Raw genomic sequence first — 57,671 nt, forward strand, 5'->3', positions numbered from 1 at the left:
CCCTGGCCGTCGCGCAGGATGCCGTCCGGGCCGATGGTGTAACCCGGGCCGGCGACCATCGGGTTGCCGTTGGCGTCCAGGACGGGGTTGCCGCTCTCGTCGACGATCCGCCCGTCCTTGGTGATCACGGAGTTGGGGGGCACGACCACGGGCCGGTTCGAGCCGGTGCTGCCCGGCAGGAGGCTGTCGGGCAGCGGACCGGTGTTGAGGTCGGGGAAGGGATTGCCGATGAGGTTGGGACCGTTGCTGCCGGTCCCGTTGGTGCCGAGGTTGAGGTTGGGCGGGGTGGTGCCGTTGGTGCCGAGGTTGAGGTTGGGCGGAGTGGTGCCGCTGTTGCCGAGGTTGAGGTTGGGCGGAGTGGTGCCGCTGTTGCCGAGGTTGAGGTTCGGCGGAGTGGTACCGCTGTTGCCGCTGTTGCCTCCGCTGCCGCCGCTGCCGCCGCCGACACCCTTGATGTCCTTGATGTCGGGGCCGCCGCCGAGGTCCTTGACGTCGGGGCCCCCGTCCTTGGTGTCCGGACCGCCGCCGATGTCCTTGATGTCGGGAGCCCCGTCCTTCGTGGGGTCCTTCGTCGGATCGTCCTTCGCCGGCTGCTTGGGGTCGGGCATGATGAGCGGGAACGGCTTCAGCGGCGCGGCGGCGCCCGAGGCGGAGCCGTAGGCCACGCCGATCGCGCTCAGCGCGTCGTCGGCCGCCTTGTCGAGGTGGGTCACGACGTTGGCGACCCACACCTCCCGGGCCCGCTTGTCCACCTGGGTCCAGAATTCGACCGTCGCGGGGTCGCCGAACGCCGCGCCCTTCAGGGTGAACGTCAGGCTGTCGACGCTTCCGATACTGCCCATGTCGTCGCCCGTGCCCTTGGTCTTCTCGTCCCAGTGCTGCCACGCCGGGGACTTGGGGTCCTTCAGGTCGACCGTCACCGTCCCGCCCTTGAGCCCGTCCAGGATCGCCTGGGTCACCGCGTTCGTGGGCCAGGCCAGGGGCGACGCCCACCAGTTCTGGAAGCCCGTCCACAGCGCCGCGATCTGTGTTTCGACCGCGGTCTTGCACGGCGTCAGGTAGGAGCCGACGTCCGCCATCCGGATGATCCGGTTGTCGGCGTCGATCTCGTTGCGGAACGCCAGCAGCAGGGCGCGCAGGGCGTTCGCCGCGCTGCCCTGCCAGTCGCCGCCCTCCTCCCCGATGCCCTTCACCCAGTCCGTCCCGATCTTGGTGATCCAGCCGTCGAGGAAGTAGGTGAAGTCCCGGAGGTTGTCCGCCGCCTTGGTGAAGCCGGCCGGGTCGAGCCGGTCGTTGGCCTTGATCGTGCCGTCGATGAAGCGTTCCAGCGGCGCCCTGCTGCCCGTCCACGCCGCGAACTTGGCCCCCGCGCCGTCGAGGTTCGGGTAGTGGATGTTGGTGCCGACGACATAGCTGGCGTGGTACACCTTCGACGTACTCATGGTGTAGGTGAAGTACCAGGCCACCCAGCTGTCGAGGGACAGCTGGCTGCCGTCACCCTTGACGCCCTGCCAGCCGTCGACGGCCTCGTGCTTCCGGTCGCCCGGCTTGAGCCACGGCTTCTCGTCGTCGCGCACCGACTCGCGGGTGGCCGGCTTCGCGTCGGCCGTCGACCCGAGGAAGGTCAGCGCGTCCTCCCAGATGTGCCCCATGGCATCCCCTCTCGCGGCCGAGCCCGACCGGACGTGGCGCGGGGCCGGCCCGTTCCCGGGCCGACTCCGCGGTGGTGGCGGGGGATCCCCCGCCGGATTACTTGGTGCCGGGGTTCAGCGTCCGCCCGGCCAGCTTCATGAACTGCGCGTAGTCCAGGGAGTCGTCCAGCGCGTTGTTCAGGTAGCGGTCGGCGAGCTGGAGATCGATGATCAGCGTCTCGAACTGGCCGACGACCGTCCCGAGCATCTTGGCGACCGAGTCGTCATAGGCCTTGAGCGTGGTGGCCAGCGTGCCCGGAGCCGTGAAGTTGCCGGAGTTGTTGCCCGTCAGGAACGGCGTGGTGCCGTCGGCGTAGGCCCTGAGCTCCCGCACCGGCAGGGACGTCTTGACGTCGTCGAGGAACGCCTTGATGGTCGTGCCGGAGAACTTCGCCAGGAAGCCGTCGGTGATCGTGACGGTCCCGCCGTCGTTGTCCCCGTTCCCCTCGTCCGCCACGCCGGTCAGCCCTGGACGTGGTCGAAGTGGGTGCTCGCGCGCATGTCCGCGTCCTTGATGGCGTTGCGGATCTCGGTGAGCGCGTTGTGGGCGTTGACGATCTTTCCGCCCATCGCCACGTCGGCGTCGTGGAGCGTCGTCGCGAGGGTGCCTGCGGCGACCGAGAAGTCACCCACCAGCTCGACGTTGATCTTGCTGGCGAGGTAGGACCTGAGGTCCTCCATCTGGTCGTGCATGGTCTTGGCGTGCGTCTCCAGATCGTTGATCGCGGAGTCGATGCCGGCGTAGTGCAGCGACATGTGGCCTTCGGCCATGGTGGGTCCCCTTCTGATCGAGCGGTCGGTGGGTGGGTACGGAGGTCAGCGGGCCGAGCCGGGGTTCAGGACGCCCTCGACGTAGGCCGCGGGACCCGGCTCGCCGCCGAGGCTGTTGGTCGCGACCGTCAGGGTGTGGTCACCGGTCGTGGAGAAGATCTGGCTGGTGTCGCCGAACTTCCCGTGGAAGGCGTCGTAGTCCCGGCTGACCTTCGCGTACTGCTCCAGCCAGGCGTTGATGTTGTTCTGGAAGGTGGTGCTGGCCGCGCCCTCGAAGCTCTCCCGGATGGCGGTGTTGATGTCCTCGATGTAGGTGGCGGTGGTCCTCATCGCCGCGTACTTCTGCTCGACCTGGGTCCTGATGTCCTGCAGGACCTGCTGGCTGACCGTCGTCTGCTGCGCCACGTGCGTACCTCCTCCGGTGCCGTCGGCCGCTCCCGGCCGGCGGGATTCGCCGCGGGCCGGTCGGGCCGGCCCGCCAGGGTGAACGGGACGGCCCGGTGCGGCGGTTCACCCCGCCCCGCGCCGTCCCGGATCAGCGCGTGCAGTGGCCCTCGCCGGTCACCGCCGGCTGGACGACGCCGCCCGCCAGCGGTGCCGGGTCCAGGCTGGGGCCGGTCGGCAGCAGGGACAGCACCCGCCCGGGCACCGCCGTCGGCGCGGCCTTCGGGTAGCCGAGCCGTTCGGCCACCGCCGGCGAGGCGAGCGGGTACTTCACGCCCGCGTCGGTGACCAGGTACAGCGTGCCGCCGTAGCCCGCCCCGGACAGCGCCCGGACCAGCGCGCCGCCGCCGGGGCGCACCGCGATCCGGTCGGCCGGGGTGCAGCTGGGCAGCACCCCGGGCTGGAGCACCGGCGGCAGGCCGAGCACCGGGGCGGCGTCCAGGACGGACACGTCCAGCTCCCCGCCGGCGTCGGCCGGCCGCAGCGCCGCGCACAGGGCCTGCTCGCCCCGGGGCGCCAGCGGCGCCGGGGGCCGGCTGGGCAGGCCCTCGGGGGTGAAGGCCGCCGCGGCGGAGGCCGGCGCGGTGTGCGCGGCGAGGTCGGCGGCGCCGGCCGGCGCGGGCGTCACCGGGCCGTTGCCGTAGGCCTCCTGCTGGGTGCGCGGATCGCCCAGCAGCAGGGCGAACTGGGTCGGGGTGACGGCCACCAGGCCCTGCTCGGCCAGCAGGTAGCGCTCCTCGCCGGTGCCGGTGAACAGCTGGCCGACCCGGGTCGGCCGGCCGGAGAGCGCCGGGCCGTCCTTGCCCCGCCCCGGCACGTCGGGGGCGCGCAGATCCGGTCCGGCGGGGAAGGCGGCCAGGAAGGAGGCGGTGACCGGCACCGGGGTGACGGAGCCGTAGCCGAGCGCCCGCACCGCGCCGCCCGCCGCGTCCACCGCGAACCGGCGGCCGTGCCAGAGCAGGTGGACGGCGCCGTCCGGCCCGGCGACCAGGACACCCTGCTCGCCGGCCGGCCGGCCGCTCTGCCGGGTGCCGATCGCGACCGAGAGCTGCGGGGCGGGCCTGGCCGCCGGGGCCCCGGTCCCGGCGGCCACCGTCCGCATGCTGCAGAGCAGCCAGTCGGCGCCGCCCACGGCGTTCGCGGCGGGCAGGCCGTCGGGGGCGCCGACGATGCCGACCGGGGTGCCGCGCCCGGTGCCCTCCAGCGAGCGGGCCGAGACCTGGTCGACCTTCAGCTGGTCGCCCGCCAGCAGCCGCGCGCTGGCCTCGTTCAGCACGGGGTGGAGCAGGCCGCCGGCGTAGACGTAGCGGGCACCGCTCTCCTTGACCACCACCAGGGTGCCGGGCTGCTTCCAGCCGCTCGCGCCGCCGGGTTTGACCAGGCCGTAGACGCCGGCTCCGGCACCGATCAGCAGGGCGACGGCGAGGCCGATCGCGGCGCCGCGGTTGGTCCGGCCGACGGGGGTGTCGGGGGCGTCCGGCTCGGCGCGCAGGACGCCGGCGGCGACCCGGCTCATCACGAACAGGTGGGCCTGCACCTGGTCGCGTCGGGACTGCATCGCGGTGGTCCTCCTCGCTGCGGGACACCTCGGGTCGGATGCCTCGGGTCGGATGCCTGGGGTCGGGTCGGTCCTGCGGGGGCCGGGCGGGTTCAGCCCGCCAGACCGCGCATCGCCCCGTAGAAGCCGAAGACCTGGAGCGCGAGCGGCAGCAGGGCGAGCGCGGCGAGCGAGTGCAGCAGGTCACCGGCCCGGCCCCAGTAGGGCAGCAGCCGCCGGCCGGGCAGCGTCCAGGCGGCGGCGCAGAGCCCGCCCGCGACGACGGCCAGCACGGTGAACACCCCGAGCCGCCCGCCCGGCGCGGCGTCCCAGCCCGCCCGCACGGCCAGCAGGCCGAGCCCCAGCGCCCCGGGCAGCAGCAGCGCGAGCCGCTGGCGCAGCCCGCCGATGTCGCGGGCGTGCAGCAGCACCAGCACCGACAGGTCGGCGGCCATCACCGTGGTGCCCCACCCGTCGTCCTGGGCCAGCGCCAGCACCGTGAGCGCGATCGCGCAGGCCGAGCCGACCGCGATGAAGAACCCGACCAGGTAGCTGTCCGCGACCAGGCTGCGGGCGAGCACGTCGTCGGCCGGGAACGGCTCGATCTCCTCCTGGAGCTCGTCGGCGTTGCGCGGCAGGGCGGGCAGCCGCAGCCCGGCCAGCTTGAACGACAGCGCGGGGACGAACGCGCCGAACAGTACGGCCACGGCGGCGACCCCCGCGGCGACATGGGTGGCCGTCAGCCCGTACGCGGCGAGCGCGCCGGCGGCGAGGGCGAACACGGCGCTCGTCAGCAGCCCGGCGAAGAACGGCCCCGAACCGACCAGGGCCAGCGCCACGGCGGTGGCGCCGACCGCCGCCGAGCCGCCCGCGAGCAGCCGGGCCGGGCCGGTGACCCCGGGGACCAGCGCGGCCGCCGCCGCGGCGTGGCAGACCCCGGCGGCGGCCAGCGCCGTCCCGGCCGGGGAGTCGCCGACCAGCCGGGCCGCCACGGCGCCGCCGGCCAGCAGCAGCACCGCGACGACCGCGGCGGCGGCGCAGCGCGGGCCGTCCGGGCCGGGCCGGGCGAGCAGCAGCAGGCCGCCGGCCAGCGTGAGCACGGCGAGGACCAGTGCGAGGTGGTGGGTGACCCCGGGCCGCCAGGAGTCGCCGCGGGCGGTGGTGCCGGTGCGGATGCCGTCCACCAGGTCGTCGAAGTGCACCTCGGGCAGCGTGTCCCGAACGGGGCGCAGGAACAGCTCCTCGCCGTCGGCCAGCCCGATCTCCTCCAGGGTCCGCTCCTCGTCGAGGGGCGGACCGCCGAGGCGCTGCAGGACCCAGCCCGAGTGCTCGGTGCCGCTCTCCGCGACGTCGGGGCCGGCGTAGCCGAGGACGGCCGGCAGCAGGTCGGCGAGGACCACGTCGCCGGGCAGGACGAGTTCGAAGGCGGTGCCGGGGGCGCGGAACCTCAGCCGTACCAGTCCTGTCGCCGCCGTGCTGGTGCTCACCTGTCGCGTCTCCCGTCTGCCCGTGCTCCCGTCACACAGGTACGGACCGCGCCGGGCGGACGGTTCACCCGCCGCGGCGCAGGCGCGCGGTGAACCGCCGGAGCCCCGCGGGCCGTAGGCCCGAGTGCGGTGCGGCCCGGGCCGTCGGGCCCGCCGCCACCGGCGTCGGCGCCGGCGCCGTGAGAGGAGAGCCCCCGTTGAGCGTGGTCCTGGTCGATCGTCCGCCCCGGCGCCCCGGACCGGCGATGCCGGACGGTGAACTGCAGTTGCAGGAGCCGCCGGTGCTTCCGGAGGCGCAGAGCGGCATGTCCAACATGATCGCCATGGCGCCGATGGCGCTGAGCTCGCTCTCGATGGTGATGATCTTCCTCAATCCGCAGGGCGGCGGCGGGCCGCTCACCTATGTGGCGATGGGCATGATGGGCCTGTCCGCCGTCGGCATGCTGGTGACCCAGCTGTTCCGCAGCGCCAGCGACCGCAAGCGCCAGCTGCGCGGCGAGCGCCGCGACTACCTGCGCTACCTGTCCCAGGTGCGCCGCCAGGTCCGCCGCCACATCGTGGACCAGCGGCTGGCGCTCGCCTGGCGCCACCCCGCGCCGGACTCGCTCGGCTCGCTGGTGCGGACCTCGCGGCTCTGGGAGCGGCGGGCGGCCCACCCGGACTTCGGCGACGTCCGGATCGCGACCGGCTCCCAGCGGCTGGCGGTCAAGCTGGCCCCGCTGGCCACCCAGCCCGTCGAGGACCTGGAACCGCTGTGCGCGCACGCGCTGCGCCGCTTCATCCACGCCTACGGCTCGATCGCCGACCAGCCGATCGCCGTCCATGTGCGCGGCTACGCCCATGTGCTGCTGCGCTGCGAGCACCCCGCGCCGGACGCCGACCCGGCGGAGACCGCCCCGCCCGCGGTGGAGCCGGCCGAGGCGGCCGACCCCGGACCGGCCCGCGCGCTGGCCCGGGCGATGATCGCCCAGCTCGCCTTCTTCCACGCCCCGGACGAGCTGCGCGTCGCGGCCGCCGTCTCCCCCGGACTGCGCGAGGAGTGGGCCTGGCTGAAGTGGCTGCCGCACGCCCTGCACCCCACCGAGACGGACGGCGCCGGCCCGGTGCGCCTGGTCGCCGACTCCCTGGTGGAGCTGGAACAGCTGCTGGGCCCGGAGTTCACCGACCGGCCGCCGTTCGAGCCGGAGACCCAGCCCGGCCGGGACGAGCCGTTCACCGTGATCGTCCTGGACGGGGTGAAGCTGCCCGGCGGCAGCCGCGCCCTGCTCGCCGGGTACCGCAACGCCGTGCTGCTGGACGTCTCCGGGGCGGTGGAGTGGCAGCACGCGCCGTTCCGGCTGCGGCTGCGGATCACCGGCGACCGGCTGGACCTGGTCACCGCCGACCGCAACCGGCGCGACGAGACCACCCCGCTCGGCCGCCCGGACGCGCTGGGCCTGCCGGCCGCCCGCCGCTACGCCACCACGCTCGCCCCGTACCGGCTGGGCGACGCGGTGGACGTCTCCGAGCCGCTCAGCACCGACTTCGACCTCACCTCGCTGCTGGGCATCAACGACCTCCACCAGCACGACGTCGCCCGCAGCTGGGCCGAGCGCCCGCGCGGACGGCGGCTGCGGGTGCCGATCGGCGTCGGCGCGGACGGCAAGCCGGTGGAGCTCGACCTCAAGGAGTCGGCGCAGGGCGGCATGGGCCCGCACGGCATGCTGATCGGCGCCACCGGCTCCGGCAAGTCCGAGCTGCTGCGCACCCTGGTGCTCGCGCTCGCGCTCACCCACTCCTCGGAGACGCTGAACTTCGTCCTCGTCGACTTCAAGGGCGGGGCGACCTTCCTCGGCCTGGACCAGCTCCCGCACACCTCGGCCGTGATCACCAACCTCGCCGACGAGGCCGCCCTGGTGGACCGGATGCGCGACGCCCTGCACGGCGAGCTGAACCGCCGCCAGGAGCTGCTCCGCTCGGCCGGCAACTACAGCTCGCTGCTGGACTACGAGACCGCGCGGGCCGGCGGCGCCCAGCTCGACCCGCTGCCGACGCTCTTCGTGGTGGTCGACGAGTTCAGCGAACTGCTCTCCGCGCACCGGGACTTCATGGAGCTGTTCATCATGATCGGCCGGCTCGGCCGCTCGCTGGGCGTGCACCTGCTGCTCGCCTCCCAGCGGCTCGACGAGGGCCGGATGCACGCCCTGGAGTCCCACCTGTCCTACCGGGTCGGCCTGCGCACCTTCTCCGCCATGGAGAGCCGGGGCGTGCTGGGCGTGCCCGACGCCTACCAGCTGCCCTCCCAGCCCGGCAACGGCATCCTGCGCAGCGACATCGCCACCCTCACCCGGTTCAAGGCCGCCTACGTCTCCGGGCCCTACCGGCGCCGGCGCGGCGCCGTCCAGCAGGCCGCCGTGGCCGGCCAGATCGTGGCCTACGGCACCACGTACATCGCGCCGCGCGATCCCGACCCGGAGGTGCTGGCCGCCGAGGAGGCCCGGGAGGCGGCCGAGGAGGACGCCCCGAACCTGCTGGACCTGGCGGCCGCGCGGATGCTCGACGCCGGCCCGCCCGCCCACCGGGTCTGGCTGCCCCCGCTGGACGTCCCGCCCACCCTGGACGAGCTGCTGCCGCCGCTCACCCCCACCGCCCGGCACGGCCTGGCACCCGACGGCCGCCCGGCGGCCGGCCCGCTGACCGTCCCGGCGGGCGTGGTGGACCGCCCGTTCCAGCAGCTGCGCGAGCTGCTGACCGCCGACCTGTCGGCCGCCGGCGGCCACGTAGCCGTCGCGGGCGGCCCGCAGAGCGGCAAGAGCACCCTGCTACGCACCCTGATCACCGCGCTGGCGCTCACCCACACGCCGCAGGAGGTCCAGTTCTACTGCCTGGACTTCGGCGGCGGCACGCTCTCCTCGCTGCGCGGGCTGCCGCACGTCGGCGGCGTCACCGGGCGCCACGACCCGGAGCGGGTCGGCCGGACGATCGCCGAGGTCAACGGCATCATCGCGCGGCGCGAACTGCGCTTCGCCCAGCTGGGCGTGGAGTCCATGACGGCCTTCCGGCGCCGCAAGGCGGCCGACGACCCGGAGCTCGCCGACGACCGGCACGGCGACGTGTTCCTGGTCATCGACGGCTGGAGCACCCTGCGCCAGGAGTTCATGGACCTGGTGGCCGCGCTGACCCCGATCGCCTCCCGCGGCCTCAACTACGGCGTGCACCTCGTCGTCGCCACGGCCCGCTGGGGCGAGCTCTCCAGCAATGTGCGCGACCAGTTCGGCACCCGCTTCGAGCTGCGGCTCGGCGACCCCATCGACTCCATGATCAACATGCGGGCCGCCGAGACCGTCCCGCACAGCCCCGGCCGCGGCCTCACCAAGGAGCGGCTGCACTTCCTCGGCGCCCTCCCCCGGATCGACGGACAGGGCGGCGCCGAGGACCTCGCCGACGGCGTCGCGGACCTCGTCGACGCCGTCAACGAGCACTGGAGCGGCCCGCGCGCGCCGGAGGTGCGGATGCTGCCGCTGCTGCTGGACTCCGCCGCACTGCCCGCGCCCGAGGGCCGGCTGCGGGTCGCCATCGGTCTGGAGGACACCGCGATCGCGCCGCTCTGGCACGACTTCGAGGAGTCGCCGCACCTGCTGGTGGTCGGCGACAGCGAGAGCGGCAAGACCAACCTGCTGCGCCTGCTGGTCGCCGGGATCACCTCCGCCTACACCCCCGCGGAGGCCCGGATCATGCTCGTGGACTTCCGGCGCGGGCTCTACGAGAGCGTCCCGGAGGAGTACCGGCTCGGTTACGCCGTCTCGGTGGACGTGCTCCGGCAGGTCGTCACGGGCGCGGCCCGCGCCATGGAGGCCAGGCTGCCCGGTGAGGAGATCAGCCCGGCCCGGATGCGGCTGCGCGACTGGTGGACGGGGCCGGAGCTGTTCGTCGTCGTCGACGACTACGACCTCGTCCCCGGACAGTCGAGCGGCAGCCCGTTCGGCCCGCTCCTCGAACACCTGGCGCAGGGCACCGAGCTCGGCCTGCACCTGATCGTCGCCCGCTCGGCCAACGGGATCGGCCGGGCGTACAGCGACCAGCTGCTGCGCCGGCTCCAGGACGTCAACACCCCGGTCACGCTGCTGTCCTGCCCGCCGAGCGAGGGGACGCTGTTCGGCAGCGTCAAGCCGCGGGTGCTGCCGCCCGGCCGCGCGCTGCACATCACCCGGCGCCGGACGGTGCAGGTGCAGACAGGGCTGATGCCGGAGCCCGAGCCGGAGGCCGGACCGGGATCCGAGCCCGAGCGGGCGGCACGGGCGTAGGCGGGCGTCGGCGGTGGGCGCCTCCGGCCGGACACCGGTGAACCGGGGACGCGGCGGGGGCCGTAGTCCAGGACGATGAGCCTCTCCCGCACCGGTGCGCGCTCCGACGAACCCGCACCCCCGGCCGAGCCCCGCCGCCGCTTCGGCTTCCGGCGCGGGCCGCAGCGCGCCCTGCCCGCCGCGACCGCGCCCGCCGCGGTGCCCGCGCCCGTCACCGAGCCGGTCCGCGCCGCGCTGCCGGCCACCGTGCCGGCCCCGGCCCCGGCGCCCGCACCGGCGGCGGGCTCGGCGGCGGCACCGGGCTCGTCGGTGCTCCGCGCGGTCGGCCCGCACTTCGTGATCGCGCCGTCCACCGCCCGCGAGGGCGACCTGACGGCGGCGATCGGCGCCCTGCGGCCCGTCCCGGACGCCGTGGTGGTGGTCGCCGCCGCGCCCGACTCGGCGAAGATCCTGCGCGACCGGATGGCCGACCTCGGTGTGATCGCCCGCGCCCGGGGCGCCGCCCATCTGGTGCTGGCCGCCTCCGGGCTGGCCGCGCTCGCGCCCAACGGACGGCGGCCGGCCGAGGTCGTCGCCGAACGCGCCGGGGTGCCCGTGGTCGCCCCGGACGGCCTGGTGGAGATCACCCCGGGCGGCAACCTCAAGGTCACCGACCCGGCGGGCGCGGTCGAGGCGTCCTCCTGGTGGCGCTGCGAACCGGGCCAGGCGCCCCGCCGGCTCAACGACACGATCGGCGCCGCCGCATCCGTCACCGCGCCCGTCACCGCGCCCGTCACCGCGCCCGTGCCCGGACCCGGATCGCCCTCCGCGGGCGCGCCGGCCGTCGGCGGCCGGGCCGACGCCGTACGCGTCCTGCGGCTGCCCGCCGGCTTCTGGCTCACCGACCCGGCCGACCCGTCCACCGCCCCGCTGCCCGACCTCCGGCTGGCCGCCGCCCCGCCCGGCAACGCCGTGGTGATCATCGGCACCCCGGCCCGGCCGGTCCTGCTGCCCGAGGACTTCGCCGAGGCCGTGCTCTCCCTGCCGCTCGGCACCGACCGTCCGCTGGTCAGCGCCCCGTGGGCGGCCCCCGACCAACTCGCCGCGCTCACCGGCGCACTGGCCGCCCGCACGGCCCGGCCGGTGCAGGCCGCGATCGGGCTGCCCGTCCTCGGCCCCGGCGGCCCCACCTCGCGGGTCCTGGACCGCGACGGCCGGGCCGGCTGGGAGCCGTTCCTGCTGCGCCTGGCCACCTCGCCCGGCGCCCCCGCCACCCCCGCCGCCTGGCGCAACGGCGGCGCCGACTGGCGCACCGACGGGCCCGCGGTGTTCCGGGCCTTCCCGTACTGGGCCCTGGAGGCCGTCCCCGCCGGGCTCTGGCTGCGCCCCGAACCGCCGCACGTGCTCACCCCGCGCTTCCGGCGCCCCGAGGCGGCCCGCCCGCTGCTGATCGTCGGGGAGCGCGACCGCCCGGTGCCGGCCGACGCCTTCGAGGAGCTCGGAACCCTCCTGGACCGGCTCCCGGCCGCCGGGGCCGAGGGGTTCGGCCTGCTGGTCCACGGGCTGCTGGAACCCACCGCCGAACGGGTCGGCCGGTTCGTCGCCCGGATGCACGAGCTGGAATGGCTCGGCGCCGAACAGCCGTTGAACGGCCCGCCCGCCGTGGCCCCGGTGTCGTACGGCATCGGGCGCCCGACGGCCGCACCGCGCCCGGCGACGGCTGCGCCGTCCGCCCCCCGGTCGGCCGCACTCGGACGGGCCGCCCGGGCCGAGGCGCGGGCCGAACTCCCGGCCGCTCAGCGGGTGCCGGAGGTTCCGGCGGTTCCGGCCGCCTCGGAGGTTCCGGCGGCATCGGAGGTTCCGGCGGACGGGACCGCACCGGCGGCACGTCACCAGGTGCCCCCGGTACCCGAGCCGGGCCCGCTGCCGGTCCCGCCGCCCACCCCCGTCCGGGCCACCGCCGCCCCCGCCACCGGCAGCTCCGCCGGGGCCGCCGTGCCGTCCCGTCGGGCGCCGCTCGCCGCCGAGGAGTCGCCCGCCCCGACGCCCACCCTCGGAGGCACCACCGTTGCCGGTGGCGACCCGGCCGGCCCGCCGACCCGGACCGCCACCAGCGGCGCGGCCCTTCCGTTCCGCACTCCCGAGGTCCCCCCGGTCCCCGCTGTCCCCTCGGTCCCCTCGGTCCCGCCGGTCGAGCCGGTCGAGCCGCCCGCCGAGCCCGACCACGAGGCGCCGCCCCCGACCGCCGCGCCGACGGCACCGGACCCCGGACCCGGGCCGGCGAGCGAGCCGACGAACGAACCGGCCGAGGCCTCCGCCCCGTCCCCCCGCCCGCCGAGCCCCGGCCCGACGGCCGCCCGCCACTTCGGCCTCGACGACTCCCCGGCACCGGTGACCGCGACCAGCCCCGCCGAGCGCGACGCCGTCCGCACGCTGCTCGGCGACCACTACCACCGCTGCACCGGCCGTCTCGAACAGCTCGCCACCCGGCTCCCGGGCCTTCGGTCCACCTCCCAGGACGACTTCAAGCCCGACCTGGCCGCCGTCCTGCTCCACCACACCGACACCGGCGTGCCGACGACCCGCGGCGCCCTGGTGGCCGCCGCGCGTTCCGGCGACCCGGCGCTGCAACCGTTCCTGCGCTGCCTCGGTGCCGGTCTGCGCCGCCTGCCGAGCCACCACGGCGCCGTGCTGCTCGGTGCCGCCGCCGGTCCGGATCCGGACGCCGTCCTCGCCCACTACCCGACCGGCCGGCACTTCCGCGAGCCCGCCCCGCTCTCCGGCCTGACCGCACCGGGCGCCGAACTCCCCGGCTCCTCGGTGGAGTTCCTCGTCTGGTCGGCCACCGGTCGGCGCACCTCCGTCTTCGACTCCGCCGACGGCCCGGCACAGGCGGTCTTCCCGCCGGGCACGGCGTTCACCGTCGTCGGCGTGGTCCCGTCCGACGGCGACCGCCCGGCCTGCGTCCTGCTGCGCGAATCGGGCGGCGACCCCTCCGAGCGCAACCGCAACGCCCTCACCCGGCTGCGCGCCTGGCTGGAGCGCCGTGCCGCCATGCCCCCGGCCGAACGCCCCCGGGCCGACTCCCCCGACCGCTTCCACCTCACCCCGGGTGTCGCCCTCGACCCGCCCGGGCCCGGGGAGGCCCCCGGTCACCCCTGAGGCCCCGCCCCGGGCCGACGATGATCTACCATCCGCCCATGACCAGCAAGAACGCCGCCCCGACCGTCACCCTCGCCCCGCTCGACGTGGACGACGCCGAGCTGCTGCACGCGTGGCGGTCCGAACCGGTGGCCGCGCACGAGCTGGGCCACTGGCCGCGTCCGCTCTCGGCGGTGCGCGAGCAGATCGAACGCGACGTCGACGACGCCGACCACGACGGCTTCCTCGTCCTGCTCCCGGACCGCACTCCGGTCGGCGCGGCGGCCCTGACCGAGCAGAACATGTCCGACGGCACCGCCACCGTCCGCCTCCTCGTCGACCCGGACCACCGCGGCCGCGGCTACGGTCGCGCTGCCCTGGACGCCCTGGCCGACCTCGCGTTCGGCGAACTCCCGCTGCACCGCCTCGAAGCGCTCCCCCACACCGGCAACGCCCCGGCACTCGCCGTCCTCGCCCACGCCGGCTTCACCCGCGAAGGCGTCCGCCGCGACGCCTGCCTCCACCGGGGGCGACGGCACGATGTCGCGATGCTCTCCCTGCTCCGCCCGGAGTGGGAGGCGCTGGAGCGGCCCCGGTCCTGGGAGCTCTGAGCACGCCCTAACGGCCCCACGCCTCGGAGGCCGCCGTCGCGGGCGGGGCCACCGGGGCGACGGGCACCGCCGGCACCGCCGACTCCGCCGGCAGCACCCGGCCCATCGCCAGGCGGGCCGTCCGGGGCTGTGCGTCCGGCCCCGGCACGGTCCCCTGCACGGCGGGGATCGCACCGCCCACCGTCCCCGAACTGGTCCGCATCCCTCCGCGCGTGGCCGGGCCCACGCCCTCCACGGGGGACGGCGCCCGGACCGGGCGCTCGGCCACCGTCGCGGACAGGCGCAGGACGAAGTTGCGCTCGGTGGGGTCGCCGTTCGGCCAGTCGCAGTCCTTGCTGCGCACGATCCGGCTGCGCACGCCGCCCGACGAGGTCTGCCACGGGAACGGCAGCACCCGGACATTGGGCCGCCAGCCGACGCCGGGGACGCAGTGCTGCAGCTCCAGCTCCCATTCGTCCGCCCGCACGTCCAGCGAGGCTCCGATCCGCCCCTCCAGCACGAAGGTGCCGTACGGGGTCCGGACCACCGCGCGCTGCTCGTAGTAGGCGTCCTTGTCGAGGACCGTGATCTGCAGCGGCCCGTTCATTCGCAGCATGATCGCCCTTCCCGGCGGTCGAAGCACGCGGAACCGACACGGCCCCGCGTCCTGCTCCACGGGGCGTCCGGACGGCCGGGTTCACGGGTTCCCACCCCGGTGCCCGCCGTGTCCGCCGGAGCACGGCGGCCGGTGAACCGTCCCCGGCGGCGTAGCCGTTGACCATCGGTGGCGGGCGGTTCCCGCCGGGGGCGCACACGGCCTGCGCGCACGGCACCCGGGCTCCGACGCCGCGCGCCGGTGGTTCCGCGCGCATGTCTGTCCGGGCAGCACCGCGCTCCCGATCGCGCACACCTCCCGCACCGCCGGGCGCACCCGCCGACCCGTCGCGCAGCGGCCCGCCCGGCCCGGCGAGCCCCCCGGCGCACCACGCGCCACGGCCGGGCCCGGCCGCACCACGTGTCCCGGTCACCGCGCCCGGCCGCGCGGCCCGTCGGCACCCGGCCCGGGAACCGTTCTGGTCCGCACCCGGAAAACCCCTGCCCGGCGGCGGCACTGCCGCCCGCACCGCAACCGGACGGCGCCCCTGGTCTGTCCATGGCAGACGACGGAGCCGCGCCCGCCCACCACCACCGTGGCGGCGGACCGGGCCCGTCGCCCGCGCGGAGCGGCGGTTCCCCGCCTTCCCCGCACCGCACACCAACCGTCACAAACCGTACGTCCAGCGTGGTTAGACTGCGCCCCGCATCGGGTGGAGGCCCACATCCACCCACGCTCACCAGGGAGAATCCGTGTTCGTCCGACTGCTGGGCCCGGTGGAACTCCGGACCGCCGACGGCCGGTCCGTCGAGCCCGCCGCCGCCAAGCGGCGCGCCGCGCTGGCCCTGCTGGCGCTCGAACTCGGCCGCACCGTTCCGGTCGGGCGGTTCTTCGAACTGCTCTGGGGGGACGAGCCTCCGGCCCGGGCCCGCGCGGCGCTGCAGGGCCACATCGCGGCGCTGCGGAAGCTGATCGCCGGCTCCGAACTCGTCCTGTCCACCCGTCCACCGGGATACCGGCTGGACGGCCCGGCGGACGCCGTCGACGCGTCGCTGTTCGAGCGGCTGACGGCCCGTGCCGCGGCGGAGAGCGCCCCGGAGGGCGACCGGGCGGCGGCCGGTCTGCTGCGCCGGGCGCTCGACCTGTGGCACGGGCCCGACGCCCTGGCCGACCTGCCCGAGAGCGACCTCCGGGACGCGCTCGCCGACCGCCTCCGCAAGGACCGGGCGCTCGCGCTGCAGTCCTGGGCCGACCGGCTGCTGCGGCTCGGCCTCGGCGCGGACGCGGTGTCCGACCTCGACCGGGCGCTGGAGTCCGACCCCTGGAACGAGGCGCTCGCCGCCCTGCTGGTGCTCTGTCTGAACCAGGCCGGGCGCCCCTGGGACGCGCTGAACGCCTACCACCGGACCCGCCGCCGGCTCGCCGCGGACCTGGGCGTCGGCCCGGGCGTCGCCCTGCGGTCGGCGGTGTCCGGGCTCCTCGCCGACGAGCCCGCGCGACGCCCGACCGGCGCCACCGCCACGGCCCCCACCCGCATCATCGGGCTCCCCCGGCCCGGCGGGAGCACCGGGGGCGGCGCAGTCGGCACCGCGCCCGCAGCGCCCGCCACGGCCGCAGCACCCGCAGCGCCCGCCGCGCCCGCCGCCGTTCGACCGCAGCGCGCCGCGTCGACGCTGTTCCCGAGCTGCAAGCCCGCCCCGCAGCCAGCCACCGCGCGCGGCGCCTCCGCCGAGTCCCGGCAACTCCCGCGACCCGCCGCCGTGTTCGCGGTCCGGCCGGGGCGCACGCCGTCGACCGCTCCGGTCCCCGGCCCCGACCAACTCCCGCGCCCGACCGCCGGATTTGTCGGCCGTTCCGCCGAACTCCGCTGGCTGGGCGAGCAGTTGCGTGCGGACAGCAGCGGCGGATCCCCCGGAGGCCTCGCCGTCCTGGTCGGCCCGCCCGGCACCGGGAAGACCGCCACCGCCGTGCGGTGGGCGCACGACGCGTCCGCCGCCTTCCCGGACGGGCGGCTGTTCGCCGACCTCAACGGCTTCGGCCCCGGCCGGCCGGTCGAACCGGCCGCCGTGCTCGGCCGGTTCCTGCGCGCCCTCGGGGTGCCGGAGGCCGAGCTGCCGGCCGAGCGGGCGGCCCGCGCCGCGCTCTACCGGTCACTCACCCGCGAGCGCCGCCTGCTGGTGGTGCTGGACAATGTCCGCGACGCCCGGAACCTCACCGACCTGCTGCCCTCCGGCCCGCACGGCGCCGCCATGATCACCAGCCGCAGCAGCCTGGAGGACCTGGTGGCCACCGAGGGCGCCGCCCCGCTGCGACTCGGCCCGCTGCCCGCCGAGGACGCCCGCCGCCTGCTGGAGCACCTGCTCGGCCGCGCCCGGGTGGACTCCGAGCCCGAGGCCGCCGACCGGCTGGCGGAGCTCTGCGGACGGCTGCCGCTCACCCTGCGGATCGCCGCCGCCCGGCTGGCGACCCGTCCCGGCTGGGCGATCGCCGATCTGGTGCCCGAACTCGCCGACGAGCGGACCAGGCTGAACGCCCTGGACACCCGGGGAAGCACCAGTCTGCGGTCCGCCCTCGATCTGACGGTCCGCCACATGCCGGACGCCGCCACCCAGCTGCTCGCCCTGCTCGCCGTCCACCCGGGCACCGAGACGGACGTCCCGGCAGCCGCCGCGCTGCTCGGCGCCGGCCCCGCCGAGGCGGGCGGCGCGCTCGCCGCCCTCGCCGCGCACCACCTGCTCACCGAGATCTCCCCCGGCCGCTACCGCCGTTGCGACCTGATCCGGCTGTACGGCACCGAACTCCTCGACGCACGGCCCGCGACGGAGCGGACCGCCGCCACCGCGGCCCTGGCCGACCACTACCTCACGACGGTGGTCCACGGCGCCGCCCTGCTCCAGCCCGCCCCGGGCGTCGGAGCCGTCCCCGGCACCGGGTCCGTCCCCACGCCCCGGAGCGGGCGCGCCGGGCGGCCGCGATTCTCCTCCGTGCGCTCGACCCTGGACTGGTTCCAGGCCGAGGAGCCCACCGTCCGCGGCCTGGTCGCCGCCGCCGCCGAGGACGGCGACGCCGATCGCGCCTGGCAGCTCGCCTACCGTGCCGACGGGCTCTACTACAGCGTCGGCCGCCCCGCCGACCGGCTGGCCTGCCTGCGGACCGGGCTCGACGCGGCCGGCCGCACCGGCGACCCGGCGGCCGTCGCCGCGATGGAGGCCGTGACGGCCCGCGCCCTGAGCGGCCGGGGCCGGACGGCGGAGGCCCACCGGCTGGCCCGCCGCGCCGTCGAGCGCACCTCCGGGAGCGAGGACACCGTCCGGGTGCAGGCCCTCACCGTGCTCGCCGTGACCACGGCGGCCGGCGGGCGGCCGGCCGAGGCGGTCCGGCTGGGCGAGCAGGCCATCGCCCTCGCGGAGGCACACGGCCATGCCGAGCACGCCCCCTACGCGCTCAGCAACACCGCCGGCCTCTACGGCCTCGCGGGCGAGCCGGAGCGGGCGCTGCGGCGCGCCCGGGAGGCCCGCGCGCTACTCGCCGAGCACCCGATGGCCGTCTTCCACCTCTCCGCGATGATCAACGAGGCGCACGCCCTCCAACTGCTCGGCCGGTCCGCGGAGGCGGAGACGGCCTGGCGGCAGACGCTGGAACGCTGCCGGCTCGCCGGCGCCGTCCATCTGCACGCGGTGGCCGAACGCCACTTCGCCGACTTCCTGCTGGCGGCCGGCCGCGCCCCGGAGGCCGTCGGCACCCTGCGCTCGGCACGCGGCCTGTACGGGCGGCTCGGCGACACCGCCGTCGTCCGCGAGCTGGACGAACGGCTGGCGACGTTAGCGGGCTGAGGACCGCCCGGGTTCGGGTTCCGGGTCCCCCACCCCGGAGTCCCCCGACTCGGATTGCCGCACCAGCTCCGCCGTCAACGCCGTCACGCCGTCCTCCCCGACGCGGTGCAGCAGCAGCGCCACCCACTCCACCGCCTGCGCCCGCTCCAGCGACGTCCACCGCGCCGCCGAGGGATGCTCGTCGACCACCAGCGCCTCGGCGATGATCCGCAGCCCGTCCGGCACCGGCGTCCGGGGCCCGCGCCGTCCCAGTCCGTCCACGGCCAGCCGCCGGGCCGCCGCGACGACCACCGCACCGTCGGCCGGGGGCACCGCCCACCCGCCGCCGCCCCGGTCACCGTCGGCCCACCCGTCCTCGCCGGGCCGCTCGGCCGCGAGCCACCCCGCGACCAGTTCCCGGACCCCCGTCTCACCCACCGCTTCCGCCATGGCGGCCAGCCTGCCAGCACCACGTCCCGTGGTCATCACCGTCACGCTGACGAGTACGGCTGCCGCCCCGCCCGGCGTTCACCGCCGGCCGCGGGACCGGGCCCCGGCCGGGCCGACGGAGGCGGGCGGTAGCATCGCCGCATGACCTCGTACTGGCACGTCGTGCTGCCACCGCTGTCCGCCTGACCGGGCGCACACACCGGCAAGACCGATCCCACGGCCCCGGCCGGCCCGCAAGGGCGCCGGGGGTCCGTGCCGTGCGCCCGTTCCGAATCCGGATCCAGGAATTCGACAACGGAAGTCCACGACTGTGCCGACCCGTACCTCCACGCCCGTCTCCGCACCCCTGCCCCCGACGGCCCGGCGCCCCGGCGCCCTCGCCGGTCCGCTGCCCGTCCTCGCCGCCGCCGTGCTCTGGGGCACCACCGGCACGGCCGGCTCGCTCGCCCCCGCCGCCGCCCCGGCGGCCGGCATCGGCTGCGCCGGACTGGCCCTCGGCGGGCTGCTGCTCCTGCTCTCCGACCGCACCGCCCGTTCCCTGCCCAGGACGTGCACGCCCCGCGAACGGCGGCTGCTGCTGCTCGGCGCGCTCGCGGTGGCCGGGTACCCGGTCACCTTCTACCCCGCCGTGGCCCGCACGGGGGTGGCGGTGGCCACGGTGATCGCCCTCGGCAGCGCACCGGTCTTCACCGGCCTGCTGGCCTGGATCACCGGCGGCTCCCGGCCCACCGCCCGCTGGGCCTGCGCCACGTCAACCGCCGTCCTCGGCTGCACCCTGCTGGTGCTCGGCCCGCAACTCGGCGGCGCCGGCACCGCGATGGACCTCCCCGGCGTGCTGCTGGCCGCCCTCGCCGGGCTCTCCTACGCGGTCTACTCACTGGTCGGCGGCCGGCTCATCGCCCACGGCCACCCGTCCGCCGGGGTGATGGGGTCGATGTTCGGCGCGGCGGCCGTCCTGGTCCTGCCGGTGCCGCTGATCGGCGACGCCGCCGACTGGCTGACCGCACCGCGCGGAGCCCTCGTGGTGCTGCACCTGGGCGTGGTCACCACCTTCCTCGCCTACCGCCTGTTCGGCCGCGGCCTGCGCCACACCTCCGCCCAGACCGCCACCGCCCTCACCCTGGCCGAACCCGCGGTCGCCGCCGTCCTGGGCGTCGCCGCCCTCGGCGAACGCCTCCCCGCCGCCTCCTGGTCCGGCCTCGCCGTCCTCACCCTCGCCCTCGCCCTCCTCACCACCCCCGGCCGCCGCCGCTGACACCCTCACCGAACCGGCCCCGGTCGACCGCCGGACCGGGGCCACCGAACCGACCACACTCCCCGGCCTGCGCGGCGACGCTCCCCTCATTCCTCCAGGGCCGGGTCGGGGCGGCCCTCGGCGGTGTGCAGGGCGAGGGCGCGGCGCCGGCAGTGGGCGGCGTCCTCGGGGCGGCCGAGTTCGGCGAGGAGGGCGCCGTTGAAGTCGAGGGTGAGCAGGGTGAGCCGGGTGTCACCGTGCTGCTCGGCGGCGGCGAGTGCCGCGCGGGACGCCGTGAGCGCCTCCTCCGTCCGGCCGAGGACGCGCAGGGCCTCGGCCCGGCTGAAGCGGAGGGTTCCCTGCAGCGGGTCGTCGGGGCGGTCGTGGACGAGGGCGAGGGCGCGGTCGGTGTGGGCGAGGCCGCGCTCGGCCTCGCCCACCCGGTGCAGGCAGTGGGCGAGACGGTCCAGCGCGCGGGCGGTCGACGCGGCGTCGCCACGGGCCTCGCAGGAGGCGACGACGCGTTCCAGCACGGCGATGGCCGCGTAGCCCCGGCCGGACGCGGCGAGGGTGCCGGCGAGTGCGGTGAGGCACTGGTCGCGGACGGCGGTGTCGTCGACGCCCTCCGCCTCGGCGACGGCCCGGGCGGCGACGGCGGCGGCCTCGGTGAAGCGCTTCCGGGAGACCAGGGCGAGGCCCAGGTCGGTCCGCAGCCGGAGCCGGGCGGCCCGGTCCCCGAGGCGTTCGGCCGCGGCCAGGCCGTCCCGGGCCAGTTGCTCCCACTCCTCCAGGTGGGCGCCGTCGAGGTAGTGCAGGGGCCCGCAGGCGTGGGCGAGCCGCCACACCTCCGCGTCGAGGGCGTGCGCGGCGCCGGCGCCGGCCAGGGCGGCCAGGGAGGGCCGCGCACGGCGGAACCAGGCCGTCGCGCCGGCGGCGGCCTCGGCGGTCTCCGCCCACCGGCCGAGCAACCGGCCCAACGCGGCGGCCCGTTCACCGGCCGGGAGACCGGCGGCGCGTTCGGCCGCGTACCGGCGCACCGGGCCCGGACGGTCGAACCGTCCGGGCCCGGTCCGCTCGACGAGTCGCGCGGAAACGAGGGCCGCGAGCAGTTCGCACGCCCGGGGCACCGGGACCCCGCCGAGCGCGGCGACATCGTGTGCGTCGAGGACCGCCCCCGGCACCAGTCCGGTCAGCGCGAGGACCCGCCCGGCCTCCTCCGGAAGGGCCCGCCACCCGACCTCCACGGCTGCCGCCACCCCGTCGGACCCCGCGGTGCGCGCCCGGGCCAACTCCTCCGCCAGCGCGGCGACGCTCCCACCGCCGTTCGCCAGCCGGGCACCCATCAGCCCTACCGCGAGCGGCAGTTGATCGCAGAGCGCGACCAGTCGCGCGGCGGCCTCCGGCTCCCGGTCGACGCCCCGGCCCCCGACGCCCCGGCCGGAGCCGGCCACCGCCGCGAGCAGGCGGACCGCCTCGGTGGGGGCCGGCGCGCCGAGCGGCAGCGGGACGGCGCCCTGCCGGGCGACCAGGTCGGCGGTGAGCCGCTCGGCACGGCCGGTGACCAGGACCAGTACCTCGGGGTGGCCGGGCAGCAGCGGTTCGACCTGCTCGGCGGAGCCGGCGTCGTCGAGCAGGAGCAGCAGACGGCGACCGGAGGTCAACCTGCCGAGCAGGGCGGCGCGTTCGGCGGTGCCGTCCGGGACGCCCTCGTCCGCGCCGAGGCCGCGCAACAGCACGGCCAGGGCCGCGGCGGGGGTGACGGCGGCGGCCCCGTCCTCGCCGCGGAGGTCGACGGTGTGGCGGCCGTCGGGGAAGCGGTCGGCGCGGCGGTCCGCCCAGGCGCGGGCGAGGCCGGTCTTGCCGACGCCGGCGGGGCCGGTGAGCAGCAGCGGGCGGCCGTCGGCGGTGGCGGCGGCCGCGTCGAGGCGGGCGAGTTCACCGGCGCACGCGGTGAACTCGACTGTGCCGGGCAACAGTTCGCCGCTCGCCAACGCCCGTTCGAGGCAGCGGGCCAGGAGGGTGACGGCGCTCCCGCGCCACGGCTCGGCGGCGACCAGCGTCCTCAACTCGCCCACCGCGTCAGGCATCAGCCCGTTCCCCTCGCCCCGCCTCGCGAGCGCTTCGACCGCGAGGCGCTCGACGGCCCGCCACCGGGCGGCGGTCAGCCGCGGCCCGGCCTCGGCGGCGAGCCGCGCGGAGCCGCACCCGTCGAGCGCGGGTCCGCGCCAGAGCGCGAGGGCGGTGCGCAGCAGGCCCCCGGCGTCGGCGGCCGGTTCGCCCTGGGCGGCGGCGCACAGCCGCTCGAAGCGGTGGACGTCGACGGCGTCGGGGTGGCCGAGCAGCGCGTAGCCGACGTCGCGGGTGACCAGGTGGAGCCCGTCCGGGTCCTCGGGTATGGAGCCGGCCGGGGGTGCGCCGTCGGCGGCGGCCACGAGCAGTCGGCGCACGCCGGTGACGTGGCCCTGGAGGGCGGAGCGGGCGGTGGCCGGCGGGGCGCCGCCCCAGAGCAGGCCGGCCAGCCGCTCGGCGGGGACGGTCCGGCCGAGGTCCAGGGCGAGTGCGGCGAGCAGCGCGCGCCGCTTGGGGCCGGGCTGCGGCAGGGCCCTGCCGTGGTCGTCCTGCAGCTCGAACCGTCCGAGCAGATTGATGCGCACTGCCGCTCCCCACCGCGTTCCGATCAGTCGATCAGGGTGAGAGCATAGGGAATGTCTGGATTGGTCCACACCTTTCCTGGTGAGCGCCGGTTGTCCCGAACCAAGCGTCCTTTCACGGACCATGACGAACCGTCGCACCAGCCCTCACTCGGCCGACGGCCCCTCCCGCGGGGGCGACCGTTCAGGAGGTCTCCGGGCTCAGCCCCGTGGCACGGAAGAAGCCGTGGCCCGCGCGCCGCCGGTTCGGTGGTGCTCAGCCGGGCTCCCCGGCGACCGCTCCTTCCCGGTCCGGTCCGGCCCGGCCCGGCCCGGCCCGGTCCGGCCACCGCTCAGTACACCCGGACGTCCTGACCATCGATCACCAGCACCTGCCCGTCGCGCAGCACGAGGTGCGGGGTGCCGTCGGCCCGGTAGCCCGCGGCGACCCGGCCCAGGGCCGCCGTCCCGGGGTGGTCGGGCGAGTCGACGTGAGGCACGACCGCGTGGTCGAGCACACCGAGGCCCTCCCGGACCGCGGGCTCCCCGTAGGTGTCGGGGACCACGCGCGGGTCGTCGCAGTGATCGAAGCCGCGCAGACTCGGGGCGAGCACGCACGGGGCGGCGCTGTAGCCGGCGTACACGAGTGCGTCGCGGCGCAGCAGGTCGAGCAGCGCCGTGTCCGCACCGGAGCGGGCGAGGGCGTAGCGCAGCATGAACACGTTGCCGCCCCGGAGCCAGACCGCCGGGAAGCGGGCGAGCGTCTGCCCGACCTCCTCCGGCGGGCGGTCGAAGAACTCCCGCAGGTCGAGTTCGACGGGGCGCAGCCCGAGCCCGCCGAGGGCGTCGAACTCGCGCCGCACACCGGCGAGTCTGGCCTCCCGCGGCTCGGCGTCCATGGCGTTGGCGATCACCGCGACCGGGGCCGGGCCCGGTCCGCCGAGCAGCGCGAGCAGCCGGTCCGGGTGGTCCCCCAGGCGGAACGAGGAGAGGTACAGGCGCATGCGCGGAGGGTAGCGACGGCCGGCCGCGCCCGGCCACCGGTTTTCACCGGCACGCCGACCGCCGGCACGCCGACCACCGGCACGCCGACCGCAGACCGCAGACCGCAGACCGCAGACCGCAGACCGCCGCGTACGCCTACGGGCCGACCTCGCCGTCGATCGCCTCGCGCAGGAAGTCGGCGTGCCCGTTGTGCCGCGCGTACTCGTGGATCAGGTGCAGCATCACCAGCCGCAGCGAGACCTCCGCCTGCCAACGCGGCTGGTAGCCGGTGACGTCCAGCGACTCCGCCGCCAGCTCGATCCGCCGGGCGTGCTCCACCTCCGCCTCCCAGGCCGCGAACGCCTCGGCCCGGTCGGCGCCGGTCGTGTCGTAGGCGGCCTGGAAGTCGCCCTCCGGGGACCAGACCAGCGGGACGTCCTCCCCGTCGATCACCCGCCGGAACCACGTCCGCTCGACCTCCGCCATGTGGCGGACCAGGCCGAGCAGGGTGACGGTCGACGGCGGGCTCGACCGCAGCCGCAGCTGTTCGTCCGTCAGACCGGCGCACTTCTTGGCCAGCGTGCCGCGGTGGAAGTCCAGGAACGCCCGCAGCGTCTCCCGCTCACCGCCGGTCAGCGGCGGGGCGACCCGCCCGTCCCCCGTGTCCGTGCCCATGACGCCGCCCACTTCCGCTGGTGTGCCGATGATCCGCCGGCCAGTCTCGCAGGGCGGGCGGCCACCCCGCCGATCTTTTCCGCCCGCCGGACCGGTACCGCGCGCCCCTCTGCCGGTCCACTCCTCCACCCCTGCCGAACGGTAGGGTTCGGAGGCGACGGAGCCGGCGCGAGGACAAGCGCGACGACAGCAAGCAAGCTCATCATCTCGTATGACACACAGGACGATTGGCCTGCGTGTTGTCCCGCGAAACCACTTCCTTCGGGTAGTTCCGCCCTGCGCGTGTTTGGGTACGTACTGCGGCGCGCGCCGCCCGCGGGAGACCCGGAGCACCGGCCCTCCCGTCCGACGCCGCCGCCCACCGGCCGCCGCCACTACATACGAGGAGCCCAAGCGAGCCATGAGCCAGGACCGCATCCCCGGACCGGTACGCCAGACGTACGGCGCCGACGACCTGTCACGGACCGCCGGTTTTGCCGGCGGATACATCAACTTCGGTGACTGGAGCGGCATCCGCACCACCGTGCCCACTCCCGAGGACCGCGTCCGCAGCCAGGAGGACCTCTACCGCCGCGCGCTGCGGGCCTTCCCGGGGCCCAGGGAGCCGCTGCGGCTGGCCGAGGTCGGCTGCGGGCGCGGGCTCGGCGCGGCGCTCGCGCTCTGCGAGTTCCGCTTCGCCGCGGTGACGGGCGTCGACATCCACCCGGACCAGATCGAACGCGCCCGCACCGTCAACGCCAAGGCGCTGGCCACCTTCCCGGACCGGCTGGGCTACGCGCTGGGCTCGGCGGAGGACCTGCCCTTCGCGGACGCCTCGCTGGACGGCGTGTACTCGGTCGAGGCCGCCCAGCACTTCCGCGAGCTGACCGGCTTCGCCCGCGAGGCGGCCCGGGTACTGCGGCCGGGCGGCCGGCTGGTGGTCACCACCTTCTTCAGCGCCGAGGGGCCGGACGTCGCCGAGCGGTTGAGCATCCTGCTCGGCAGCTTCGCCAACGGCCTGGACGTCGCGCACCCGCTCGACGCCTTCACCGCCGACCTCGCCGCCGCCGGGTTCACCGACGTCGGCACCGAGTCCATCGGGGCGGACGTGTGGCCGGGGCTGGACCGCTACCTGGAGGGCACCGTCCCGCCCGGTCACTGGACCCGCAACTTCCTCGGCGCCTGGCGCGACGGCCTGCTCGACTACCACCTCGTCACCGCGACCCGCCGCTGACCGCCGGCCCCGGCCTGCCCGGCCGCCGACCGCCCGGGGCGGTCCCCGCACACCGCGGGGACCGCCCCGCCCCGACGAGCCGCCGGGGTCAGCCCTGGTGGACCAGCAGCGCCGTCCGGACGGCCGATTCGAGCGCGCCCTCGACCCAGGCCGGCTTGGTGGAGGTGTGGTCCCCCGCGAAGTGCAGCGGCCCCTCGGAGCCCGGGATGTCCGGGAACAGCTCCGTGTGCTGGCCGGGGAGCAGCACCGACGCCTCGCCGTAGGCGTAGTGGTCGCGCACCCACGACTGCGTCCTGCACTTGGTGGTGAAGAAGACCTCGCAGCGCCGGCCGAAGATCGCCTGCACGCCCGCGAGCGCCCGCAGGTAGCGCTCCTCGTCGGCGTACGCGTCCCACTTGAGCGCGTCGTCGGACCAGCTGTACGTGGCGAGCACGACGCCGCCCTCGCTGCCCTCCAGCGGGTGGGCGTGCTCGAAGTAGACGAACCGGTTGGCGTTGTCGCTCACCGAGCCGCCGCCGCGGAGGTGGGCGGCCTCCGGGTCGTCCCCGACGGGGCGGAAGTCCGCGAAGCACGTCCTGAGCTCCTCCGGGACGCTCACCCCGAGCTGCCGCACCGAGGCGTCCGCGCCCAGGTAGCGGCCGTCGGCCACCCGGCCCGACCGGTAGCGCTCGTAGAGCCCGGCCTCGATGCCGTCCAGCGAGGCCTTCCACTGCTCCTCGGTGAACTCCCACCAGCGGCGGGAGAACTCCAGCAGCACCTTGGTCGCGGCGTCGTAGTGCAGTTCGGTGATCGCCCGCCGCTTGCCGTAGCCGAGCGGCGGGTCGAAGGCCACGTGCCGCAGCCCGGCGAACGGGACGGTGATGATCGCCTCGTCGCCCTCGAAGACCTCGGTGACCCCGCCCCTGCCGCTCTGGCTCTCCTCGGAGACGGTGTGCACCCGGACCTTGCCGCCGTTCCGGTCGATGCGCACCGCCCGCCGGTCGAACCGCACCTTGCCCTTCACGGCGGCGTAGAGGGCGTCGACGAGCCGGGCGGTGCCGCCCTTGATCTCCCAGAACTTCGTCTTCGGGTCGATCAGCGCGGCGGACAGGAAGCTGTGCACGAAGGACAGGTGCAGCCGCGAGGTCACGTTCTGGATGGTGCCGACGAGGTCGACGGTCCTGATGTCCAGCCCCGCCTCCTCGGTGAGGTACCGGTACATCGACCAGTGGCCGTAGCGCCGCAGCACGGTGGCCCAGCCCTCGACGAGCGCCGCGCCCTCCTTGCCGCGGACCAGCGCGAGCGCGGGTTCGAGCGCCACCGCGTAGATGGCGGCGGCGGTCCGGGCGAGGTCGGGACCGGTGACGCCGAAGCTCGCGTTGACCTCCCTGGGGTCCGCCTCGTAGTCGGCGCGGCGCACGTGCAGGCCGTTGACGTGGATCCAGGCCCGGTTGGCCCGCACCGACGGCTTCTCCACCTCCACGTCCACCAGCAGGAACTCCTGGCGCGGCAGGTCGTACTTGTCGAGCAGCGCCATCACCAGCGGGTGGCTCTCGGGCAGCCGCATCGCCCCGCCCTCGGCGTACTGCTTCGGGTCGGCGAACGGCTGCTCGCCGTCCTCGTGGCCGCCCTTGCGGAAGGTCTTGATCCGGCCGCCGGCCCGGTTGCCGTTGGCCTCGATCACCACGACGTCGTGGCCGGCCCGGTTGAGCAGGTCGGCGGCGAGCAGCCCGGCCGGTCCGGCGCCGACGACCAGCACACGCTTGGTCGCCCGCGCCCGGGCCGGCGGCAGGCCGTCCCGGACGATCTTCAGGTAGCCCGGGACGAGCGGCCGGTCGTGCTCGTCGTGGACGGCGATCGCGCGGGCCACCGTCGTGTAGGCCTGCTCATCGGTGCCCGCCGGTACGACGGCCGGCGCCGCGCCGGGGGCGAGCGCGGTCGCGGGCGCGGCGGAGGCGGCGGTGAGCCCGGCGGCGAGCACCGAGGCGCCGGTCATCGTGACGACGGAGCGCCGCGAGGGCCGGGCGGCCGGCGTCCCGTCGCCGGCGCCGGCGGTGGCGGTGGCGGTCGGGGTCTTCGTGGGGGAAACGTTCACATCTGGAGTGGTCATGGCGCACCACTCTTGGCGCACACTCGACGCGACGGAACCGACATCACCCGGACGAGAACATCAACCACCCAATCGAATTCGGACTCCGCCGCCGCATTGACGCCCGGCCGGACGTGCCGCCCCCTCCCCCCGGAGCACACCACCATGACCCTGCCGGACCCCGCCCCCGCCCCCGACACTGCGGCACTCCGCTTCCCGCCCGGTTTCCACTGGGGCGCCGCCACCTCCGCCTACCAGATCGAGGGCGCGACCGCCGAGGACGGCCGCACCCCGTCGATCTGGGACACCTTCTGCCGCACACCCGGCAAGGTCCACCGCGGCGACACCGGCGACGTGGCCGCCGACCACTACCACCGGCTCCGCGAGGACGTCCGGCTGATGGCCGAACTCGGCCTCACCGCCTACCGGTTCTCGATCGCCTGGCCGCGCGTCCAGCCCACCGGCCGCGGCCCCGCCAACCCGCGCGGCCTGGACTTCTACCGCCGCCTCGCCGACGAACTGCTCGCCGCCGGGATCACCCCCGTCGCCACCCTCTACCACTGGGACCTCCCGCAGGAGCTGGAGGAGGCCGGCGGCTGGCCGCAGCGCCGCACCGCCGAGCACTTCGCCGCCTACGCGGCCCTGGCGGGCGCGGCGCTCGGCGACCGGATCACCCGGTGGACCACCCTCAACGAGCCCTGGTGCAGCGCCTTCCTCGGCTACGGCTCGGGCGTGCACGCCCCCGGCCGCACGGACCCGGTGGCCGCCCTGCGCGCCGCCCACCACCTCAACCTCGCCCACGGCCTGGCCGTGACGGCCCTGCGCTCGGTGCTGCCCACCGGGGCCGAGGTGTCGGTGGCGCTCAATCTGCACGCGCTGCGCCCGCTCAGCGCGTCCGCCGCCGACCGGGACGCCGTACGCCGGATCGACGCGGTCGGCAACCGGGTCTTTCTCGGCCCGATGCTGGACGGCGGCTACCCCGCGGACCTGCTCGCGGACACCGCGCACCTCACCGACTGGTCCTTCGTCCGCTCCGGGGACCAGGCCACGATCCACCAGCGCCTGGACCGGCTGGGCGTCAACTACTACACGCCGACCGTGGTCTCCGCCACGCCCGGGGGCGCCGAACCCGCCCGCGCGGACGGCCACGGCGCGGGCAGCGCCTCCCCCTGGCCGGGCGCCGACCGGGTCGGCTTCCACCAGGCGCCGGGCGAGCGCACCGCGATGGACTGGGCGGTCGACCCGTCCGGCCTGTACGAGCTGCTCACCGCGCTCGCCCGCAGCCACCCCGGGCTGCCGCTCATGGTCACCGAGAACGGCGCGGCCTACCCCGACGGGCCCGGCCCGCGGGGCAGCGTCGACGACCCGCGGCGCACCGCCTACCTGCACGCGCACCTCGCGGCCGTGCACCGGGCCGTCGCCGACGGCGCGGACGTGCGCGGCTACTTCGCCTGGTCGCTGCTGGACAACTTCGAGTGGGCGTACGGCTACACCAAGCGCTTCGGCCTGGTCCACGTCGACCACCGCACCCTCGCCCGCACCCCCAGGTCCAGCGCCCACTGGTACGCCCGGGTCGCCCGGACCGGCGTGCTCCGCCCGCCCGGCGTCGCCTGAGTCCTCCGACCGGCCGGAGGCCCGGGGGCGGCCCCGCGGCGGCCCGGCGGCGGCCCCGGGGTCTCGACGGGTGTCCGGGCGGTGCAGCAGACTCTGCACGACGGCTCCCACCGCACCCACCCGCACCAACCGCCGCGTCCGAACCAGCACATCGGAGAACCACCACGGTGACTACGAGTCGACAACTGGAGATCCCCTTCGCCGACGGCCGCTCCGGCAGCGGACCCGCCACCTGGGGCCAGCGGGCCATCTGGGACATCGTCAACCGCCTCACCCCCGCCGACCGCCCCCGCTTCAACATCGCCACCGCCGCCCCGCTCGACCCGGGCCCGCCGCTGCCGGCCGTCCTGGACGCCCTCGGGAACCTGCTCCACCTGCACGACTCCCTGCACACCCGGCTGCGGCCCGGGCCGGACGGCACCGGCCTGCGCCAGATCGTCGATCCGGCCGGCCTGCTGACGGTGCACGTCCGCGACTGCGCGGCGGATGCCGAAGCGGACGAACTCTCCGCCACCGGTGCCGAGTTGCACGCGGAGCTGGCCGGCCGACCGTTCGACTGCACGACCGAGTGGCCGATCCGGGTCGGCCTGGTGGTCGCCGACGGCCAGGTGCGGTACATCTCCCTGGTGCTGTCCCACACCGCGGTGGACGGCACCGGCATGGGCCTGCTGGTCCGCGACCTCAGCGAACTCGCCGCAGGCACCGGCCCGGACGCCATCCGGGCCGCCCGATCGCCCCAACAGCCCCTGGAGGAAGCCGAGTTCCAGACCTCCGAGCGCGGTCTGAAGCGCGACGCCAACGCCCGCGCGCACACCCTGCGCAAGCTGCGCACCGCCCCGTCCCGGCTCTTCCCCCCGACCACTGCCGGGGACGGGGCCGAAACCGCGCCCGGGGCCGCCTCCGGAGCCGCCGAACGGTTCCCGAACGCCGTGCTCAGCTCACCCGCGCTGCTGCGCGCGGTCGAGAACGTCGCCGCGGCGCACCGGACCGGCTCCTCCGCCGTCCTGGTCGCGGCGGCGGCCGCGATGACGGCCCGGCTGGCCGGCCGCTCGGACGCGGTGCTCCAGGTCGTGGTCAACAACCGCTTCCTGTCCGGCCTGACCGACGCCGTCAGCGTGGTCGCCGGCGACGCCCTGCTCCATCTCACCGATGCCGACGTCGACGGCGCTACGGACGGCGGCTTCGGCGCCGCGGTGCGCCGCACCCACGCCGCCTCGATCGCCGCCTACCGGCACGCCTACTACGACCGGCGCCTGCTCGACGCGGAGATCGAGCGCCTGACCGCCGAGCAGGTGCCGCTCGCCGACCGCTCCTGCGTCTTCAACGACACCCGCGACCTGCTCCCGAGCGGCCTGGCCGCGCAGGCCGCGCCGACCACGCCGGCCGGGGGTGAGGACGGGCGCAGCACGCTCTCCTGGCCCGTCGACTTCGACCCGCGCCCCGGGCTCACTTACGCCCTGGACGCCCTGCGCACCCCCACCGCCCTGCAACTCGCCATGACCGCCGACCCGGCGGTGCTCCCCCGATCCGCGATGGAGCGATTCCTCTACGGCATCGAGGAGCTGGTGCTCACCGAGGAGCGTTCCCTGCAGGCCTGAAGCGAGCGCAGGGGCCCGTCCGTCCGCTCACGTCCGGACGGCCGGGCCCCGGCCACTCACTTCCGACCGGTCGTCAACGCTGGTGATCGTGCACGTTGTTGGTCTCCTGGATCTTCTTCCAGGACTTCGGCTCCGGGTGCTTGCCGGTCGCGACGCCCGGCGCCAGGCTCGCCGCGGCCGGGGCGGTCCCGATGCCGTTGGTGCCCGCCGCCGGCCTCCCCGGGGTGAACAGCCAGGTGTTGAAGAGCTCGCCCAGCGGCTTGCCGGAGATCCGCTCGGCGTACGCCTGGAACTGCTGGATCGTGGCGTTGCCGTACTTGTGCTCAGCCGGCCAGCCCTTGAGGATCGCGAAGAACTTGTCGTCGCCGATGGTGTTGCGCAGCGCCTGGAGGGTGATCGCGCCCCGGTCGTAGACGGCACCGGCGAACTGGTTGTCCGCGCCCGGGTCGCCCGGCTTGATCGACCAGAACGGGTCGCCGGCCGGGTAGTAGTCGTAGAAGAAGTCGGCCAGTTCCTGCGCGGTGCCCTCGTTCTCGTGGTCCGACCAGAGCCACTGGGAGTACCGGGCGAAGCCCTCGTTGAGCCAGATGTCGCTCCAGCGCTGCACGGAGACGCTGTCGCCGTACCACTGGTGGGCCAGCTCGTGGACCACCACGGAGGTGTTGGAGCCGCGGGCGAACTGCGCGGGGCTGTAGAAGACCTGCCCCTGGGTCTCCAGCGCGTACCCGGTGGGGACGTTGGGCACGTAGCCGCCGACCGTGTCGAACGGGTAGGCCCCGAAGATCGTGCTCAGCCAGTCGGTCAGCTCACCGGTGCGCTCGACGCTGGCCTGCGCCGCTCCGGCGTTGGCGCCGAGGTCGGGGCTGTAGGCGGTGATGACGGGAAGGCCGCCCGGGGTGGTGTCCTGGCGGATGTCGAACCTGCCGATCGCCAGGGTGGCCAGGTAGGTGGCCTGCGGCTTGGCCTGCCGGTAGTTGTAGCGGATCCAGCCGGGCCGCTGACTGGTGCTCAGGGTGCCGTTGCTGACCACCTGGGTGCCGTTCGGCACCAGCACCGAGACGTCGAAGGTCGCCTTGTCGGTGGGGTGGTCGTTGCTCGGGTACCACCAGGCGGCGCTCTCGGGCTCCTGGGCGGCCACACCGCCGTCGGGGGTGCGGCGCCAGGCGGAGTAGCCGCCGCGCTTGACCTCTCCGGGCTTGTCGGCGTAGCGGACGACGACGGTGACCGGGCTGCCCTTGGCGATCGTCCGGGCGGGGGTGACCACCAGCTCCTGCTCGCCGGCGGTGGTGAACGCGGCGGTGCGCCCGTTGACCTGCACCTCCTTGACCTGGAGCACGAAGTCCAGGTTGAAGCGGGTGAGGTCCTGGGTGGCGGTGGCCAGGATGGTGGTGGTGCCCTCCAGCTCGTCGGTGGCGGGCTGGTACTTCAGCCGGATGTCGTAGTGCGAGACGTCGTAGCCGCCGTTGCCGGCAGACGGGTAGTAGGGGTCACCGATGCCCGCGGCGCCCGGTCCGGCCTGGGCGGCGGAGGCGGGAACGGACAGGAGCAGGGCGAGCGCGCCGGCGGCGGCAGAGACGATCAGCCTCTTGCGCACAGTGGTCCTCCACGGGGTATGCGGGACAGCGGGTCGGATCGATCCTTGTCCCAACAGCCCTCGCGGTACGCCTGAATTATGAGATGTTCATAAGAAGACACAGGCCGACATCACGCCGCCTCCCACCCGTGACGGCATGTCATGAACCGCTGACGATCACTCATTCACCGTATGGCCGGGCACCCTGCGAACCCAGCGCGACCGGCGCCCGCACCAGCGAGCCGTACTCGGTCCACGAGCCGTCGTAGTTCTTCACGTGCGGGTACCCGAGCAGCTCGGTCAGCGCGAACCAGGTGTGCGCCGAACGCTCGCCGATCCGGCAGTAGGCGATCACCTCGCGCTCCGGCTCGACGCCCTCCCCGCCGTACAGCGCCCGCAGTTCCTCCGCCGAACGGAAGGTGCCGTCCTCGTTCGCCGCCCGCGACCAGGGGATGTTCACCGCGCCGGGGATGTGCCCGGGCACCTGCGCCTGCTCCTGCGGCAGGTGCGGCGGGGCCAGCGCCTCGCCCCGGTACTCGGCGGGCGAGCGGACGTCCACCAGCACCGCGTCCGAGCCCGGCTTGGCGAAGACCTCCGCCTTCGCCAGCACCTCGTCCCGCAGCGCCCGCACCTCGGGGTGCTCCGGCCCGGCCAGCCGGTAGGTGCTGTGCTGGTAGTCCATGACCTCCTCGGTCAGCTCGCGCCCCTCCAGCTCCCACTTCTTGCGCCCGCCGTCCAGCAGCCGCACCGGGCCGAAGCCGCGCAGCCGCAGCAGCCAGTAGCCGTAGGCGGCGAACCAGTTGTCGTTGCCGCCGTACAGCACGACGGTGGTGTCGTCCTCGACCCCGGCGGCCCGCAGCAGGTGCTCGACGCCCGCCCGGTCGACGTAGTCGCGGCCGACCGGGCTGTGCAGGTCGGTGGTCCAGCTCCAGCCGATCGCGCCGGGCAGGTGCCCGCGCTCGTAGGCCCCGGTGTCCTCGTCCACCTCGACGACCCGGAGCGTGCCGTCGTCCAGGTGGTGGGCCAGCCACTCCGTGCCGACCAGCGCCTCGGGGTGTGCGTAGCCGTCGCCGGTCATCGCCGCCCTCCCTTCACGCGGGGACTCTTCGAACCTACGTCCGCACCCCCCGCGACGGCCACCCGGACCCGCGACGGGGCCTACGCCGCGGTGGGCAGCCGGGCGACGTAGTACTGGTCGAGCGGATCGCCCTCGATCCGTTCGACCTCCACCGAGCCGAAGCCCGCCTCGGCCGGCATCCGGCGGGCGGTCTGCTCACCCCGGACGGTGCCGAGCCCGGCACCGCCCCCGCCTCGGGACCTGCGCGAACCCTCCCCTCGTCACGCTGCGCCGCCGCCGGGCGATCCCCCACCCGGGCTACCGGGCGACGGGCCAGGGCACCTCGCCGCGCTTCTCGTAGCGGTACCCGGCGGCCTCCCAGCGGGCGCCCTCCTCGGCGAGGCGGGTGCTGAACCGCTCCCAGGAGTGGCTCTCCTTCGACGACCAGCCCAGTTCGGCGAGCGCGGGCAGCCGGGGCAGCAGCATGAGGTCGAGCTTCTCCGGGGTGTCCAGGGTCTCCGTCCACAGCGGCGCCTCGACCCCGAGCACGGAGCCGGCGGGCAGCGGCACCAGGGTGTCCGGGTCCCAGGAGTAGGCGGACCGGACGTCGATGGTGCCGGCCCAGACCAGCCCCAGCGGGTAGCCGGCCTCGTACTTCATGTCCAGGTAGGTGCGGCCGGAGGGCGACATGATCACCTTGGCGCCGCGCTCGGCGGCCTCCTTCAGCTCGACGTCGCGCCCGGCCCGGCCGTCCCAGAACTGCAGCACCCCGACCCCGCCCGGCGCGGTCTGGTTCCAGCCGACCGGGGTCTTCCCGGCGGCGAGCACCTGGGCGCCGACCCGCCGCACGAACTCCGCGTACTCCGCCGGGGAGATCTTCTTCACCTCGTCGCCGCCGAGGTGCAGGTAGGGCCCCGGGGTGAGCCGGGCCACCTCGGTGATCACCTCCTGGGTGAAGGCGAAGACCTCGTCACCGGTCGGGCAGAGCGTGGAGAAGCCGACCTCGATCCCGGTGTACGGCCAGGGGCGGGCGCTCCGGGTGCAGTCCAGCTCGGGGTAGGAGGCGAGGATCGCGTTGCTGTGGCCGGGCAGGTCGACCTCGGGGACGACGGTGAGGTAGCGCTCCTGCGCGTAGCGGACGATCTCCTGGTAGTCGGCGGCGGTGTAGAAGCCGCCGGGGGTGCCGTCGACCTCGCTGACCGCGCCGACCGAGGTCAGCGCGGGCCGGGACGGGATCTCGATCCGCCAGCCCTGGTCGTCGCTCAGGTGCAGGTGCAGCTGGTTGATCTTGTAGAGGGCGAGACGGTCGATGAACCCCTTGACCTCGGCCGGGGTGAAGAAGTGGCGGGCGACGTCGAGCATCGCGCCCCGGTAGCCGTAGCGCGGGCGGTCCTCGACGGTGACCGGCGCGACCGTCCACTCCGGGCCGCCGGTGACCGGGCGCGGGCTCTCGATCTGCGGGGGCAGCAGCTGGCGGAGGGTCTGGGTGCCCCGGAAGAGCCCCTCGGCGGTGCGGGCGGCGATCCGTACGCCGGTGGCGTCGGCCGTCAGCCGGTAGCCCTCGGTACCGGTGGCCTCGGGCAGCCCGGGGTCGAGCAGCAGGCCGATGCCGTCGGCCGGATCCGCCGCGGTCCGATCCGCTCCGGCCGGACCGGCGTCGGCCACCACCGGGAGCGGCAGCCCGGTCGGACGGCGCAGCGCCTCGGCGAGCTGTTCGGCGATCCGCCGCACCTCCCCGGCCTGCCGTTCGACGGCCTCCGCCCCGGGAACGGTCCGGACGACGGTGCGCCCGGTGAGCCGGTAGCCGGGACCGGAGCCGGCGGTGACGGAGAGCGGGACCGGGATGATCCGGTCGGCGGTGCGCGGGCCGGCGGGTACCGCGGCGGCCCCGCCCGGGGCGGGGTCGTCACCACCGGTCGCCCGCTGCACCCCGAAGCCGACCGCGGCGAGCACCAGGACGGCGACGAGGAGCAGCGCTCTGCGGGCCCGGGCGGAGAGCCCGGCTGTTCGAATCGGCACGGCCGCTCCCGGTGTCTTCAGGCACTCCACCGGCCGCTGTTCACGGCCGGTTCACCGGAATGGTCTCAACCAATAGCCGTCTTGTCCCGTGCTTCGTACGAATTCGGTTCGTTGTCGCGCGACAGCGGCGCCGGTGCACCGCCACCGTGGCGGATCAGGCGAAGACCACCGAGCGGACCAGCAGCCGGTCACCGGCCCGACCACCCGGCCGCAGCACGAAGTAGGTGTCGCCCGCGCAGCCGAAGTCGCGGAAGACGGTGGCGGTCGAACCGGTCCGGTTCGAGGGCGCGAACGCCGGTTCCTCGTCGGTGGCCTCCGGCAGGTCGACGCACGCGTGGCTCTTCGGCTCGATCAGCGCGCCGGTGAAGTCGGGGCCGTACTTGTAGCGGAATTCCCCGGCGGCGGCGTTGGCGGAGAGCGGGACGGCGAGGACGAGCGCGATCGCGCTGATGGCGGCGAGCACGGCGTTGCGCAGACGCATGGCGGGTGGCCTTTCAGGCGGTACTCGGTGGTACCTGGTGAATTGGTGCGAGATCACCCTAGAGGCCCAAAAACCAGGGAAACGATTCTGCTAATCCACCCTTTCGGGTGGTTTAAGCGCTATTCCCGCGACTTTTCCGTTTCCCTGTTCCACTCCCGACCCACTCATCCGGGCGGGGCGGTGAAGTAGTAGCCGGAGTCGATCAGCACCGGCAGATAGGCCTTCAGTGCCGCCACCGTCTGCGAGCGGTCCCCGCCACCGTCGTGGTTGAGCACGATCGAGCCGGGGCGGACGTCCTTGAGGACCCGGTCGGTGATCACGCCCGTCCCGGGCCGGGCCCAGTCCCGCGGATCGACCGACCAGGCCATCGGCCGCATGCCCATCTCCGCACTCACCCGCAGGGCGGTGGAGGACCAGTCGCCGCCCGGCGCCCGGAACCAGGTCGGCACCTTGCCGGTGGTCCGGTGCAGCAGGTCGGAGGTGCGCTCCAGTTCGTCGCGCACCTTGCCCTCGGAGAGGCTGCGCAGGTCGGGGTGGGTCCAGGTGTGGTTGGCGATGTGGTGGCCGCGGGCGGCGATCTCACGGACCAGGTCGGGGTGTTCCACGGCGTTCTCGCCGATCAGGAAGAAGGTGGCCCGGATGCCGTACTGCTCCAGCAGTGCCAGGACGGTCGGGGTGTGCCGGGGGTCGGGGCCGTCGTCGATGGTGAGCGCGACCACCTTGTGCCCGGGGTCCAGCTCGTAGACCGGCTTGCTGTCGGAGGAGGACGGCGCCCGCGCGGGCGACGGCGCGGCCGAGGCGGGGGCGGACGCGGAGGGCGCCGCGGACGGACTCGCCGCGGCGGACGGCGTCCCGGCCGCCGTCGGAGTCGCGGACGGGGTCCCGGCCACGGAGCGGACGGCCGTCGGGGTCGCGGTGGCGGTCGGCGTCGGCGTCGGAGTCGGAGTCGGAGTCGCGGACGGGGTGAAGGCGGCGGAAGGACTCGGGGCCCAGGACGGGCTCGGGGGGTCGGAAGGGAGGTCCGGGACGGCGTCGGGGCCGGCCGCGTCGAGCGCCCGGGCGGCCTCCACGACCGCCGAGCCCCGGCCGCAGCCGGCCAGCCCGAGCAACGACATCCCCGCCGCGGCCAGCAGCAATCTTCGCGAAGTAATCTGACGATCAGACAGCATGGCGAATGTCTCCCCTGTTCACCGGCCCGCCTCCCGGCGGCTACCCCGACGGGCTCGATCACCACCCCAACGGCCCATGTCACGACCGGTTCGCGCACCCCCTGACCGGATTCGGGCCGGGCCCGCTAGTCTGACCTCTCCCAGTCTGATGATCTGTCTTAAGAGGACGTGGCCATGACGAAAAGTCAGGATTTCGCCGACCGCTCCGACAACGACGACCCCGAGCTCAGTCAGTGGGAGAAGTACGGGGTCGACACCAGCACTCCGCACTCCGCCCGCGTCTACGACTACTGGCTGGGCGGGAAGACCAACTTCCCGCCGGACCGCGCGATGGGTCAGGCCATCGAGCAGGCGGTGCCCACCATGAAGGCGCAGGCCAAGGAGAACCGCGGCTTCCAGAAGCGCGCCGTGCGCCACCTCGCCGAGCAGTACGGCATCCGCCAGTTCCTCGACCTCGGCACCGGCATCCCCACCTCGCCGAACACCCATGAGATCGCCGAGTCGGTCAGCGCCGGCACCCGGGTCGTCTACGTGGACAACGACCCGATCGTGCTGGCCCACGCCCGCGCGCTGATGGTCTCCACCCCGGCCAGCCGCACCACCTACATCCACGCCGACCTGGGCAAGCCCGCCGAGCTGCTGGGCGACCCGGCCCTCAACTCGACGCTGGACCTCTCCCAGCCGGTCGGCCTGCTGATGATCGCCGTGCTGATGCTGATCGCCGACGAGGACGACCCGTGGGGCAAGGTCGCCGCGCTGCGCGACGCGCTGCCCTCCGGCAGCTACCTCGCGCTGACCCACCCGACCCAGGACTTCAACGAGGCCGCCGTCGCCCAGGTGACCAGCTCCGCCCGCGCCGCCGGAATGACCCTGGTGCCGCGCAGCAAGGAGGAGGTCACCCGGTTCTTCGACGGCTGGGAGCTGATCGAGCCCGGCGTCGCCCCGGTGATGGCCTGGCACCCGGACGGCGAGCAGCCCGAGGACCCGTACGCGGCGTACTACTGGGGCGGCGTCGCCCGCAAGCCCTGAGCCACCGCCCGGAACCCGGCCGCCACCGGCCCCGCCCACCCCCACCGGGCGGGGCCGGCCCGCAGGCCGCGCCCGCCGTCGGAGCTCACTTCAGCAGCCGGGACAGCCGCCGGTCCGCCAGCGGCCGGCCACCGGTCTGGCAGGTCGGGCAGTACTGCAGCGAGGAATCCGCGAAGGACACCTCCCGCACGGTGTCCCCGCAGACCGGACACGGCTGCCCGGTCCGCCCGTGCACCCGCAGGCCGAGCTTCTTCTCCGCCTTCAGCTCCCCCGCCGCCAGCCCGCGCGAGCGCTCCACCGCCTCGCGCAGCGTCGTGCCGAGCGCCTCGAACAGCCGCGCCGTCTCCTCCGGCGACAGATCGGCCGCCAGTTTGTACGGGGACATCCGCGCCGCGTGCAGCACCTCGTCCGAGTAGGCGTTGCCGACCCCGGCGAGCACGCTCTGGTCGCGCAGCACGCCCTTGATCCGGCGCCGCTCGCCGGTCAGCAGCGCCCGGAAGCGCGCCAGGTCGAAGCCCGGGTCCAGCGGGTCCGGGCCGAGCCGGGCCACGCCCGGGACCTCCGCCGCCTCCCGCACCACGTACACCGCGAGGCCCTTCCTGCTGCCCGCCTCGGTGAGGTCGAAGCCGGCCGCGTCCGGGCCCTCCAGCCGCACCCGCAGCGCCAGCGGGTTGCGTCCGCCCGGCCTCGGCGGCAGCGCGGGCAGGCCCTCCTTCCAGCGCAGCCAGCCCGCCCGGGCCAGGTGGACCACCAGGTGCAGCCCGCCGGCCTCGATGTCGAGGAACTTGCCGTGCCGTACGACCGGGCCGACCGTCCGGCCCGCCAGCGCCGTCACCGGCGGGTCGTAGGTCTTCAGGGCGCTGATCGCCACCGGCTGGACCTCGGCGATCACCCGCCCGGTCAGCCGCTGCGACAGGTAGGCGGTCAGGGCCTCGACCTCGGGCAGTTCCGGCATGCGCCCAGTCTCGCGCAGCCGCCCGCCGCCCGCCCGCCCTCGCGTCGTCCGCCGCCTTTTGCCGTCCACCGCGCCCCGGCGCAGGCTGGAGGAGGCGACCGCGCGCCAGCCGAGGAGGTCGGGCCCGCCATGAGCACGCTTGAGGAACAGATCGACATCGACGCCCCGGTGCTGGCCGCCTGGCAGCAGCTGCACCGGGTCCACGAGTACCCGCGCTTCGTCGACGGCGTCCGCAGCGCCCAGCCGCACGGCCGCAACCTCGCCCATCTCGAAGTGGAGATCGCCGGCGCCGAACGGGACGTCGAGACCGAGATCACCGACCGGGGGCGCGGCCGGGTGATGACCTGGCGCACCCTGGACGGCCTGCCGCTGCACGGCGCCTTCGCGCTGCGTCCGCTGGACCGGGCGCACACCCGGGTGCAGATCCGCGTCGAGTACGACCCGGAGGAACTGCACGAGGTGCTCGGCGGCCCGCGCGGATTCGCCCTCGCCGGGGCCGTCGAACGCGCCGTCCGCACCGACCTGACGCTGTTCCGGGACCTGGTCGAGGCCCGGGTGGAGGCCGCCGCCGAGCCGCCCCCGCCGGTCGTCGAGCCGCCCCGGATCGTGGACGTAAACGGCATATAAGCGCAGCTCAGGGGTGGCGGTGAGGATCTTCACAGCAGTCCCGCCGGACCCGTCGTCCGGCCTTCCACCTGTGGCACACTCGGGTCCCATGAGCACGGCCCCGCTCCCCAGGACGCTGCGCGCGGCGATCTTCGCCGCGCTGCTCGTGCTGCTCGCGGGCCTCGGCCAGGTCCTGGTCACCGGCCGTCCGCTGGCGCTCGGCACGCTCGCCCTGGCCGGCGCCGCCGTCTTCACGGTGGCCTTCGCCCTGGCGGGCCGCGAGCGCGGCTACCGCTCGGTCGTGGCGGTGTTCCTGCCGCTGGAACTCGGGCTGAGCGCCCTGTTCGGCCTCGCCCAGGCGACCTGTCCCTCGCTGCCGCCCGGCACCGGCCGCGGCCTCGAACCGCTGCTCTGCGGCGGCGGCTCGCTCGGCGGGCTGCTGCTCGGCCACGGCCTCTCCCGGCCGCTCGGGCTGGTGGTGCTGCTGCTCCTGCACACCGCGCTCGCGCTGGCCGCCGCCGCCTGGCTGCGCGGTGCCGACGCCGCGCTGTGCGCTCTGGCCCGCTCGGTGCGGATCCTCGGCGACTTCGCGCAGCGCTTCGCCGCCTCGGCCGGCCGTCGGCTGCTGCTGCTCGCCGCCCCGCTGCCGGCCCGCCCGGTGGCCCGGGTGCCGTTCCCGCGCGCCAGCCGCGTGCGGGTGCCCGCCGAATCCGTCGTCCTGCGCCCCGCCGTCCGGCGCGGCCCGCCGGTTCTCGCGCCGGCCCGCTGAGCAGAGCCGCGGCGATCAGCCGCGAGGTCCTCGGCCGGCCGTGCCGCCCAGCGCCCGCACGCCGTTCCACGAGCACCAGGACGACCTTTCCCATGAGCACCTCCCCCGAGAAGTCCCCGAAGACCCCCAAGACCACCAAGGCCACCGCCGCCGCCGACCGCAAGGCCGCCCGCCGGGCCGCCACCGAGCGGATGCGCGAGCAGCGCGAGCGCGCCGACCGGTCCGCCCGGATCCGCCGCCGCGTGGTGGTCGGCGCCGCCTCCGCCGCCGTGCTCGCCCTGGTGGCGGGCGTGGCCTTCGCCGTCGGCGGCTCCTCCGGCTCCGGCGACGCCGCGGCCTCCGGCCCGCTGGTCGTGCCGGCCAATACCAGCGGCGCGGACGGCACCGTGATCACCTACGGCAAGGCCGACGCCCCGCACACCCTGGAGGTCTACGAGGACTTCCGCTGCCCGTACTGCGAGCAGCTGGAGACCACCACCGGCCCGACCGTCCAGCAGCTCGCCGACGCCGGCACGTACAAGATCGAGTACCACCTGGCGACCTTCCTCGACCAGGGCCTGGGCGGCAAGGGCTCGCGCACCGCGCTGGCCGCCGCCGGCGCGGCGCTGAACGAGGGCGTGGACAAGTTCAAGCAGTTCCACGACGTGCTCTACGCCAACCAGCCGGACGAGCGCGACGACGCCTTCTCCGACGTCAACCACCTGCTCGACCTGGCCGGCAAGGTCCCGGGCCTGAAGACCGACGGCTTCGTCAAGGCGGTCCAGGAGGGCACCTACGTGCCGTGGGCGGTGCAGGTGAACAAGGACTTCGACAAGAGCGGCGTGACCGGCACGCCGACCGTCCGCCTGGACGGCCAGAAGCTGGACGTCTTCGCGGGCGGCGTGCCCGCCTCGCCCGAGAAGTTCACCGCGATGGTCAAGCAGGTGACCGGATGACCGCCCCCGTCACCCGCCGCACCTACGGCGCGAGCCGCCCGTACGCCCTGCTGCTGGTGATCGGCGGCGCGCTGGGGCTGTTCGCCTCGGCCGTCCTCACGCTGGACAAGATCCGGCTGCTGAAGGACCCGTCGTACGTCCCGAACTGCAATATCAATCCGATCATCAGCTGCGGCTCGGTCATGCGCAGCGACCAGGCCGAGGCCTTCGGCTTCCCGAACTCGCTGCTCGGCCTCGTCGGGTTCGCGGTGGTGCTCGCGGTCGGCGCCGGGCTGCTGGCCGGCGCGTCCTACCGGCGCTGGTTCTGGCTGGGCCTGCAGGCCGGGACGGTGTTCGGGATCGGCTTCGTGACCTGGCTGATGTACCAGGCGCTGTACCGGATCGGGGCGCTCTGCCCGTACTGCATGGTCGTGTGGGCGGCGATGATCCCGCTGTTCTGGTACACCACGCTGCACAACCTGCGCTCGGGGATCATCCCGGTGCCGCGCGGCCTGCGCCCGGCGGTGCGGGAGGCGGCGCGCTACCACTGGGTGGTGCCGGCGCTCTGGTACGCGGTGATCGTGCTGCTGGTCCTCAAGCGGTTCTGGTACTACTGGTCCACACTGATCTGAGACCCCTGACCTCCACCGCCGCCCGCCTCCGCAGCCACCTCGGCCCGGGGGCGGGCGCACCCCGATTCCGGGCGAGGCGCCGATGTCGAAGATCGTCCTTTTCATGTCCGTCTCGCTGGACGGCTGCTTCGAGGGACTGGACCGGGACATCTCCTGGAACCGCGTCGACGAGGAGGTGCACCGCTACCTCAACGCCGAGCTGGGCCGGATGGGCGGTTTCGTCTCCGGCCGGATCACCCACCAGCTGCTGGCCGACTTCTGGCCCGACGCCGACCGCGGCCCGGCCGTCGAACCCTGGATCGCCGAGTTCGCCCGGATCTGGCGGGCGATGCCGAAGACGGTCTTCTCCCGCACCCTGCGGCAGGCCGACTGGAACACCACCGTGCTCCCCGAGGTCACCCCGGAGGCGGTCGCCGCGCTCAAGGCGGCCACCACCGGGGACCTCGCCCTCGGCGGCGCCGGCCTGGCCGCGACCTTCCGCGCCCTCGACCTGGTCGACGAGTACCACCTGCTGATCCACCCCGTGCTGCTCGGGCGCGGCCACCGGCTGTTCCCCGCCGACGGCCCGCCCGAGGACCTGGAGCTGCTGACCACCCGCGTCTTCGGCAACGGGGTGGTCCTGCTGCGCTACGCCCGGGCGGCGGCCCGCGGCGCGAACTCGTAGGCGGCGACCTCGGCCAGCAGCGCGGCACGGCGGTCCTCGTCCAGGAACGAGGCGTGGAAGGAGTTGGCGGCCAGCAGCCGCAGCGTCTCGTCCGCCAGGCCGAGCGCGTCGGCGAGGGCGTCGTAGTTGTCCCCCGCGTAGCCGCCGAAGTAGGCCGGGTCGTCGGAGTTGACGGTGGCCAGCAGGCCGGCGTCGAGGATGGCGGGCAGCGGGTGGTCGGCGAGGGTGTCGATGCAGCGCAGCCGGACGTTGGAGAGCGGGCAGAGGGTGAGCGGGATCCGCTCGCGGACCAGCCGCTCGACCAGCGCCGGGTCCTCCAGGCAGCGCAGGCCGTGGTCGATCCGCTCCACGCCGAGCACGTCCAGCGCCTCGGTGATGTACGCGGCCGGGCCCTCCTCGCCGGCGTGGGCGACCCGGTGCAGGCCGGCCTCGGCGGCGAGCCGGTAGACCTCGCGGAACTCGGCCGGCGGGTGGCCGACCTCGGCGGAGTCCAGCCCGATGCCGGTGATCCGGCCGCCGAACCAGGGGCGGGCGGCCTCGAAGGTCTCCAGCGCGGACTCGGCGGACTCGTCCCGCAGGAAGCACATGATGAGCCGGGTGCTGATGCCGTGCCGCTCCTCGCTGCGGTCCAGCGCCCGGCCGAGGCCGTCCACGACGACGGACAGCGGCACCCCGCGCGCGGTGTGCGCCTGCGGGTCGAAGAAGATCTCGGCGTGCCGCACCCCCTGCTCGGCCGCCCGGGCCAGGTAGGCCTCGGCGAGCTCGGCGAAGTCCTGCTCGGTCCGCAGCACGGCCATCAGCGCGTAGTACAGGTCGAGGAAGGACTGCAGGTCGGTGAAGGCGTAGGCGCGCCGCAGCTCCTCGGTGTCCGCGTACGGCAGGGTGACGCCGTTGCGGGCGGCGAGCGCGAAGGCGAGCTCGGGCTCCAGGGTGCCTTCGATGTGCAGGTGCAGTTCGGCCTTGGGGAGGGGCATCGGTGCCTGTCCGGGAGAGCGGTACGAATACGAAGTGGTCATCCTACTTTTTCGCCTCCGCCGACCACGCATCGGGCAGGTCACGCACCCGCCGCAGCGGCGAGGCGATCAGCAGCCCGGCCGAGGCCGTCAGCAGCGCGATCGTGATCCACATCGCCGGACGCAGCCCGAGCACCTCCCCCAGGACGCCGCCGGTCACCGCACCGAGCGGGATGGTCGCCTGGTTGGCCGCCATCGAGGTGGCCACCACCCGGCCGAGCAGCTCGGGCGGCGCGTAGCGCTGGCGGAAGCTGCCGATCACGACGTTGGCGAGCACCACGCCGGCCACCATCACCGCCAGCCCCGCCGCGTACAGCAGCACCCCGGCGCCGGGCCGGGCGCTCGGCAGCAGCAGGCCGAACGGGGTGACGGTGAGCAGGGCGAGCAGCACGCCGCGCGCCGTCCCGTACCGCCGGGTGACCGGGCGGACGAGCGCGGCGCCGGCCACCCCGCCCAGCGCGCCGGCGGCGCCCAGCCAGCCGACCGCCGCGGGGGCCACGCCCAGCTCCTCGACCAGGAAGAGCACCGACACCGCCTGGTAGCCGGCCAGCGCGAGGTTGGCGACCGCCCCGTAGCGCAGCAGCGCGCCCAGGTACGGGTCGCGGCGGACGAAGGCCAGCCCCTCGCGGACCCGGCGGCCGAGCGGGGCCGGGTCGGCCGCCGGGGCCTGGGCCCGCCGGTCGCGGATCAGCAGCAGCGCCGCGGCGGCGGCCAGGAAGCTCACCGCGTCGACCAGCAGTCCGGTGGCGGCGCCGAAGGCCTGCACGGTGAGCCCGGCCACGCCCGGCCCGGCGACCTGGGCGGCCGAGGCACCGCCCTGGAGCTTGGCGTTGCCCTCGGTGAGCCGCTCGGGGTGCAGCAGATCCGGCAGGTAGGCCTGGTGGCCCGCGCTCAGGAAGACCGCCGCGGTGCCCGCGAGCAGCGCGACCACCATCAGCTGGGCGAGGGTCAGCACGCCGAACAGGGCGGCGGCCGGCACCGAGGCGTACAGCGCCGCCGAGACCAGGTTGGCCCGGACCAGCACGGTGCGCCGGCGCCACCGGTCGATCCAGACCCCGGCCGGCAGGCCGATCAGCAGCCAGGGCAGCCAGACGGCGGCGCTCAGCAGCCCGGCCGCGAGCGGTCCGGCGTCCAGCGCGACCACCGCGACCAGCGGCAGGGCGACGGCGGTGACGGCGGAGCCGAGGCGGCTGACCGTCTCGCCCGCCCAGAGCAGCCGGAAGTCGCGGCTCGCGAACAGCCCGGCGGGTAACCGGGGGGCGTCCCGCAGCTCGGTGTCCGTCATGGCCGGGCCGGGACGCTGTGGGCGAAGGCGAAGACCGATTCCCGTTCGCGGCCGTCCTCGGGGACCGGCCGGTCGGCCCACCGGGCCAGCACCGCGACCAGTTCGCCGGCCAGCTCGCGGGCCTCCTCCGGGGTGAGCCGCAGCCAGGTCTCGGTGGCCACGGCGCAGCCCTCCCGCCAGGGCCCGGGGTAGTCGTGCCGCGCCGCGGACCAGCCGCGCACCAGGGCGGCCTGGCGCTCCAGCTGGAGCGAGCCGGCCGCGTCGGCGACGGCCTCGCCGACCGGGTCGCCGGCGAAGTCGGCGCGCCGCCAGCGCGGGGTGCCGGCGGTCGGGCGCCACCAGCGTTCGCGGCGGTCGCGCGCCCGCTCGGGGGCCTCCTCGACGAGGTCGGCGCCGGCCAGCACCTTGAGGTGGTGGCTGACGCTGCCGACGGCCTGGCCGGTGCGTTCGGCGAGCAGGCCGACGGTGGCGGGGCCGTCCACCGCGAGCAGGTCCAGCAGGCGGCGGCGGACGGGGTGGGCGAGGGCGGCCAGGACGCGGGAGTCGGCGATCTGCCGGACGCCGTCCGGGCCGGATTCGGTGGGTCGGGTCATGCGGCGAGAGTATCCACAAGAACCCTTGCGCAACAGCCCTTGTACGAGAGTTCTTGTCCATTCCGGAGGCCGCCGGACGCGTACCGGAGGGGCTGGCGGGGCACCGGGTACTCGGGGGGTTTCCGGTTCCCGCCGAGGAGGGAGTGGACATGCGGCACCCCGACGCCCCGCACACCAGGCCCGAGGGCATCTCCCCGCACGCCCTGGACAACGACACCCTGGTGCACGAGCTGGAGCAGCTGCACCGGACCAGGCACGAGACCTTCCTGTACGGCTCCGAGGAGGCGCTCAAACGGCACACCCTGCGCACCGGGCAGCTGGAGGCCGAGTACCTGCACCGCTTCCCCAACCGCCTGGTCACCGCCGGCCGGACCAGGGCCGGCGCCCGCGCCCGAGCGGCGGCGGTCCGGGCGGAGGCGCTGCCGCACTAGGGACCGCGGACCACCGCCCGGCGGGACACGCCGGGCGGTGTCGGGGTGCCCCGGCGCGGGCGGTGGGCGAGGGTGGGAGGACCGACACGTCCCCACTCCGCGCACCCCCGGGAGGGCCCCGATGTCCATCGCAAGCGTGAACCCCGCGACCGGCGAGACCCTGGAGACCTTCGAACCCCTGGACGCGGCCGGCCTCGAACAGCGGCTGGCCCGCGCCGAGGCGGCCTTCCGGACGTACCGCACCACGTCCTACGCCCAGCGCGCCGGCCTGCTGCGCCGCGCCGCCGACCTGCTCGACCGGGAGCGGGAGACCGTCGCACGGACGATGACCGAGGAGATGGGCAAGCCGCTCACCGCGGCCCGCGCCGAGGCCGCCAAGTGCGCCAGGGCGATGCGCTGGTACGCCGAGAACGCCGAGGCGCTGCTCGCCGACGAGCACCCGGAGCCGGCCGACGTCGCCGACTCCGGGGCGGCCCGCGCGTACGTGCGGTACCGGCCGCTGGGCGTGGTCCTGGCGGTGATGCCCTGGAACTTCCCCTTCTGGCAGGTCGTGCGGTTCGCCGCGCCCGCGCTGATGGCCGGCAACGTCGGCCTGCTCAAGCACGCGTCCAACGTGCCGCGCACCGCGGTGGCGCTGGAGGAGCTGTTCCGCCGGGCCGGCTTCCCGGAGGGCTGCTTCCAGACCCTGCTGATCGGCTCGGGCGCGGTGGAGGGCGTGATCCGCGACCCCCGGGTGGCCGCCGTGACGCTCACCGGCAGCGAGCCGGCCGGCCGGGCGGTCGCGGCCACGGCGGCCGACGAGGTGAAGAAGGCCGTCCTGGAGCTGGGCGGCAGCGACCCGTTCGTCGTCCTGCCGAGCGCGGACCTGGACGCCGCCGTCGCCACCGCCGTGACGGCGCGCTCGCAGAACAACGGGCAGTCCTGCATCGCCGCCAAGCGGTTCATCGTGCACACCGAGGTCTACGACCGGTTCACCGCCGCGTTCACCGAGGCCATGCGGGCGCTTCGGGTCGGCGACCCGATGGACGAGGCCACCCAGGTCGGTCCGCTGGCCAGCCGGCAGGGGCGGGACGACCTGGCCGGGCTGGTCGACGACGCGCGGGCGCACGGGGCCGGGGTGGAGTGCGGCGGGCGCCGCCCGGAGGGCCTGGACGCGCGGGGCCTGGACGGCGGGTGGTTCTACGAGCCGACCGTGCTCACCGGCATCACGCCGGGGATGCGGATCCACCACGAGGAGACCTTCGGCCCGGTCGCCACGGTCTACCGGGCCGACGATCTGGACCACGCGGTCGCGCTGGCCAACGACACCCCGTTCGGCCTCAGCTCCAACGTCTGGACGGAGGACCCGGCCGAGCAGGACCGGTTCGTGCGGGACATCCAGGCGGGCGGGGTGTTCTTCAACGGCATGACGGCCTCGCACCCGGCCCTGCCGTTCGGCGGCGTCAAGCGCTCCGGATTCGGCCGCGAGCTGTCCGGACACGGCATCCGGGAATTCTGCAACATCACCACGGTCTGGGTGGCGTAGTACGCGCGCCGTCCGCGCCCCCGGCCGGGGCCGTGCGCCCCGGCCGGATCCGGCCAAGTTTCCGGACAGACGATTGATCCGCTTTGTCCGAATCCTCGGCCACCGGCGCGCGAGACGGACCGGACCGGCCTTCACATCACACGGATACGCCCTCCACGAAATCCCTTCGTTGACAAACCGGCGGAAAAATTCTGCTCATATAAATAAAAGCTGAACTGATTCATTACGGATGGCCGAACGATGGCACATCCCGAACGGCGAGAACTCGACGGCGGCGCATTTCCGGATAGCTTCTGGGACGACCGGCCGGAGGGGTCGGTCACCACGGGAAGGAAACGCGATGAAGCTCCTCAAGCGCGCCGCTGCCCTCGCCGCCTCGGCGGCCGTCCTGGCCGGCGGCACGACCGTCCTGAACGCCACCCCGGCGGCCGCCGCCACCGAGATCACCCTCCAGAACGTCGCCACCGGCCGCCTCCTGGACAGCAACGGCAACGGCAACGTCTACACGCTCCCCGGCAACGGCGGCTCGTACCAGCGTTGGTACGCCAACGACCTGGGCAACAACACCTTCACCCTGCAGAACAAGGCCACCGGCCTGTTCCTGGACAGCAACGGCAACGGCAACGTCTACGCCCTGGGCGGCAACGGCGGCAGCTACCAGAAGTGGGTGAAGCGGGCCTCCACCTACGGCAGCACCTACCAGAACCTGGCCACCGGCCTGTTCCTGGACAGCAACGCCAACGGGAACGTCTACACCCTGGGCGGCAACGGCGGCTCGTACCAGCAGTGGCGCTGATCATCCATCAGGTCGAAGAATCATCGGTTCATGTCAATGATGTGACTGTTCATCACCCGTGAACTGCACCTTCGTCGACCAAGAACTGCCCTCCCCGGCGCCTCGATCGCCGGGGAGGGCTGCGCCATGCTACGGTGCCGGGCCAGGGGCCTGTGCCCGGCGGCGTTCGCTCACGGCCGAACCGGCCCGCCACCCCGGGCCGCCGACCAGAATCGGCCGCAAGACCACTCGCACCCGGAACGACGGGGATGTTCAGTGACAATTAGTACACTCACATCAGCACTCCACCGCAGGACGGAGGGTGACGAACCGTCGGTCCTGTTATCCCCCGCCGATCGGCGGGTGCGGTTCATCCCCTGGGCGGTCGCCCTCGCACTGTTCCTGGTTTACGCGTTCTTCACCGTCCGCCGTCACGACCTGCTGCTCACCAGCGGGTACGACCTCGGAATCTTCGAACAGGGCGTGCGCGGCTACGCCGAGGGCCGCGGCCCGATCGTCGAACTCAAGGGCCCCGGCTTCAATCTGCTGGGTGATCACTTCTCCCCCGTCCTCGCCGCCCTCGCCCCGTTCTACTGGATCTGGCCCTCGGCCAAGACCCTGCTGCTGGCGCAGTCCGCCCTGGTGGCCGTCGCCGCCGTACCGATCTGCCGCTGGGCGCAACGCGGCGCCGGGACGGCCGTCGCGCTGGCCGCCGGCCTCGGTTACGGGTTCTCCTGGGGGCTCGCCTCGGCGCTCGGTTTCGACTTCCACGAGATCACCTTCGCGGTGCCGCTGATCGCCTTCGCGGTCTGCGCGCTCGGCGAGCGGCGCTGGCTCGCCGCCGCCCTCTGGTCCGCGCCGCTGGTGCTGGTCAAGGAGGACCTCGGCATCACCGTGGCCGCCGTCGGCGCCTACATCCTGTGGCGCGGCGACCGCCGGGTCGGCGCGGCCACCGTGCTGTTCGGCATCGGCGCCTCGCTGCTCGAACTCCTGGTGCTGCTGCCGGCGATGAGCCCCGGGGGCAGCTTCGCGTACTGGGACAACCTGAGCGGCGGCTCGGGCGGCCGGAACCTGCTCACCCTGCCGCTCGACCTGATCACCCCGGGCGAGAAGGTCACCACCGTCCTGCTGCTGCTCGCGCCGACCCTCCTGCTGGCCGCCCGTTCACCGCTGATGATCGTCGCGCTGCCCACCCTCGGCTGGCGGCTGCTCTCCAACAACCCGGCCTACTGGGGCACCAGTTACCACTACAGCGCGGTGCTGATGCCGATCGTCTTCGCGGCCTTCGTGCACGTCCTGGTGATGGCGCGGGAGCGGGACGGCGTGCTGCCCAGGTGGCTCGCCCGGGCCGCGCCGCCGGTCAGCGCGGTGATCACCCTCGCGCTGCTGCCCGGGTTCGCGTTCAGCCAGTTGTTCACCCTCGAGCTGTGGCGCACGCCGGCCCGGGTCGAGGCGGCCCGGTCGGTGCTGGCCACCATCCCGGACGACGCCCGGGTCGCCGCCTCCAACCGGCTGGTGCCGCAGCTGACCAACCGCTGCGAGGTCATCGTGTTCGGCTGGCCGCAGAACTGGTCGAGCGCCGAGTGGATCGTGGTCGACGAGGACCAGCCGATGGGCTGGCCGCTGCCGCCCGACAAGGAGCGCGAGGAGGTCGCCAGCGTCAAGCGCAGCGGCTACCGGGTGGTCCGCAGCGACCACGGCATCACGCTGCTGCGACGCACACCCGACGCCGCCGCGGTGGCGGCCGAGCCGCCCGCGCCCGGGACACCCGAAGCCGGTACGCCCACGCCCGGTACGCCCACGCCCGGTACGCCCGCGCCCGGGACACCCGAAACCGGTACGCCCGGAGCCGGCTGACCCGCCGCCCCGGGCCGGGCACGCACCGGCCCGGGGCGGGTCCCCGGGCCGTCCGCCCGCCTCCGAACCAGCCCCCGTCTCCGACCAGTTCAGGGATCCCGTGCCAGTCGAAACCGGGCTCAGCCCGTCCACCCGCGCGAACCGGCCGCTGCTGCCGCGCGCCGCCCGTCCGTCCACGCCCGGCAGCACCGGCCCGCTCACCGGGCGCCGGACCGCCGTGCTGACCCTGCTCTGCTTCGCCGTGACCGCGGCCTGCGGACTCCAGCAGTGGTCGGCGGTCCTGCTCGGCGGCTTCGACCTCGGGATCTTCCACCAGGGCGTGGCCGGGTACGCGGACTTCGGCCTGCCGATCTCCCCGGTCAAGAGCTACCACCACGAGTTCCCGCCCGGCTTCTCGCTGCTGGGCGACCACTTCTCGCCGATCCTGGCCGCGCTCGCCCCGCTGTACTGGCTCTGGGAGGACCCGCGCACGCTGATCCTCGGCCAGGCATTACTGCTCGCCGCCGGCGTGCCGCTGATCCGCCGGATCGCGGTGCACTGCTTCCCCCGCCCGGCCGGCGGCACCGGGGCAACCGGGGCGACCGGGGAGAGCACGGAGGGCGACGCCGGTGCGGACGAGGCCGGGGAGGGCGAGGCCGCGCACACCCGCGCCGTCCGCCTGGTCGCCGACCTGGCCGGCCTGGCCTACGGCCTGGGCTGGCCGCTGCTGGCCGCCGGGCGCGGCGGCTTCCACGAAGTCGCCTTCGCCGTCCCGCTGACCCTGCTGATGCTCGAACGCGGCCTCGCCCGCCGCTACGGCACCGCCGCCCTCGCCGCCGCCCTGCTCTGCCTCACCAAGGAGGACCTCGGCCTGCTGGTCGGCGTCTACGGCCTCGTCCTGCTCTGGCGCAGCCGCCCGCGCGGCGACCGCCGGGGCGAGCGGGCCGGGGACCGGCACGGCCTCGCCTACGGCGCCGGTCTGCTGATCGGCGGCCCGCTGGCCTCCGCGCTGGCGATCGGCTGGCTGATCCCCGCGATGGGCGGACAGCCGGACTACTACTGGGTGTACGGCCCGATCGGCCCGGACGCCGGAACCGCGTTCGGCAACCTGCTCCGCGACCCGCTGCTGCTCTTCGAGGTCGCCACCAACGCCACCATCAAGCCGCTGCTGCTGCTCTGGCTGTTCGGCACCCTGCTGCTGCTGCCGCTGCGCTCCGCGACCACGCTCTGCCTGCTGCCGCTGCTCGCCGAGCGCGTGCTGTCCGACAACCCCAACCACTGGTCGATCGCCCACCACTACGACGCCCTGCTCTGGCCGGTGCTGCTCACCGCCTGCCTGGAGGTGCTCGGCCGCCTGTACGCCCGGGGCGGGACGCACCGCCGCGCCGCCTACGGCCTGGGCGCGGTGGTGGTGGCGGGCTCGCTGGTGTGCAGCCTGCTGCTGGGCGGGCTCAGCCTGCTCACACCGAGCTCCTGGCGGCCGTCGGCGAGCAACGCCGCCCTGGTCCGGGGCGCCGCGCAGGTCCCGGACGGCGCACTGGTGGAGGCCGACAACCAGGTGGTGCCCCGGCTGGTCGGCCGCACCGACGTCGTCCTGGTGGACGCCACACCGCGCGGACGCGACTACGTCCTGATCCGCTCCGACACCCGGACCTTCCCGTTCCAGACCTCGGACGAGCAGGCCGACCGGATCGAGCTGCTGCTCGCCCACGGCTACCGGCAGGTCTGGGCCGAGGACGGGGTGGTACTGCTGCACCGCGAGAGCGACGAGCCGGTCCCGGGCGAGGCGGTCCCCGGCGAGGACAGCACGCCGGTCAAGGAGATCGTCCCCTCGGACGTCGGCCACAACCTGTTCAAGGGCTGAGAACGCGCCGTTGTCCCCGGCCGTTCGGCACGGCCGGGGACAACGGCTGCGGGTGGGGTCAGACGGCCACCCGGTGCCGGGCCGGGAGGGACGTCCGCCAGCGCACGAACATGCCGGCCAGGGCGAGCAGGGTGGCGCCCCAGACGATGCTGAAGATCACCAGCATCGGCAGCCAGACCACCTGGGAGGCGACGGCGCCGAGGCCGAGCGAGAGGCCGACCATGAAGACGACGGCCGTCGGGGAGAGGCTGCACAGCCAGTGCAGGGCCCGGTGCGCCCGGCTCGGGTGCTCCGGCGCGCCGGGGCCGGTGTCCAGGGCCTTGTAGGTGATGAGATCCATCGGGAATCGCCTCCGGGGGCGTCAGGGGAGGTCACGGGGCCTTCCGAGGTCACGAGGCCTTCCGGGGAGTGGCGGACTTCCGGGTCGTGGTCTTCTTCGCGGCGGCCTTGGTGGTCTTCCCGGCCGCCGTGGTCTTCTTCGCCGTGGCGCGCTTGCGCGGGGCGGGCGCCGTCTCCGCCGACGCCTCCGCCGCCCCGGTGTCCTCCGCCTCCTCGGCACGGGTGCGGCCCGGGTGGGCGTCCTTGGCCTGCCGCAGGCTGCTGCGCAGCGCCTCCATGAGGTCGATGACGTTGTCCGGCGCCGCTCCCGCCTCCTCCTCGTGCGGCACCTCGACGCCCTGCAGCCGCGCCTCGATCACCTGCTGGAGCGCCTGCTGGTAGTCGTCGTGCAGCTGGTCGAGGTCGAAGTCCTCGGACAGCGTCTCCATCAGCGAGCGCGCCATCTTCAGCTCCTGCGGCCGCACCGTGACGTGTTCCTCGGGCGCGATGCCGGCCGCCGGGCGGACCTCGTCGGGCCAGATGCAGGTCTGGAGCACCAGGGTGCCGTCGTGCACCCGCAACACCGCCGGAGACTCCCGGGTGCGCAGCGCGATCTTGGTGACGGCGATCTGCCCGGACTCGACGAGGGCGTCGCGCAGCAGCGCGTAGGGCTTGGCGGCGGCCTTGTCGGCGACGCCGACGTAGTAGGCCTTGGAGAACATCAGCGGGTCGATCTCGCGCTCGTCGACGAAGGCCAGCACGTCGATGATCTTCTTGCTGGGCAGCGGGAGGTCCGCGAGGTCCTCGTCGGTGAGGGTGACGGTCCGGCCGTCCGGCGACTCGTAGCCCTTGGCGATCTCCGTGTACGGGACCTCCTTCTCCTCCTGCTCGCAGTACCGCTTCATGCGTACCCGGCCGCCGTCCCTGGCGTGCACCTGGTGCAGGGGGACGTCGTGCTCCTTCGTCGCGGAGTACAGGTGGACGGGGATGGAGACCAGGCCGAAGCTGATCGTCCCCTTCCAGGTGGTCTGCATGGGGTCGCTCCTTCCCGGAGCCGTCCCGGCGGTTCGCGCTGGCCGGGGCGCCCGGCCCCGGAGGATTCCACTCTGCCCGGGTTTGCCCCGTTCGGCCACAGGATGCCCGCCGGGGCGGCCTTCGCGGGCCGGCCCGGCGGACAATGGACGGCGGGGCCCGGGTAGCGGCGCAGGGGCGGGGGCGGAGGTGGGCGCATGGCACGGAGCACCGGAGCGGCCCCGCCGCCGGCCGCGACGACGTACCGGGTGCGGTACGCGCTGGCCGGCACGGCGGGGGTGCGGCAGACCGAGGTCACCGTGCTGCCCGGGTACTCGCAGGAGGACGACATCCCGGCGATCCTGGCCGCCCGGCTCACCGGGCGGCCGACGGACGCGCGGCGGATCGTCCTGCTGGAGATCGCCGAGACCCAGGGGCGTGTCAGGCCTGGAGCGAGGCCAGCGTGACGATGGTGATGTCGGACGGCGCGCCGACCCGGACCGGCGGCCCCCAGGCCCCGGCGCCGCGCGTCACGTAGAGCTGGGTGTCGCCGTAGCGCTCCAGCCCGGCGACCGTGGGGTTGGGCAGCTTCGCGATCAGGTTGCCCGGCCAGAGCTGCCCGCCGTGGGTGTGACCGGAGAGCTGGAGGTCGACGCCGTGCCGGACCGCGTCGTGGATGGTGACCGGCTGGTGCGAGAGCAGGACGGCGGTGCGGGCCGGGTCGCGGTCGCCGAGCGCCCTGCCGAAGTCGGGGCCGTCGCCCTCCCGCTCCCCGGCGATGTCGTTGACGCCGGCGAGGTCGAAGCCGCCCAGCTCCACCCGGGCGTTGCGCAGCGGGTGGACGCCCAGCTCGCGGACGAAGTCCACCCAGGGCGCCGCGCCGGAGATGTACTCGTGGTTGCCGGTCACGAAGTACGCCCCGTCGCGGGCCCGCAGCTGCGCCAACGGTTCGGCGTCGCGGCCGAGTTCGGGCACCGTGCCGTCGACCAGGTCACCGACGATGGTGATCAGGTCGGGCTGCGCGCCGTTGATGGTGTCCACGATCCGCTGGGTGTGGGCGCGGCCGAGGATCGGGCCGAGGTGGATGTCGCTGACGACGGCGATCCGGTACCCGTGGGCGCGGGCCGGCAGCTTGGCGAGCGGGACGGTGACCTGCTTGAGCCGGGGTCCGCGCAGCACCCCGTAGGTGCCGGTGCCGACCACGGCAGCCGCCGCGCCGGAGGCGCCGATCGCGACCGCCCGGGCGACGAACAGCCGCCGCTCCGGGGAGGGGGCGGCGGTCCTTGACGGACCGTCATCCTCCGTCGCCGGAGCCGCTTCGGCAGCCTCCGCGCCCGTCGTGGTGTCGGCGGCATTCGGGGCATCGGCGGTGTTCGGGGCATCGGCGGCCGCCACGGCCGCGCCGGCCGGTACGGCACGCCGGGTCGGCAGGCGGAGCAGCAGCGGCCGCAGCAGTTCGCCGAGGCCGAGCGCGATCAGCAGGTAGAGCAGCACCGGCAGCCACAGGTAGCCCGGCCAGGCGAACCAGCGTTCGACCGCCATCGGGAACACCTTCCCGCCGATCAGCGCGCCGACCGAGAGCACCGGCAGGACGACGGCGAGCACCGTCCCGGCCCGGCGCCAGAGCCCGCCCGGTGCCGAGACGTCGCGCACCAGCCGGCGCCAGAGGTACCAGTGGACGACGGCCAGTAAGGCCAGGACGAGGAGGGCGCCGAGCACCACAAGGACGATCATCACGCGAAAAGTATGGACGGCCGCCTGACAAACCCCGCCGGAGGGCCCCAACTTGCTGCCACTGCGTCAGATTTGAGCTTTCCGCGAGGTCGTCGCACCTGCACTGACCTGGCCTTTTGCGTCCGCTCACCGAACACTTGGCGGCGCCTTGTTCCGATAGCCGGAGGTAGCGACTAGGTTGCACCGCAATGCGCGGATCCGTCCCCCACCCTCCGGCGTTCGAGCCGAGGGTCAGGCCGCGCCGGAAAGGCACAGGGCACCCTCACGATGCGTGCGGACATCACCACCCGGGCCGGATCCCCGTCGGCCGGCTCCTCCGTCTCCGGGCACGGCCGCGGCGGCGACGGCCACCTCAAGGCCGGGCTCAAGAACCGCCATCTGTCGATGATCGCCATCGGCGGCGTGATCGGCGCGGGCCTCTTCGTCGGTTCCGGCGCGGGCATCGCCGCCACCGGCCCCGGCATCCTGCTCTCCTACGCGCTGGCCGGTGTGCTGGTCGTCCTGGTGATGCGGATGCTCGGCGAGATGGCCGCGGCCGACCCGCAGAGCGGCTCCTTCTCGGCCTACGCGGACCGGGCGCTGGGCCGCTGGGCCGGGTTCACCATCGGCTGGCTGTACTGGTTCTTCTGGGTGGTGGTGCTGGCCGTCGAGGCCACCGCCGGCGCGAAGATCCTCAACAGCTGGATGCCGGGCGTGCCGCAGTGGGCGTTCGCGCTGATCGTGATGGCCGTGCTGACCGCGACCAACCTGGGCTCGGTCGCCTCCTACGGCGAGTTCGAGTTCTGGTTCGCCGGGATCAAGGTGGTGGCGATCGCCGCCTTCCTGGTGATCGGCACGCTGGCCGTGTTCGGCGTGCTGCCGGGCACCCACGCGGTCGGCGCCTCCAATCTGACCGGTCACGGCGGCTTCCTGCCGCACGGGGTGGGCGCGGTGTTCACCGGCATGCTGACCGTGGTCTTCGCCTTCATGGGCAGCGAGATCGTCACCCTGGCCGCCGGTGAGTCGGAGGACCCGGAGAAGGCGGTCAGCAAGGCGACCAACAGCGTCATCTGGCGGATCGGGATCTTCTACCTCGGCTCGATCCTGCTCGTGGTGACGCTGCTGCCGTGGGACTCCGCCGCCGTCAAGGGCAGCCCCTACGTCGCGGTGCTGGAGCACGTGGGCATCCCGGGCGCCGGCCGGGTGATGGATGTGATCGTGCTGACGGCCGTGCTGTCCTGCCTCAACTCGGGCATGTACACCGCCTCCCGGATGGCCTTCTCGCTGGGGCAGCGCGGCGACGCGCCGAAGGCCTTCGCGACGGTGACCAAGCGCGGCGTGCCGCGGGTGGCGATCCTCTCCTCGGTGGTGTTCGGCTTCGTGGCGGTGTTCTTCAACTACACCTCGCCCGACACCGTCTTCGCCTTCCTGCTGAACTCGTCCGGCGCGGTGGCGCTCTTCGTGTGGCTCGTGATCTGCTTCTCCCAGCTCCGGATGCGCCGGATCATCGAGCGCGAGTGCCCGGAGCGGCTGACCGTCCGGATGTGGCTGTACCCGTACCTCACCTGGACCGCGATCGGCATGATCGGGTTCGTGGTGTCGTACATGTTCACCGACGCCGACGGTCGGAAGCAGATGTACCTGTCGCTGGTCGCCGCGGGCATCGTGCTGGCGGCGTCGGCCGTGGTGGGCCGCCGGCGGCGGGCCGCGGCGGTGGCGTCGGCATCCTGAGCCGGCGCGCGGTACCGTCCGCGGAGACCGGGCCCGGGAGCCGTTGCGGAGGCTCCCGGGCCCGGCCCGTCTCCGGTGCCGCCCCCGTTCCCCGGCCCCTTCCGCCGCCGTCCCTGTTCCCCAGCCCCTTCCGGTGCCGTTCCGTGACGGGCCGGACATGATCCGGCGACCCCGCAGCCCCTACCCTTTCCCCTCATGCGAGATCTTGCGGCGGGGACGGGGTACCTGGCCAAGGGCCAGAAGTGGGTGGGGCGGCACGGCCGCTGGTGGGCGTTCGGGATGATCCCGGCGCTGATCACGCTGGCCGGCTACGCGGTGGCGCTGTTCCTCCTCGGCGGCTGGGCCGGGTCCATCGCCGAGTGGGCCACCCCGTTCGCCGACTCCTGGTCCTCCCTCTGGCAGGACCTGGTACGCACCACGCTCGCCGCGCTGCTCTTCGTCGGCGGGCTGCTGCTGTCCCTGCTCACCTTCACCGCGGTCACGCTGCTGGTCGGCCAGCCGTTCTACGAGGAGCTGTGCGCGAAGGTCGACGAGACCGAGGGCGGCGCACCGGCCCCGGCGGAGGTGCCGCTCTGGCGCGAGCTGGTGGTGGCGGCCCGGGACAGCCTCTTCGTCCTGGTGCGGGCCGGCGGCTTCGGCGTCCTGCTGTTCGCGGCCGGGTTCATCCCGGTGGTCGGGCAGACCGTGGTGCCGGTGCTGGGCTTCGCGGTCTCCGGCTTCTTCCTCACCCTGGAGCTGACCTCGGTCGCGCTGCAGCGGCGCGGGGTACCGCAGCGCGAGCGGCTGCGGCTGCTGCGCGGGCGGCTCGGGCTGGCCCTCGGCTTCGGCGTGCCGCTGGTGCTGGGGTTCCTGGTCCCGCTGGTGACGGTGCTCGCCATGCCGGGCGCGGTGGCCGGTGCCACCCTGCTGGCC

At 74.9% G+C, this 57,671-nt stretch carries 46 protein-coding genes (2 of these 46 cut by a window edge); 22 read left to right on the forward strand and 24 right to left on the reverse strand.

The window, feature by feature from the left end:
* From ABZW10_RS16615 to eccD, 6 genes are all read right to left on the reverse strand, one after another.
* Positions 1-1,652, reverse strand: partial view of a hypothetical protein gene (locus ABZW10_RS16615; RefSeq protein WP_355365363.1) — the 5' portion only. 523 nt of this gene lie to the left of the window's left edge; only the first 1,652 of its 2,175 coding nucleotides appear in the window; the start codon lies at positions 1,650-1,652; the stop codon falls past the left edge of the window.
* 97 nt (positions 1,653-1,749) lie between these two features.
* Positions 1,750-2,148, reverse strand: a complete 399-nt coding sequence (locus ABZW10_RS16620; RefSeq protein ID WP_355365366.1) for a hypothetical protein — start codon at positions 2,146-2,148, stop codon at positions 1,750-1,752.
* 5 nt (positions 2,149-2,153) lie between these two features.
* Positions 2,154-2,462 (reverse strand): hypothetical protein, encoded by a 309-nt coding sequence (locus ABZW10_RS16625; RefSeq protein WP_355365369.1) that lies wholly within the window; start codon positions 2,460-2,462, stop codon positions 2,154-2,156.
* A gap of 45 nt (positions 2,463-2,507) precedes the next feature.
* Positions 2,508-2,867: a hypothetical protein gene (locus ABZW10_RS16630; RefSeq protein ID WP_355365372.1), complete on the reverse strand. Its 360-nt coding sequence runs from the start codon at positions 2,865-2,867 to the stop codon at positions 2,508-2,510.
* Between the two features lie 130 nt (positions 2,868-2,997).
* The gene (eccB, locus tag ABZW10_RS16635; protein ID WP_355365375.1) at positions 2,998-4,464 is read right to left on the reverse strand and encodes a type VII secretion protein EccB; all 1,467 of its coding nucleotides are present in this window, start codon (positions 4,462-4,464) and stop codon (positions 2,998-3,000) included.
* A 92-nt stretch (positions 4,465-4,556) separates the two neighbouring features.
* Complete coding sequence (eccD, locus tag ABZW10_RS16640) at positions 4,557-5,930, reverse strand: type VII secretion integral membrane protein EccD (RefSeq protein ID WP_355365378.1); 1,374 nt, start codon at positions 5,928-5,930, stop codon at positions 4,557-4,559.
* A gap of 245 nt (positions 5,931-6,175) precedes the next feature.
* Here eccD and eccCa point away from each other — a divergent pair, with 245 nt between their 5' ends.
* The 3 genes from eccCa (at position 6,176) to ABZW10_RS16655 (ending at position 13,944) form a co-directional block, all read left to right on the forward strand.
* Positions 6,176-10,213, forward strand: a complete 4,038-nt coding sequence (gene eccCa, locus ABZW10_RS16645) for a type VII secretion protein EccCa (RefSeq protein ID WP_355365649.1) — start codon at positions 6,176-6,178, stop codon at positions 10,211-10,213.
* 75 nt (positions 10,214-10,288) lie between these two features.
* The gene (locus ABZW10_RS16650; protein WP_355365381.1) at positions 10,289-13,354 is read left to right on the forward strand and encodes a hypothetical protein; all 3,066 of its coding nucleotides are present in this window, start codon (positions 10,289-10,291) and stop codon (positions 13,352-13,354) included.
* A 38-nt stretch (positions 13,355-13,392) separates the two neighbouring features.
* Positions 13,393-13,944, forward strand: coding sequence for a GNAT family protein (locus tag ABZW10_RS16655; RefSeq protein ID WP_355365384.1), 552 nt, complete (start codon positions 13,393-13,395; stop codon positions 13,942-13,944).
* A gap of 7 nt (positions 13,945-13,951) precedes the next feature.
* Here the strand turns inward: ABZW10_RS16655 and ABZW10_RS16660 are convergent, their stop codons facing one another.
* On the reverse strand, positions 13,952-14,539 hold the full coding sequence (locus ABZW10_RS16660; protein WP_355365387.1) for a hypothetical protein: 588 nt from the start codon (positions 14,537-14,539) through the stop codon (positions 13,952-13,954).
* A 731-nt stretch (positions 14,540-15,270) separates the two neighbouring features.
* On the opposite strand from ABZW10_RS16660, the gene ABZW10_RS16665 reads away from it, so the two are divergent.
* Positions 15,271-18,351: a BTAD domain-containing putative transcriptional regulator gene (locus ABZW10_RS16665; protein ID WP_355365390.1), complete on the forward strand. Its 3,081-nt coding sequence runs from the start codon at positions 15,271-15,273 to the stop codon at positions 18,349-18,351.
* Here ABZW10_RS16665 and ABZW10_RS16670 read toward each other — a convergent pair.
* Positions 18,340-18,816 carry a hypothetical protein gene (locus ABZW10_RS16670; protein ID WP_355365393.1) on the reverse strand — a complete coding sequence of 159 codons (477 nt, stop codon included), beginning with the start codon at positions 18,814-18,816 and terminating at the stop codon, positions 18,340-18,342. The two genes, ABZW10_RS16665 and ABZW10_RS16670, sit on opposite strands and share 12 nt — an antisense overlap.
* Before the next feature lie 274 nt (positions 18,817-19,090).
* Between ABZW10_RS16670 and ABZW10_RS16675 the strand changes: the two genes are divergently transcribed.
* The gene (locus tag ABZW10_RS16675) at positions 19,091-20,035 is read left to right on the forward strand and encodes an EamA family transporter (RefSeq protein ID WP_355365396.1); all 945 of its coding nucleotides are present in this window, start codon (positions 19,091-19,093) and stop codon (positions 20,033-20,035) included.
* 86 nt (positions 20,036-20,121) lie between these two features.
* Here the strand turns inward: ABZW10_RS16675 and ABZW10_RS16680 are convergent, their stop codons facing one another.
* The 3 genes from ABZW10_RS16680 to ABZW10_RS16690 form a co-directional block, all read right to left on the reverse strand.
* On the reverse strand, positions 20,122-22,668 hold the full coding sequence (locus ABZW10_RS16680) for a bacterial transcriptional activator domain-containing protein (protein ID WP_355365399.1): 2,547 nt from the start codon (positions 22,666-22,668) through the stop codon (positions 20,122-20,124).
* Between the two features lie 329 nt (positions 22,669-22,997).
* The gene (locus tag ABZW10_RS16685) at positions 22,998-23,648 is read right to left on the reverse strand and encodes a Type 1 glutamine amidotransferase-like domain-containing protein (protein WP_355365402.1); all 651 of its coding nucleotides are present in this window, start codon (positions 23,646-23,648) and stop codon (positions 22,998-23,000) included.
* A gap of 136 nt (positions 23,649-23,784) precedes the next feature.
* Complete coding sequence (locus ABZW10_RS16690; protein ID WP_355365405.1) at positions 23,785-24,303, reverse strand: DinB family protein; 519 nt, start codon at positions 24,301-24,303, stop codon at positions 23,785-23,787.
* Positions 24,304-24,703: 400 nt separating this feature from the next.
* Here ABZW10_RS16690 and ABZW10_RS16695 point away from each other — a divergent pair, with 400 nt between their 5' ends.
* Positions 24,704-25,516 (forward strand): class I SAM-dependent methyltransferase, encoded by an 813-nt coding sequence (locus tag ABZW10_RS16695; RefSeq protein ID WP_355365408.1) that lies wholly within the window; start codon positions 24,704-24,706, stop codon positions 25,514-25,516.
* Between the two features lie 88 nt (positions 25,517-25,604).
* Here ABZW10_RS16695 and ABZW10_RS16700 read toward each other — a convergent pair whose 3' ends face one another.
* Entirely contained in the window at positions 25,605-27,491 is a 1,887-nt protein-coding gene (locus ABZW10_RS16700; protein WP_355365652.1) for an FAD-dependent oxidoreductase, read from the reverse strand.
* 258 nt (positions 27,492-27,749) lie between these two features.
* On the opposite strand from ABZW10_RS16700, the gene ABZW10_RS16705 reads away from it, so the two are divergent.
* Both ABZW10_RS16705 and ABZW10_RS16710 read left to right on the forward strand, forming a co-directional pair.
* Positions 27,750-29,198, forward strand: a complete 1,449-nt coding sequence (locus ABZW10_RS16705) for a GH1 family beta-glucosidase (protein WP_355365411.1) — start codon at positions 27,750-27,752, stop codon at positions 29,196-29,198.
* A gap of 167 nt (positions 29,199-29,365) precedes the next feature.
* Positions 29,366-30,796: a condensation domain-containing protein gene (locus tag ABZW10_RS16710; RefSeq protein ID WP_355365414.1), complete on the forward strand. Its 1,431-nt coding sequence runs from the start codon at positions 29,366-29,368 to the stop codon at positions 30,794-30,796.
* Between the two features lie 73 nt (positions 30,797-30,869).
* Here ABZW10_RS16710 and ABZW10_RS16715 read toward each other — a convergent pair whose 3' ends face one another.
* From ABZW10_RS16715 to ABZW10_RS16735, 5 genes are all read right to left on the reverse strand, one after another.
* Positions 30,870-32,390: a M1 family metallopeptidase gene (locus ABZW10_RS16715; RefSeq protein WP_355365417.1), complete on the reverse strand. Its 1,521-nt coding sequence runs from the start codon at positions 32,388-32,390 to the stop codon at positions 30,870-30,872.
* A gap of 160 nt (positions 32,391-32,550) precedes the next feature.
* Complete coding sequence (locus ABZW10_RS16720; protein WP_355365420.1) at positions 32,551-33,447, reverse strand: sulfurtransferase; 897 nt, start codon at positions 33,445-33,447, stop codon at positions 32,551-32,553.
* Between the two features lie 297 nt (positions 33,448-33,744).
* Positions 33,745-35,445, reverse strand: coding sequence for a beta-N-acetylhexosaminidase (locus ABZW10_RS16725; protein WP_355365423.1), 1,701 nt, complete (start codon positions 35,443-35,445; stop codon positions 33,745-33,747).
* Positions 35,446-35,599: 154 nt separating this feature from the next.
* Positions 35,600-35,926, reverse strand: coding sequence for a hypothetical protein (locus tag ABZW10_RS16730; protein WP_355365426.1), 327 nt, complete (start codon positions 35,924-35,926; stop codon positions 35,600-35,602).
* Between the two features lie 164 nt (positions 35,927-36,090).
* Complete coding sequence (locus ABZW10_RS16735; RefSeq protein WP_355365429.1) at positions 36,091-37,062, reverse strand: polysaccharide deacetylase family protein; 972 nt, start codon at positions 37,060-37,062, stop codon at positions 36,091-36,093.
* A 207-nt stretch (positions 37,063-37,269) separates the two neighbouring features.
* On the opposite strand from ABZW10_RS16735, the gene ABZW10_RS16740 reads away from it, so the two are divergent.
* Positions 37,270-38,124 (forward strand): SAM-dependent methyltransferase, encoded by an 855-nt coding sequence (locus tag ABZW10_RS16740; protein WP_355365432.1) that lies wholly within the window; start codon positions 37,270-37,272, stop codon positions 38,122-38,124.
* Positions 38,125-38,209: 85 nt separating this feature from the next.
* On the opposite strand, the gene ABZW10_RS16745 is transcribed toward ABZW10_RS16740, so the two are convergent.
* Positions 38,210-39,079: a DNA-formamidopyrimidine glycosylase family protein gene (locus ABZW10_RS16745; protein ID WP_355365435.1), complete on the reverse strand. Its 870-nt coding sequence runs from the start codon at positions 39,077-39,079 to the stop codon at positions 38,210-38,212.
* Positions 39,080-39,208: 129 nt separating this feature from the next.
* Between ABZW10_RS16745 and ABZW10_RS16750 the strand changes: the two genes are divergently transcribed.
* From ABZW10_RS16750 to ABZW10_RS16770, 5 genes are all read left to right on the forward strand, one after another.
* A complete protein-coding gene (locus tag ABZW10_RS16750) occupies positions 39,209-39,706 on the forward strand; it encodes an SRPBCC family protein (protein WP_355365438.1) in 498 nt (165 codons plus the stop codon).
* A gap of 88 nt (positions 39,707-39,794) precedes the next feature.
* Positions 39,795-40,454: a hypothetical protein gene (locus tag ABZW10_RS16755; protein WP_355365440.1), complete on the forward strand. Its 660-nt coding sequence runs from the start codon at positions 39,795-39,797 to the stop codon at positions 40,452-40,454.
* 92 nt (positions 40,455-40,546) lie between these two features.
* Positions 40,547-41,389: a thioredoxin domain-containing protein gene (locus ABZW10_RS16760; protein ID WP_355365443.1), complete on the forward strand. Its 843-nt coding sequence runs from the start codon at positions 40,547-40,549 to the stop codon at positions 41,387-41,389.
* Positions 41,386-42,000 (forward strand): vitamin K epoxide reductase family protein, encoded by a 615-nt coding sequence (locus ABZW10_RS16765; RefSeq protein WP_355365446.1) that lies wholly within the window; start codon positions 41,386-41,388, stop codon positions 41,998-42,000. Before ABZW10_RS16760 ends, ABZW10_RS16765 begins: the two co-directional genes overlap by 4 nt.
* Before the next feature lie 82 nt (positions 42,001-42,082).
* Entirely contained in the window at positions 42,083-42,664 is a 582-nt protein-coding gene (locus ABZW10_RS16770; RefSeq protein ID WP_355365449.1) for a dihydrofolate reductase family protein, read from the forward strand.
* Here the strand turns inward: ABZW10_RS16770 and ABZW10_RS16775 are convergent.
* Genes ABZW10_RS16775 through ABZW10_RS16785 form a run of 3 tightly spaced genes read right to left on the reverse strand, consistent with a single transcriptional unit; the run spans position 42,628 to position 45,555 of the window.
* A complete protein-coding gene (locus tag ABZW10_RS16775; RefSeq protein ID WP_355365452.1) occupies positions 42,628-43,638 on the reverse strand; it encodes an adenosine deaminase in 1,011 nt (336 codons plus the stop codon). The two genes, ABZW10_RS16770 and ABZW10_RS16775, sit on opposite strands and share 37 nt — an antisense overlap.
* A gap of 43 nt (positions 43,639-43,681) precedes the next feature.
* On the reverse strand, positions 43,682-44,962 hold the full coding sequence (locus ABZW10_RS16780) for an MFS transporter (RefSeq protein ID WP_355365455.1): 1,281 nt from the start codon (positions 44,960-44,962) through the stop codon (positions 43,682-43,684).
* The gene (locus ABZW10_RS16785) at positions 44,959-45,555 is read right to left on the reverse strand and encodes a metalloregulator ArsR/SmtB family transcription factor (RefSeq protein WP_355365458.1); all 597 of its coding nucleotides are present in this window, start codon (positions 45,553-45,555) and stop codon (positions 44,959-44,961) included. The genes ABZW10_RS16780 and ABZW10_RS16785 overlap by 4 nt, the downstream gene beginning before the upstream one ends.
* A gap of 149 nt (positions 45,556-45,704) precedes the next feature.
* On the opposite strand from ABZW10_RS16785, the gene ABZW10_RS16790 reads away from it, so the two are divergent.
* The 5 genes from ABZW10_RS16790 (at position 45,705) to ABZW10_RS16810 (ending at position 51,986) form a co-directional block, all read left to right on the forward strand.
* Positions 45,705-45,986, forward strand: a complete 282-nt coding sequence (locus ABZW10_RS16790; protein ID WP_355365461.1) for a DUF6158 family protein — start codon at positions 45,705-45,707, stop codon at positions 45,984-45,986.
* Between the two features lie 121 nt (positions 45,987-46,107).
* The gene (locus tag ABZW10_RS16795; protein ID WP_355365464.1) at positions 46,108-47,511 is read left to right on the forward strand and encodes an NADP-dependent succinic semialdehyde dehydrogenase; all 1,404 of its coding nucleotides are present in this window, start codon (positions 46,108-46,110) and stop codon (positions 47,509-47,511) included.
* A gap of 340 nt (positions 47,512-47,851) precedes the next feature.
* Positions 47,852-48,307 carry an RICIN domain-containing protein gene (locus tag ABZW10_RS16800; protein ID WP_355365467.1) on the forward strand — a complete coding sequence of 152 codons (456 nt, stop codon included), beginning with the start codon at positions 47,852-47,854 and terminating at the stop codon, positions 48,305-48,307.
* Positions 48,308-48,649: 342 nt separating this feature from the next.
* On the forward strand, positions 48,650-50,143 hold the full coding sequence (locus ABZW10_RS16805) for a DUF2079 domain-containing protein (protein ID WP_355365470.1): 1,494 nt from the start codon (positions 48,650-48,652) through the stop codon (positions 50,141-50,143).
* A gap of 100 nt (positions 50,144-50,243) precedes the next feature.
* A complete protein-coding gene (locus tag ABZW10_RS16810; RefSeq protein ID WP_355365473.1) occupies positions 50,244-51,986 on the forward strand; it encodes a DUF2079 domain-containing protein in 1,743 nt (580 codons plus the stop codon).
* Between the two features lie 58 nt (positions 51,987-52,044).
* On the opposite strand, the gene ABZW10_RS16815 is transcribed toward ABZW10_RS16810, so the two are convergent.
* A complete protein-coding gene (locus tag ABZW10_RS16815) occupies positions 52,045-52,326 on the reverse strand; it encodes a hypothetical protein (RefSeq protein WP_355365476.1) in 282 nt (93 codons plus the stop codon).
* 49 nt (positions 52,327-52,375) lie between these two features.
* On the reverse strand, positions 52,376-53,338 hold the full coding sequence (locus ABZW10_RS16820; protein WP_355365479.1) for a Ku protein: 963 nt from the start codon (positions 53,336-53,338) through the stop codon (positions 52,376-52,378).
* 195 nt (positions 53,339-53,533) lie between these two features.
* On the opposite strand from ABZW10_RS16820, the gene ABZW10_RS16825 reads away from it, so the two are divergent.
* Complete coding sequence (locus ABZW10_RS16825) at positions 53,534-53,782, forward strand: hypothetical protein (RefSeq protein WP_355365482.1); 249 nt, start codon at positions 53,534-53,536, stop codon at positions 53,780-53,782.
* On the opposite strand, the gene ABZW10_RS16830 is transcribed toward ABZW10_RS16825, so the two are convergent.
* A complete protein-coding gene (locus ABZW10_RS16830) occupies positions 53,757-55,049 on the reverse strand; it encodes a metallophosphoesterase (RefSeq protein WP_355365655.1) in 1,293 nt (430 codons plus the stop codon). The genes ABZW10_RS16825 and ABZW10_RS16830 overlap by 26 nt on opposite strands.
* A 267-nt stretch (positions 55,050-55,316) precedes the next feature.
* Here ABZW10_RS16830 and ABZW10_RS16835 point away from each other — a divergent pair, with 267 nt between their 5' ends.
* Together ABZW10_RS16835 and ABZW10_RS16840 are read left to right on the forward strand one after the other, a co-directional pair.
* Positions 55,317-56,759, forward strand: a complete 1,443-nt coding sequence (locus ABZW10_RS16835; protein WP_355365485.1) for an amino acid permease — start codon at positions 55,317-55,319, stop codon at positions 56,757-56,759.
* A gap of 195 nt (positions 56,760-56,954) precedes the next feature.
* Positions 56,955-57,671, forward strand: the 5' portion of a protein-coding gene (locus ABZW10_RS16840) for an EI24 domain-containing protein (protein WP_355365488.1). 171 nt of this gene lie beyond the right edge of the window; the window shows 717 of its 888 coding nt (coding positions 1-717); the start codon lies at positions 56,955-56,957; its stop codon lies off the right edge, out of view.

The sequence above is a fragment of the Kitasatospora sp. NPDC004723 genome (genome assembly GCF_040609255.1).
GTDB lineage: Bacteria > Actinomycetota > Actinomycetes > Streptomycetales > Streptomycetaceae > Kitasatospora.

Bases quoted from the DNA above. Each gene is read 5' to 3' on its own strand.
- ABZW10_RS16625 (WP_355365369.1), bottom strand. From the start codon at position 2,462: ATGGCCGAAGGCCACATGTCGCTGCACTACGCCGGCATCGACTCCGCG.
- eccB (WP_355365375.1), bottom strand. From the start codon at position 4,464: ATGCAGTCCCGACGCGACCAGGTGCAGGCCCACCTGTTCGTGATGAGC.
- eccCa (WP_355365649.1), top strand. From the start codon at position 6,176: ATGCCGGACGGTGAACTGCAGTTGCAGGAGCCGCCGGTGCTTCCGGAG.
- ABZW10_RS16650 (WP_355365381.1), top strand. From the start codon at position 10,289: ATGAGCCTCTCCCGCACCGGTGCGCGCTCCGACGAACCCGCACCCCCG.
- ABZW10_RS16655 (WP_355365384.1), top strand. From the start codon at position 13,393: ATGACCAGCAAGAACGCCGCCCCGACCGTCACCCTCGCCCCGCTCGAC.
- ABZW10_RS16660 (WP_355365387.1), bottom strand. From the start codon at position 14,539: ATGCTGCGAATGAACGGGCCGCTGCAGATCACGGTCCTCGACAAGGAC.
- ABZW10_RS16670 (WP_355365393.1), bottom strand. From the start codon at position 18,816: ATGACCACGGGACGTGGTGCTGGCAGGCTGGCCGCCATGGCGGAAGCG.
- ABZW10_RS16685 (WP_355365402.1), bottom strand. From the start codon at position 23,648: ATGCGCCTGTACCTCTCCTCGTTCCGCCTGGGGGACCACCCGGACCGG.
- ABZW10_RS16690 (WP_355365405.1), bottom strand. From the start codon at position 24,303: ATGGGCACGGACACGGGGGACGGGCGGGTCGCCCCGCCGCTGACCGGC.
- ABZW10_RS16695 (WP_355365408.1), top strand. From the start codon at position 24,704: ATGAGCCAGGACCGCATCCCCGGACCGGTACGCCAGACGTACGGCGCC.
- ABZW10_RS16700 (WP_355365652.1), bottom strand. From the start codon at position 27,491: ATGACCGGCGCCTCGGTGCTCGCCGCCGGGCTCACCGCCGCCTCCGCC.
- ABZW10_RS16705 (WP_355365411.1), top strand. From the start codon at position 27,750: ATGACCCTGCCGGACCCCGCCCCCGCCCCCGACACTGCGGCACTCCGC.
- ABZW10_RS16720 (WP_355365420.1), bottom strand. From the start codon at position 33,447: ATGACCGGCGACGGCTACGCACACCCCGAGGCGCTGGTCGGCACGGAG.
- ABZW10_RS16730 (WP_355365426.1), bottom strand. From the start codon at position 35,926: ATGCGTCTGCGCAACGCCGTGCTCGCCGCCATCAGCGCGATCGCGCTC.
- ABZW10_RS16740 (WP_355365432.1), top strand. From the start codon at position 37,270: ATGACGAAAAGTCAGGATTTCGCCGACCGCTCCGACAACGACGACCCC.
- ABZW10_RS16745 (WP_355365435.1), bottom strand. From the start codon at position 39,079: ATGCCGGAACTGCCCGAGGTCGAGGCCCTGACCGCCTACCTGTCGCAG.
- ABZW10_RS16750 (WP_355365438.1), top strand. From the start codon at position 39,209: ATGAGCACGCTTGAGGAACAGATCGACATCGACGCCCCGGTGCTGGCC.
- ABZW10_RS16755 (WP_355365440.1), top strand. From the start codon at position 39,795: ATGAGCACGGCCCCGCTCCCCAGGACGCTGCGCGCGGCGATCTTCGCC.
- ABZW10_RS16760 (WP_355365443.1), top strand. From the start codon at position 40,547: ATGAGCACCTCCCCCGAGAAGTCCCCGAAGACCCCCAAGACCACCAAG.
- ABZW10_RS16765 (WP_355365446.1), top strand. From the start codon at position 41,386: ATGACCGCCCCCGTCACCCGCCGCACCTACGGCGCGAGCCGCCCGTAC.
- ABZW10_RS16770 (WP_355365449.1), top strand. From the start codon at position 42,083: ATGTCGAAGATCGTCCTTTTCATGTCCGTCTCGCTGGACGGCTGCTTC.
- ABZW10_RS16775 (WP_355365452.1), bottom strand. From the start codon at position 43,638: ATGCCCCTCCCCAAGGCCGAACTGCACCTGCACATCGAAGGCACCCTG.
- ABZW10_RS16780 (WP_355365455.1), bottom strand. From the start codon at position 44,962: ATGACGGACACCGAGCTGCGGGACGCCCCCCGGTTACCCGCCGGGCTG.
- ABZW10_RS16785 (WP_355365458.1), bottom strand. From the start codon at position 45,555: ATGACCCGACCCACCGAATCCGGCCCGGACGGCGTCCGGCAGATCGCC.
- ABZW10_RS16790 (WP_355365461.1), top strand. From the start codon at position 45,705: ATGCGGCACCCCGACGCCCCGCACACCAGGCCCGAGGGCATCTCCCCG.
- ABZW10_RS16795 (WP_355365464.1), top strand. From the start codon at position 46,108: ATGTCCATCGCAAGCGTGAACCCCGCGACCGGCGAGACCCTGGAGACC.
- ABZW10_RS16800 (WP_355365467.1), top strand. From the start codon at position 47,852: ATGAAGCTCCTCAAGCGCGCCGCTGCCCTCGCCGCCTCGGCGGCCGTC.
- ABZW10_RS16815 (WP_355365476.1), bottom strand. From the start codon at position 52,326: ATGGATCTCATCACCTACAAGGCCCTGGACACCGGCCCCGGCGCGCCG.
- ABZW10_RS16820 (WP_355365479.1), bottom strand. From the start codon at position 53,338: ATGCAGACCACCTGGAAGGGGACGATCAGCTTCGGCCTGGTCTCCATC.
- ABZW10_RS16825 (WP_355365482.1), top strand. From the start codon at position 53,534: ATGGCACGGAGCACCGGAGCGGCCCCGCCGCCGGCCGCGACGACGTAC.
- ABZW10_RS16830 (WP_355365655.1), bottom strand. From the start codon at position 55,049: ATGATCGTCCTTGTGGTGCTCGGCGCCCTCCTCGTCCTGGCCTTACTG.
- ABZW10_RS16835 (WP_355365485.1), top strand. From the start codon at position 55,317: ATGCGTGCGGACATCACCACCCGGGCCGGATCCCCGTCGGCCGGCTCC.